The sequence below is a fragment of the Aeromonas popoffii genome (assembly GCF_037818705.1).
Lineage (GTDB): Bacteria > Pseudomonadota > Gammaproteobacteria > Enterobacterales > Aeromonadaceae > Aeromonas > Aeromonas popoffii.
Window position 1 is genome coordinate 3628601 of sequence record NZ_CP149129.1, and the last position, 57671, is coordinate 3686271.

The 57671-nt window shown below is 60.7% G+C and carries 42 protein-coding genes, 2 tRNA genes and 1 pseudogene (1 of these 45 cut by a window edge); 24 read left to right on the forward strand and 21 right to left on the reverse strand.

Annotated elements, in window-relative coordinates; genetic code table 11:
* Positions 1-41: 41 nt before the first annotated feature.
* Positions 42-587, reverse strand: coding sequence for an oligoribonuclease (gene orn, locus WJM78_RS16590; protein ID WP_339010631.1), 546 nt, complete (start codon positions 585-587; stop codon positions 42-44).
* A 91-nt stretch (positions 588-678) separates the two neighbouring features.
* On the opposite strand from orn, the gene rsgA reads away from it, so the two are divergent.
* The 5 genes and pseudogenes from rsgA to WJM78_RS16615 all read left to right on the forward strand — a co-directional run bounded on the left by rsgA (position 679) and on the right by WJM78_RS16615 (position 3535).
* Entirely contained in the window at positions 679-1713 is a 1035-nt protein-coding gene (rsgA, locus tag WJM78_RS16595) for a small ribosomal subunit biogenesis GTPase RsgA (RefSeq protein ID WP_042035781.1), read from the forward strand.
* Positions 1714-1743: 30 nt separating this feature from the next.
* Positions 1744-2616, forward strand: coding sequence for an archaetidylserine decarboxylase (gene asd, locus WJM78_RS16600; protein ID WP_339010633.1), 873 nt, complete (start codon positions 1744-1746; stop codon positions 2614-2616).
* Entirely contained in the window at positions 2613-2882 is a 270-nt protein-coding gene (locus WJM78_RS16605; RefSeq protein ID WP_108537748.1) for a VF530 family DNA-binding protein, read from the forward strand. Before asd ends, WJM78_RS16605 begins: the two co-directional genes overlap by 4 nt.
* Positions 2872-3135 carry a DUF2960 domain-containing protein gene (locus WJM78_RS16610; RefSeq protein ID WP_042035783.1) on the forward strand — a complete coding sequence of 88 codons (264 nt, stop codon included), beginning with the start codon at positions 2872-2874 and terminating at the stop codon, positions 3133-3135. Before WJM78_RS16605 ends, WJM78_RS16610 begins: the two co-directional genes overlap by 11 nt.
* Positions 3136-3137: 2 nt before the next feature.
* Positions 3138-3535: pseudogene (locus WJM78_RS16615) on the forward strand (hypothetical protein).
* Positions 3536-3753: 218 nt separating this feature from the next.
* Here WJM78_RS16615 and WJM78_RS16620 read toward each other — a convergent pair.
* A complete protein-coding gene (locus WJM78_RS16620; protein ID WP_212514753.1) occupies positions 3754-4248 on the reverse strand; it encodes a hypothetical protein in 495 nt (164 codons plus the stop codon).
* A 171-nt stretch (positions 4249-4419) separates the two neighbouring features.
* Here WJM78_RS16620 and WJM78_RS16625 point away from each other — a divergent pair, with 171 nt between their 5' ends.
* Positions 4420-6423: a sensor domain-containing protein gene (locus WJM78_RS16625; RefSeq protein ID WP_339010641.1), complete on the forward strand. Its 2004-nt coding sequence runs from the start codon at positions 4420-4422 to the stop codon at positions 6421-6423.
* A gap of 261 nt (positions 6424-6684) precedes the next feature.
* Here the strand turns inward: WJM78_RS16625 and rraB are convergent, their stop codons facing one another.
* Positions 6685-7032, reverse strand: a complete 348-nt coding sequence (gene rraB / locus WJM78_RS16630; protein WP_280136031.1) for a ribonuclease E inhibitor RraB — start codon at positions 7030-7032, stop codon at positions 6685-6687.
* Between the two features lie 423 nt (positions 7033-7455).
* Here rraB and WJM78_RS16635 point away from each other — a divergent pair, with 423 nt between their 5' ends.
* The 3 genes from WJM78_RS16635 to WJM78_RS16645 all read left to right on the forward strand — a co-directional run bounded on the left by WJM78_RS16635 (position 7456) and on the right by WJM78_RS16645 (position 10085).
* A complete protein-coding gene (locus WJM78_RS16635) occupies positions 7456-9732 on the forward strand; it encodes an immune inhibitor A domain-containing protein (protein ID WP_212513362.1) in 2277 nt (758 codons plus the stop codon).
* Positions 9733-9928: 196 nt separating this feature from the next.
* Positions 9929-10004, forward strand: a tRNA-Phe gene (locus tag WJM78_RS16640).
* A 5-nt stretch (positions 10005-10009) separates the two neighbouring features.
* Positions 10010-10085, forward strand: a tRNA-Asn gene (locus WJM78_RS16645).
* A 43-nt stretch (positions 10086-10128) separates the two neighbouring features.
* Here WJM78_RS16645 and WJM78_RS16650 read toward each other — a convergent pair.
* Complete coding sequence (locus tag WJM78_RS16650) at positions 10129-10263, reverse strand: hypothetical protein (RefSeq protein WP_098982559.1); 135 nt, start codon at positions 10261-10263, stop codon at positions 10129-10131.
* A 231-nt stretch (positions 10264-10494) separates the two neighbouring features.
* Between WJM78_RS16650 and WJM78_RS16655 the strand changes: the two genes are divergently transcribed.
* Together WJM78_RS16655 and WJM78_RS16660 are read left to right on the forward strand one after the other, a co-directional pair.
* The gene (locus tag WJM78_RS16655) at positions 10495-11772 is read left to right on the forward strand and encodes an alpha/beta hydrolase (RefSeq protein ID WP_108537053.1); all 1278 of its coding nucleotides are present in this window, start codon (positions 10495-10497) and stop codon (positions 11770-11772) included.
* 101 nt (positions 11773-11873) lie between these two features.
* Positions 11874-15434 carry an ATP-binding cassette domain-containing protein gene (locus tag WJM78_RS16660; RefSeq protein ID WP_339010648.1) on the forward strand — a complete coding sequence of 1187 codons (3561 nt, stop codon included), beginning with the start codon at positions 11874-11876 and terminating at the stop codon, positions 15432-15434.
* 53 nt (positions 15435-15487) lie between these two features.
* On the opposite strand, the gene WJM78_RS16665 is transcribed toward WJM78_RS16660, so the two are convergent.
* The 5 genes from WJM78_RS16665 to trmB form a co-directional block, all read right to left on the reverse strand.
* Positions 15488-15649: a DUF903 domain-containing protein gene (locus WJM78_RS16665; RefSeq protein WP_339010649.1), complete on the reverse strand. Its 162-nt coding sequence runs from the start codon at positions 15647-15649 to the stop codon at positions 15488-15490.
* Between the two features lie 181 nt (positions 15650-15830).
* The gene (locus WJM78_RS16670) at positions 15831-17123 is read right to left on the reverse strand and encodes a sulfurtransferase (RefSeq protein ID WP_042037568.1); all 1293 of its coding nucleotides are present in this window, start codon (positions 17121-17123) and stop codon (positions 15831-15833) included.
* 29 nt (positions 17124-17152) lie between these two features.
* Entirely contained in the window at positions 17153-18073 is a 921-nt protein-coding gene (glsB, locus tag WJM78_RS16675; RefSeq protein WP_042037567.1) for a glutaminase B, read from the reverse strand.
* Between the two features lie 117 nt (positions 18074-18190).
* Entirely contained in the window at positions 18191-18523 is a 333-nt protein-coding gene (locus WJM78_RS16680; protein WP_042037566.1) for a YggL family protein, read from the reverse strand.
* A gap of 31 nt (positions 18524-18554) precedes the next feature.
* Complete coding sequence (trmB, locus tag WJM78_RS16685) at positions 18555-19268, reverse strand: tRNA (guanosine(46)-N7)-methyltransferase TrmB (RefSeq protein WP_042037565.1); 714 nt, start codon at positions 19266-19268, stop codon at positions 18555-18557.
* A gap of 350 nt (positions 19269-19618) precedes the next feature.
* Here trmB and WJM78_RS16690 point away from each other — a divergent pair, with 350 nt between their 5' ends.
* Both WJM78_RS16690 and WJM78_RS16695 read left to right on the forward strand, forming a co-directional pair.
* Complete coding sequence (locus WJM78_RS16690; protein ID WP_339010654.1) at positions 19619-20686, forward strand: M28 family metallopeptidase; 1068 nt, start codon at positions 19619-19621, stop codon at positions 20684-20686.
* A gap of 216 nt (positions 20687-20902) precedes the next feature.
* Positions 20903-22084 (forward strand): PLP-dependent aminotransferase family protein, encoded by a 1182-nt coding sequence (locus WJM78_RS16695; RefSeq protein ID WP_042037562.1) that lies wholly within the window; start codon positions 20903-20905, stop codon positions 22082-22084.
* A 76-nt stretch (positions 22085-22160) separates the two neighbouring features.
* Here the strand turns inward: WJM78_RS16695 and WJM78_RS16700 are convergent, their stop codons facing one another.
* Positions 22161-23690: a cyclic diguanylate phosphodiesterase gene (locus tag WJM78_RS16700; RefSeq protein WP_339010659.1), complete on the reverse strand. Its 1530-nt coding sequence runs from the start codon at positions 23688-23690 to the stop codon at positions 22161-22163.
* A gap of 312 nt (positions 23691-24002) precedes the next feature.
* Between WJM78_RS16700 and WJM78_RS16705 the strand changes: the two genes are divergently transcribed.
* Positions 24003-24908: a TIGR01777 family oxidoreductase gene (locus tag WJM78_RS16705; RefSeq protein WP_339010661.1), complete on the forward strand. Its 906-nt coding sequence runs from the start codon at positions 24003-24005 to the stop codon at positions 24906-24908.
* A gap of 85 nt (positions 24909-24993) precedes the next feature.
* On the opposite strand, the gene WJM78_RS16710 is transcribed toward WJM78_RS16705, so the two are convergent.
* Together WJM78_RS16710 and WJM78_RS16715 are read right to left on the reverse strand one after the other, a co-directional pair.
* A complete protein-coding gene (locus WJM78_RS16710) occupies positions 24994-27441 on the reverse strand; it encodes an ABC transporter permease (RefSeq protein ID WP_339010664.1) in 2448 nt (815 codons plus the stop codon).
* Positions 27438-28163: an ABC transporter ATP-binding protein gene (locus WJM78_RS16715; RefSeq protein WP_339010666.1), complete on the reverse strand. Its 726-nt coding sequence runs from the start codon at positions 28161-28163 to the stop codon at positions 27438-27440. Before WJM78_RS16715 ends, WJM78_RS16710 begins: the two co-directional genes overlap by 4 nt.
* Before the next feature lie 163 nt (positions 28164-28326).
* On the opposite strand from WJM78_RS16715, the gene WJM78_RS16720 reads away from it, so the two are divergent.
* Complete coding sequence (locus WJM78_RS16720) at positions 28327-28926, forward strand: arylesterase (protein WP_339010668.1); 600 nt, start codon at positions 28327-28329, stop codon at positions 28924-28926.
* Positions 28927-29010: 84 nt separating this feature from the next.
* Here WJM78_RS16720 and WJM78_RS16725 read toward each other — a convergent pair whose 3' ends face one another.
* The 4 genes from WJM78_RS16725 to trhA form a co-directional block, all read right to left on the reverse strand.
* Complete coding sequence (locus tag WJM78_RS16725; protein ID WP_275930136.1) at positions 29011-29955, reverse strand: chemotaxis protein CheV; 945 nt, start codon at positions 29953-29955, stop codon at positions 29011-29013.
* A 310-nt stretch (positions 29956-30265) separates the two neighbouring features.
* Positions 30266-41275 (reverse strand): retention module-containing protein, encoded by an 11010-nt coding sequence (locus tag WJM78_RS16730; protein WP_339010672.1) that lies wholly within the window; start codon positions 41273-41275, stop codon positions 30266-30268.
* Between the two features lie 228 nt (positions 41276-41503).
* Complete coding sequence (locus tag WJM78_RS16735; RefSeq protein WP_042038591.1) at positions 41504-43165, reverse strand: putative transporter; 1662 nt, start codon at positions 43163-43165, stop codon at positions 41504-41506.
* Positions 43166-43283: 118 nt separating this feature from the next.
* The gene (gene trhA, locus WJM78_RS16740) at positions 43284-43919 is read right to left on the reverse strand and encodes a PAQR family membrane homeostasis protein TrhA (RefSeq protein ID WP_339010677.1); all 636 of its coding nucleotides are present in this window, start codon (positions 43917-43919) and stop codon (positions 43284-43286) included.
* A 213-nt stretch (positions 43920-44132) separates the two neighbouring features.
* Here trhA and WJM78_RS16745 point away from each other — a divergent pair, with 213 nt between their 5' ends.
* The 3 genes from WJM78_RS16745 to WJM78_RS16755 all read left to right on the forward strand — a co-directional run bounded on the left by WJM78_RS16745 (position 44133) and on the right by WJM78_RS16755 (position 46626).
* The gene (locus tag WJM78_RS16745; RefSeq protein ID WP_339015903.1) at positions 44133-45638 is read left to right on the forward strand and encodes an aminotransferase class V-fold PLP-dependent enzyme; all 1506 of its coding nucleotides are present in this window, start codon (positions 44133-44135) and stop codon (positions 45636-45638) included.
* 115 nt (positions 45639-45753) lie between these two features.
* Positions 45754-46305, forward strand: coding sequence for a septation protein A (locus tag WJM78_RS16750; protein ID WP_287146781.1), 552 nt, complete (start codon positions 45754-45756; stop codon positions 46303-46305).
* Between the two features lie 24 nt (positions 46306-46329).
* Positions 46330-46626, forward strand: a complete 297-nt coding sequence (locus WJM78_RS16755) for a YciI family protein (RefSeq protein WP_212514412.1) — start codon at positions 46330-46332, stop codon at positions 46624-46626.
* An 89-nt stretch (positions 46627-46715) separates the two neighbouring features.
* Here WJM78_RS16755 and cysQ read toward each other — a convergent pair whose 3' ends face one another.
* Positions 46716-47486 carry a 3'(2'),5'-bisphosphate nucleotidase CysQ gene (gene cysQ, locus WJM78_RS16760; protein WP_339010683.1) on the reverse strand — a complete coding sequence of 257 codons (771 nt, stop codon included), beginning with the start codon at positions 47484-47486 and terminating at the stop codon, positions 46716-46718.
* 167 nt (positions 47487-47653) lie between these two features.
* Here cysQ and WJM78_RS16765 point away from each other — a divergent pair, with 167 nt between their 5' ends.
* From WJM78_RS16765 to WJM78_RS16775, 3 genes are all read left to right on the forward strand, one after another.
* On the forward strand, positions 47654-47974 hold the full coding sequence (locus WJM78_RS16765; RefSeq protein WP_042038584.1) for a ComEA family DNA-binding protein: 321 nt from the start codon (positions 47654-47656) through the stop codon (positions 47972-47974).
* Positions 47975-48068: 94 nt separating this feature from the next.
* Positions 48069-48980: a UTP--glucose-1-phosphate uridylyltransferase GalU gene (gene galU / locus WJM78_RS16770; protein WP_042038583.1), complete on the forward strand. Its 912-nt coding sequence runs from the start codon at positions 48069-48071 to the stop codon at positions 48978-48980.
* A 216-nt stretch (positions 48981-49196) separates the two neighbouring features.
* Positions 49197-50594 carry a peptide MFS transporter gene (locus WJM78_RS16775; RefSeq protein WP_339010687.1) on the forward strand — a complete coding sequence of 466 codons (1398 nt, stop codon included), beginning with the start codon at positions 49197-49199 and terminating at the stop codon, positions 50592-50594.
* 75 nt (positions 50595-50669) lie between these two features.
* Here WJM78_RS16775 and WJM78_RS16780 read toward each other — a convergent pair whose 3' ends face one another.
* Positions 50670-51641 carry a response regulator gene (locus WJM78_RS16780; RefSeq protein WP_042038581.1) on the reverse strand — a complete coding sequence of 324 codons (972 nt, stop codon included), beginning with the start codon at positions 51639-51641 and terminating at the stop codon, positions 50670-50672.
* A gap of 400 nt (positions 51642-52041) precedes the next feature.
* Between WJM78_RS16780 and WJM78_RS16785 the strand changes: the two genes are divergently transcribed.
* The 3 genes from WJM78_RS16785 (at position 52042) to WJM78_RS16795 (ending at position 54423) form a co-directional block, all read left to right on the forward strand.
* Positions 52042-52728 (forward strand): DnaT-like ssDNA-binding domain-containing protein, encoded by a 687-nt coding sequence (locus WJM78_RS16785; RefSeq protein WP_339010689.1) that lies wholly within the window; start codon positions 52042-52044, stop codon positions 52726-52728.
* Between the two features lie 71 nt (positions 52729-52799).
* Positions 52800-53654, forward strand: coding sequence for a DnaA ATPase domain-containing protein (locus WJM78_RS16790; RefSeq protein ID WP_042038578.1), 855 nt, complete (start codon positions 52800-52802; stop codon positions 53652-53654).
* Positions 53655-53787: 133 nt separating this feature from the next.
* Entirely contained in the window at positions 53788-54423 is a 636-nt protein-coding gene (locus WJM78_RS16795; RefSeq protein ID WP_339010692.1) for an SDR family oxidoreductase, read from the forward strand.
* Between the two features lie 59 nt (positions 54424-54482).
* Here WJM78_RS16795 and WJM78_RS16800 read toward each other — a convergent pair whose 3' ends face one another.
* From WJM78_RS16800 to WJM78_RS16810, 3 genes are all read right to left on the reverse strand, one after another.
* Positions 54483-55703, reverse strand: coding sequence for an ABC transporter permease (locus WJM78_RS16800; protein WP_339010694.1), 1221 nt, complete (start codon positions 55701-55703; stop codon positions 54483-54485).
* Between the two features lie 64 nt (positions 55704-55767).
* The gene (locus WJM78_RS16805; protein WP_339010696.1) at positions 55768-56913 is read right to left on the reverse strand and encodes an ABC transporter permease; all 1146 of its coding nucleotides are present in this window, start codon (positions 56911-56913) and stop codon (positions 55768-55770) included.
* On the reverse strand, positions 56913-57671 hold the 3' portion of the coding sequence (locus WJM78_RS16810; protein WP_339010698.1) for an HlyD family secretion protein. The gene runs 246 nt beyond the window's last position; the window shows 759 of its 1005 coding nt (coding positions 247-1005); its start codon lies beyond the right edge, outside the window; its stop codon occupies positions 56913-56915. Before WJM78_RS16810 ends, WJM78_RS16805 begins: the two co-directional genes overlap by 1 nt.

The following is a 57671-nucleotide window of genomic DNA, read 5'->3' on the forward strand; positions in this document are numbered from 1 at the left end:
CGATTTTAGCAACCAATCGATGGCAACCCCTTGCCTGGCACTCAGATCTTGAAGACATGGCTGCGATAGAAGCGCAGTTCCGCAATGGATTCGCGGATGTCATCCAGCGCCTGATGGGAACCACTCTTGGTGAACTGATCCAACAGTTCTGGCTGCCAGCGACGTACCAGCTCCTTGATGGTGCTGACGTCGACGTTGCGGTAATGGAAGAAGGCTTCCAGCTCGCCCATGTGTTTGACCATGAAGCGGCGATCCTGGCCTATGCTGTTGCCGCACAGCGGACTGGTGCGCTCCGGTACCCACTGGCGGATAAACGCGAGCGTCTCGGCCACGGCCTTGGCTTCATCGTGCTGACTCGCCTTGACCCGTGCCACCAACCCGCTCTTGGTGTGGGTATTGACGTTCCAGTCATCCATCTTGGCCAGCTCTTCATCGTTCTGGTGGATGGCAATAACCGGCCCTTGTGCCAACACGTTCAGATCCTTGTCGGTGACGATGGTGGCGATCTCCAGTACCACGTTATCTTCGGGGTCCAGACCCGTCATCTCCATGTCGATCCATACCAGGTTCTGCGCGCTGACTGTCATGATTGCTCTCTCTATTGGGAGGAATGGCGGAATTTTGCCAATTTGCATGTATCATACTGGCTTTGGATCTGTTCATAAACTGGCGAATCGAGTGGCAAAGAAAGCAAAACTCAATCTGGGTCAACAAAGGCGCGTCCAGGCCAACCGCGAGCGGCGGCTGCAAAAAGATCACACAACGGTTGTGGATGACACCCTGTTTGGCCCGGCCATCGAAGGGGTGGTGATCAGCCGCTTCGGTCAGCATGCGGACGTGGAAGCGGTCGATGGCACCATCCACCGTAGCAACCTGCGTCGCAGCAGCATCAGCAGCCTGGTGTGCGGTGACAAGGTGGTCTGGCGTCCCGGCCTCAATGCCGCGACCGCCGGGGTCATAGAGGCGGTGCATCCGCGTCACTCTGTGCTGACCCGGCCGGACTTCTACGACGGGGTCAAACCCATCGCCGCCAACATAGACCAGATCATCATCGTCTCGGCGGTGATGCCCGAGTTCTCCACCAATATCGTCGACCGCTATCTGGTGGCCGCAGAGGATGTGGAGATCCAGCCGCTCATCGTGCTGAACAAGGTCGATATGCTCGATGCCGCGGCCCGCGCCCGCATCGAGAGTCAGCTCGACCCCTATCGCAAGCTGGGCTACCAGGTGATCCTGGTCAGCTGCGAGAGCGGCGAAGGGCTGGATGAACTCAAGGCCCAGTTCGAAGGCAAGATCAGCATCTTCGTCGGCCAGTCCGGGGTGGGCAAATCGTCGCTCACCAACGCCCTGATGCCGGGGCTGGATGTGCTCACCGGCGAGATCTCAGAAAACTCGGGGCTAGGTACGCATACTACTACCACGGCGCGGCTCTACCACTTCCCAAGCGGCGGCGATCTCATCGACTCCCCCGGGATCCGCGAGTTCGCTCTCTGGCATCTGGAAGCCGATCGCATCACCTGGTGCTTCATCGAGTTTCGTGACTACCTGGGGGGTTGCCGATTCCGCGACTGCACCCACAAGGACGATCCCGGCTGTGCCCTGCGTGCGGCGGTCGACCGTGGCGACATCAGCGCCGATCGCTTCCACAACTATCACCGCATCCTGGAAACCATGCAGGAAGCCCGCCACGGTCGCCAACAGGCCCGACTGTGACCCATTCAACTTATTATTTCGATGAAGATCATGAGCATCACTGACAACCTGAAAATTGCCGGTCAATACTGCCTGCCCAAACACGCCCTCTCCCGTCTGGTGGGCAAGCTTGCGGCTGCCGAAGCCGGCAACGTCACCACCAAAGTGATAGAGGCGTTTATCAAGCAGTACGGCGTCGACATGAGCGAAGCGCTGCACGAGAGCCCGGCCCACTACAAGAGCTTCAACCAGTTCTTCACCCGTGAGCTCAAACCGGGGATACGCCCGTTGGTAGACAATGCCATGACCCTGGCGCTGCCGGTGGATGGCACTGTCAGCCAGCTCGGCCCCATCCATCAGGGGCGCATCATCCAGGCCAAGGGCCACGACTACAGCGCCCGTGAACTGCTGGGTGGCTATGAAGATCTGGTGGCGCCGTTCAAGGATGGCGACTTTGCCACCATCTATCTGGCGCCCAAGGATTACCACCGCATCCATATGCCGCTGGACGGCGTGCTGGAGAGCATGGTGTTCGTGCCGGGGGATCTTTTCTCCGTCAACCCGCTCACCGCCGAGAACGTGCCCAATCTGTTTGCCCGCAACGAGCGGGTGGTTGCCACCTTCCGCACCCCGCACGGCCCCATGGCGCTGGTGCTAGTCGGCGCTACGATCGTCGCGAGTATCGAGACCATCTGGGCCGGTAATATTGCACCGACCAAGCAGAAGGAAGTGGTGCGCTGGGATTACAGCGGCGATGAAGCCATCACCCTGCAAAAAGGGGCCGAGATGGGCCTGTTCAAACTGGGCAGTACCGTGGTCTGCCTGTTTGGACCTGGCATGTTGGCCGGCTTCGAGCCGCATCTGGCCAATGGTGTCACTACCCGTATGGGTCAACCCTTTGCCACATTGGCGGCCAAGGCATGAGTGACCAGCCAGGCGCCTCGCAACCAAAGAACCCGCTGCACGGGCTAACCCTGGAGGCGATCGTCACCGCCCTGGTCGACCACTATGGCTGGGAAGAGCTCGGACAGCAGATAAACATCCGCTGCTTCACCGACGACCCCAGCATCAAGTCCAGCTTGAAGTTCTTGCGCAAAACCCCCTGGGCCCGGGAGAAGGTCGAGAGCCTCTATCTCTATGTCCAGCGCAAGCAAGCCAAATCGAAGAAGGAAGGGCCAGATGGCGTTTAAGATTACCTACACCTACAAAAAACAGGCCAAAGAGCTCGGCTACGCGAACGACAAGTTCCGCAGCATCTACGACGCCATTGCCGCCGCCGAAGGGCTGGATCTTTCCAGCTTCCACGCCATGGAGGCCCAGCTGGCGCAGGTCTGCCGCCGTGACAAGAAGAGCGTGAAAGATTATCAGGAGAACTACTTCAAGGAGCTGGGTTTCTCCAACATCGTCATCGAGCGGGACAATCTCGAAGACAAGCAGGGGTAAGCATGCGCACTCTGACTCTGATGACCGCCTCCCTGCTGCTGGCGGCCTGCAGCACACCTGAGCAACATCTGGTTGGTGGTGATCGTGACAGCCATGACTGCATCGGCAGCGCAGGCTACCAGTGGTCCGCCCTGACCAACCAGTGCGTGCGACTGTTCGAACAGGCGGTGCGGCTGCAATCCCTCGAGGCGAATGAGACTGGCAGCGCCTTCCTGCTGTTCAATGCCGACCAGAGCCAGGCCGAACTGACTCTGCCAAACGGTGAGCAGACCTTGCTGACCCGGCAAGGGGATGAGGCAACGGGTCCTGGCAGGGCGGTGCCTATCAACTTTTCCTCTGGAAGGGTTATCTGCTCAAATCCGGCGAGCAGGCACTGTTTCACGGCGACAGCGCCCTCTGATTGCCAGCCTATGCCCATGTCATCACAACGCCCCGGTTCCTGCCGGGGCGTTTTTTATGGCTGGCCGCAATGCTGGCGCTCGGGAGTGGCCGTCTGGGTGAGCGGATCGTGCATTCCCCGTCTTTATGCTCGCGGATCCCCAAAAACAAACACCCCGTTGCAGGCAACGGGGTGTTTCGTGCAAGCCGCCAGGCAAGCGAGCGGCTGACAGCGGCAGATCAGTTGCTCAAGGTAGAGAACAGGCTCTGTTCCAGGCTACCGCGAGAGACGCAGACCGGGGTGATGGAGGGTGCCAGCACGCGCTCGCCGGAGGATTCGACGAAGTAGAGCTGGGTGTTGCCCTTGACGTTGACGGTCGCAACGCTGTTGTTGCCACTCTGGGTGATGATCAGATTGATCTGCAGATTGGGGTTGCCCAGCGCTACTTTGGAACCCATGGTGCCGCAATCCAGCCACTCCAGGCCATCGGCCGCGTTCTCGACGTTGGCCGTCATCAGGCCTGAGCCACGCTGGCTGTTTTCGATGTTAAGGCCGTGATCGCCAAACCACTTCTCAGCGCGGGCCCACACCAGATCCACCGGGATCGGCATCTCCTGGGTATTGTTGGTCGCCTTGGCAACCGGCGGATTATAGCGGTATTGCTCGCCACCATTGTTATCGCTGGCACAACCGCCTATCAACAGGGCCAGGGCTACCCCCATTATCTTTTTCATGCAGCTTCTCTCATCCATATTATCCGGCCATAGGCCAACCGGCGGCTATTATGGCGTTGACGGCACAGACTGTCAGCAGAGATCAGCAGAAATGCGTCAACATTAACCCAAGCTTTACAAAACCAGCCTGCTATCATAGATTCGCTCGAAATTTCCCCCGTGAGTGTCTGCGTGAATTCCTTGCTCACCCTGACTCTGCTGCAGCAGATCATCGATCAGTTACCCATGAATATCTTCTGCCGGGATACGGCCGGACGCTACCTGTTTGCCAACCAGGCCTTTACGGAGCAAGCGGGCCTGTTGCAACCGGCAGACCTCATCGGCAAGACGGATACGGACATGCCGTGGGGCGACGTCTTTCGGGAAGAGGATCAGCAGCTGCTGGCGGAGGGCAAACCCCTGCTCTATCAGCAGTTGTACTGCCACAGCGGCGATACCACCAGCTGGATGGAGATCCACAAGATCCCGCTCTATGACGAGCAGGGCAAGCCGGTAGCCCTGTTTGGCATGGTCAACGAGATTGATCAGCGCAAGGAGCTGGAGCAGACCTTCCGCCAGCAACAGCTGCTGCAGCGCCGCCTGCTGGACGCCATCCCGGATCCCATCCGGCTGGAAGACCATCAGGGCCTGCTCATCGACTGCAATCAGGCTTTTCTCGACTTCATGGGTATGGTGGCGAGCGAGGCACTGGGCCAGCGGGTTGCCCACCGCCTCTCCACCGAGCTGCCGATGGGTCGGGGAGAGTATTGTCTGGTGGATGCCAGCGGCCAGGGCCGCCACCTGGAGGTCACCCGGGTCGATGTGCCGGATGACGATGGCAACTCCCTCGGCACCCTGACATTAAGCCGCGACATCACGGGGCTGCGCACCACCCAGGCCCAGCTGCAGCAGGAACAGCACTACGACAGCCTGACCGGCCTGCTCAAGCTCTCCCATTTTCTGCAGACCAGCCGCCATCTCGGAACCCGCAAGGCCAGCCTGCTGCTGGTCGATCTGCAGCACTTTCGCGAGATCAATGACCGCTTCGGCATCCGGGTGGCGGATCGCCTGCTGAGTCAGGTGGCCCGCCGCCTGCAGCAGTTGGCCCCGCCCCAGTCGCTGGTGTGCCGGGTCGCCGCCGACGACTTCGCCATGCTGCTGCCCGAGCTGGCCGAGCCGCTGGCCGACTGGAGCCGCCGCCTGCAAGGGGAGCTGATGGTCCCCTATCTGGTCGAAGATCACAGGATCCAAATCCCCGTGTTCCTCGGCATAGCCCACGGCAAGGCCAACGATGCCGAACGGCTGCTGAGCCATGCCGAAGCCGCGCTGGCACAAGGCAAGCGTCAGCAACAGCACTGCACCCTGTTCGATCCCGAACTCAACGCCAAACTCAAGCGCCGTCAGCTGATCGCGGCCCAGCTGCAGCTGGCTATCAAGTCGGGCCAGCTCACCGCCGTCTATCAGCCCATCATCAGCACCCGCACCAATCAGCTGCACGGGGCCGAGCTGCTCTGCCGCTGGCCTCACCCCGAGCTCGGCATGATCTCGCCAGATGAGTTCATCCCGCTGGCGGAGGAGCTGGGGCTCATCGGCAAGCTCGGCCAGCGCATGCTGGAACAAGGCTGTGCCCAGCTGGCCCGCTGGCAGGAGGCGGCGCCGGATCTGGTGCTCTCCATCAACCTCTCCCCGCTGCAATTTCGCGACCCCGAGCTCTGCCCGCAGATCTTCGCCTGCATCGAACGCCACGGCCTGGCCCCCTGGCAACTGGAGCTGGAGATCACCGAAGGCGTGCTGATGGAGAATGCCGACGAAATTGAGAGCAACCTGACCAACCTGATCGAAGCGGGATTCCAGCTCGCCATCGATGACTTCGGCACAGGTTACTGCTCGCTCGCCTACCTGCCGAGGCTGCAGGTAGCGACCCTCAAGCTGGACCGCAGCTTCACCCAGGGGCTGACCACCAATCAGGCCACCACCGCCATAGTGCGTTCCGTCATCGGTCTCGGTCACGAGCTGGGGATCAGGATCACAGCCGAAGGGGTCGAAACCCCCGAGCAGCAGGCCTGGCTGGTGCAGGCCGGTTGCGATCGGCTGCAGGGCTACCTGTTCAGCCGCCCTCTGCCTCCCGACGAGTTTGCCCGCAGCTACCAGCTGCCTGTGCCTGACAGCCAACCAACAGGCCAGCCCAGAGGGTAATGCCAGTCAGCTAACCATTTTTGTGGCTGAATAGTCGACATGTTCAATTACAGGAACTGTGCCATGGTGGACGCGTCAATCTGGCTTACGCCTTTGCCCTGACTAGCATCCAATAAAAAGAAGGAGGCATGATGCCTCCCTCACTCTTTGGCCTTTATACCTCACGGGCTAAGAGTCACATGCTCGTCACTGACTTGCATTAACCCCAGAGGGTGACCGCTTGCTTGTCAGGCACACAGATCAGCAGTGCGTCAAGCCCGCTTACTCCTGGAAGTAGGTGCCCCAGCCGTCATAATCCACACCATATTTCTCAAGGATCGGCAGCATTTTTTCGATGTCGGCGACTATGGTCTCGATCTCAAGCTTGCACTCGACAGTGGCATCGAAGCAGAAGATAGGGGCGCCATCATCCAGCTCCATCTCTTCGGCATCTGTCACTTCAAAACCAGCCTTGAACAGGTCAACGGCGGCCTTCTCCAGCTGATCGAAATCCTGGCAGGCGAAGTGGTGCTCAATGTCATATTCCAGATCCGGGTTGCTGCCATCGGCCAGCAACTCGTTGACAATGGCGGTGGTCTCTGCACGCCACTCTTGCATATCAAGACTCATATTAACCCCAGATGATACTTGGTTGGTGTCAAATGCCGTCGGCCACAGGGTGCCTGTTCAGACTCGCTGCACCCCGGGCGGCATAGTTGCGGCAAAGCATACCCGCAGAGCGCATCCGGCTCAATGCGGCAAACCAAGTTAGCGGGTCCACCACGGCCACCCCAAATGGGGTGCCACCACAAAAGGTGAATAAAGTGTAATCTGCCGCCGGCCACAAAATGACCCATACGGAACTTCACGCGAGAGATCGCCAGCGGCATAACACCATCGAAAGTCACTTAAAAATCAGCACGTTCAACCAACTTGTGCACAGTGACAAAGGATCCTAAGGGGGTGTATTAAGGGACGCGGACGAAACACTGTCCGTACGGAAAGAGGAGCCAGCAGGGCTCCCTTTTTATCATGTGAAGGAGCACATAGAGAATGCCTAAAAAAACAATAATGAGCCTGGTCATAGGCTCAACCCTGATGATTGGAAACCACGCCATGGCTGCCCCGGTGCATGGTCCGTTCGATGCCGCCCTGGCCGATGAGGTGAAGGTACTGGAGATGCTCAAAAAGAGTGGCCGCATCCAGACCCTGGCCTCTCCCGAGATGGAACGGGCCGCCCTGGCCAGCTTCTACCGCGAAAAGTCACGGGCCTACAATGGCAGCAGTGGCACCCTGGCGGTGAAAGAAGGCAAGGTGCGGGAGACCATCCTCAAGAAAATCCGCTTCAACGGCATGGCCGGTCCCGGTGATCGGGTTCCCACTCTGCTGCTCAAATCCATCGAGAGGGAGCACTACCAGGGCAAGATGCGCAAGGACAAGATCCTCGCCATCTTGGTGGACTTCCCCGACTACCCGAAAAACAGCATCACCCCTGACCTCACCAAGATGTACTACCCGGACTACACCCCGGAGCACTACAACGACTTGCTCTTTTCCAACAAGGGCTATAAAGGCCCGAATGGCGAGTACTTTATCTCGATGCGCCAGTTCTACGAGCAGCAATCCGGCAAGAGCTACAGTGTGCGCGGCAAAGTGGCGGGCTGGTATACCGCCGACAAGAATGCCGCCTACTACGGATCCAATGCCACTCCGACCACCATTCGGGAATTGGTGAAAGAAGCGCTGATCCAGGTCGCCAACGACCCTTCCATCGATCTGTCCGAGTTTGACCAGGAGGATCGCTACGACCTCAATGGCAATGGCAACCGGAACGAGCCGGATGGTCTCATCGATCACCTGATGATTTTCCACTCCAGCGTGGGGGAAGAGGCGGGGGGTGGCGATCTTGGCGAAGATGCCATCTGGGCACATCGCTGGAACCTGGGCACCCCCTACCCCATCCCGGGCACCAGCAGCCCGAGCGGGAACTTCGGCGGCCAGTATGCCGCCTACGACTACACCATTCAGCCCATCGATGCGGCAGCCGGGGTCTGTGCCCACGAATATGGCCACGATTTGGGACTACCGGACGAGTACGACACCAAATACACCGGCAAGGGTGAGCCAGTCGCCAGCTGGTCCATCATGTCCTCCGGCTCCTGGGCCGGGGTGATTGGCGGCACCGAGCCGACCGGTTTCTCCGCTTGGGCCAAGGAGTTCCTGCAGGCCTCCCTCGGCGGCAACTGGCTGCATGGCAGCAATGTGCAACTCGCCGACCTCAGCCCCAGTGGCAACGTCTACATGCTGGATCAGGCCAACGACAAGGGGCGAAACGACGACGTGGTGCGCATCAACCTGCCCGCCAAGCAGGTCCCGCTCAACCCGCCCTACGCCGGCCAATACGAATACCACGGTGGCAAGGCCAACAACCTGGACAACCGCATGAACCTCAAACTGGATCTGAGCGGCAGGCAGAGTGCCAGCCTGACGTTCAAGGCCTGGTATCAGATTGAAGAGGGATATGACTACGCCAGGGTGCTGGTCAACGGCCAGCCCATCGCGGGCAACCTGACCACCAGCGACGATCCTAACGGGATCGGTTTCGGGGTCGGCATCACGGGCAACTCCAATGGCTGGACCGATGCCGAGTTCGACCTGACCCCCTGGGCCGGTCAGCAGATCACCCTCACCCTGCAATACCAAAGCGATGGCGGCACGGCCGAGGACGGCCTGTTCGTGGACGAGATCCAGATCCTGGCTGACGGTGAGACTGTGATAAGCGACGGGGCAGAGGGCAGTTCCGCCTTCACCCTGGCCGGTTTTGTGAAAAGCAACGGCAGTGAGGCCAAGGATCACTACTATCTGGCCGAGTGGCGCAACCATGCGGGAGTCGATACCGGGCTGGCCCATATCAATGTGGGCGATCAGCTGATGCGCTACGAGCCGGGCATGCTGCTCTGGTACGTGGACAACAGCCAGGCCAACAACTGGGTGGGTCTCCATCCGGGTGAGGGTTTCCTCGGGGTAGTGGATGCAGACCAGCGCACCCTGAAGTGGAGTGACGGCGCCGTAGCCGGTACCCGTTATCAAATCCACGATGCCACCTTTAGCCTTGGCTTCCAGAAGCCGCTCGACCTCCAGCACTCAAGCGGCTCACTGCTGCAGGACTTCTGGATCACCCCGAACCGGGTGTTCAAGGATTCTCGCAGCTACCAGAGCAAGGAGATCCCGGATGCCGGTCGTCTGCTGCCCGAGTATGGTCTCAAGATCAGCGTCACCGGCCAGGCCCGTGACATGAGCACGGGGCGGATCATCGTCAGCCGCCATTAAATCATGACACTGGCATTCAGGGGGCCTCAGGCCCCCTTTTTCATGGCAGTAACAAGGCAAGACAGCACAACTGAGCACGAATGAGGGCGAAAACGGATGACAAGCGGGAAAATTGTTCGGTTATCGAGCGAACGGTGCAGCAATCTGCGCCCTGTGGTTGACACCTGAATGCAGAAAGGGTTTAATGCGCGCCGTTGCCCAGATAGCTCAGTCGGTAGAGCAGGGGATTGAAAATCCCCGTGTCGGCGGTTCGATTCCGTCTCTGGGCACCAATAATTCCTCCTTAGTTCAGTCGGTAGAACGGCGGACTGTTAATCCGTATGTCGCTGGTTCAAGTCCAGCAGGAGGAGCCAAATTTGAAAAGCCCGCTCATCGAGCGGGCTTTTTTCATGCTGGTCAACTGCCGTTGCAGGCCGCCAATAGCAGGGTTGCCCCGCAGGTGGCGCTAAACAACCACAGCCCCGTTTGCAGCACCCCTTCCGGATCCACCTCTTTTTCTCGTTTCCTGAATCGTATCCACTTAGGCTTCATCAAACCCACCTCACCCTGTTGCGGCGCGTATCCCCTGCCTAGCTTAGCCAGGCGAGCTATCTTTGTGTCACCATCAGCCAGCATCAACTCCCTTTCGACAATCACGTCATCAGCAATCCAGTCTCACCCCGACTCATGACAATGTTAACAATTTGGAAAACCGGCGTGACCCATTCCTACGCCAGGGCTATGATGAGGCCGACGATTTTCCTACCCTCCGGGAGACCCAAGATGAGTAGCCCCTTGCGTTACGTGCTGGACGGCATCCATTGCGAACCTCACTTCTTCACCGTGCCCCTCGACCACCAGCAGCCGGACGACGAGGAGACACTCACCCTGTTTGGCCGCACCCTCTGCCGCCAAGACAGGCTGCACGATGAGCTGCCCTGGTTGCTGTTCCTGCAGGGAGGCCCGGGCTTTGGTGCCCCGCGCCCGACCGCCGACAGCGGCTGGCTCAAGCGGGCCCTGCAGGAGTTTCGGGTATTGCTGCTCGATCAACGCGGCACGGGTCACTCGGCCCCCATCAGCGCCGATGCGTTGGCCCAGCTCACGGCCCGGCAGCAGACGGATTATCTCAGCCACTTTCGCGCCGACAGCATAGTGCGGGATGCGGAATATGTTCGCGCTATCCTGAGTCCTGCTCGCCCCTGGAGCCTGCTTGGCCAAAGCTTCGGCGGCTTTTGCAGCCTCACCTATCTCTCCCTGTTCCCGGACAGCCTGCACGAGGTCTACCTCACCGGCGGCGTGGCCCCCATAGGCCGCAGCGCGGACGAAGTCTACCGCGCCACCTATCAACGGGTTGCGGACAAGAACCGCGCCTTCTTCGCCCGCTTCCCCCATGCCCAGGCCATCGCCAACCGGCTGGCTAATCACCTGCACCGCCACGAGGTACGCCTGCCCAACGGCCAGCGCCTGACAGTGGAGCAGTTGCAGCAGCAGGGGCTGGATCTCGGCGCCAGCGGTGCCTTCGAGGAGCTCTACTACCTGCTGGAAGGCGCCTTCATCGGCGAGCGGCTCAACCCGGCCTTCCTCTATCAGGTACAAGCCATGCAGCCGTTCAACACCAATCCGGTGTTCGCCATACTGCATGAATCCATCTACGCCGAAGGGGTCGCCAGCAACTGGGCGGCCGAGCGGGTCAGAGCCGAGTACCCGGCCCTGGCCTGGGCGCCCGGCAAGGATTTCGCCTTCACCGGCGAGATGATCTTCCCCTGGATGTTCGAGCAGTTCCGCGAGCTGATCCCCTTGAAGGAAGCCGCCCATCTGCTGGCCAAGAAGGCCGATTGGGGGCCGCTCTATGACCCGGCGCAGCTGGCCCGCAACACAGTGCCGGTGGCCTGCGCCGTCTATGCCGAAGACATGTATGTGGAGTTCGACTACAGCCGCGAGACCCTCAAGGGCCTCGGCAACAGCCGTGCCTGGATCACCAACGAATACGAGCACAACGGCCTGCGGGTCGATGGCGAGCAGATCCTGGACCGGCTCATCCGCTTGAACCGGGATCGCTGATCCCGGCCGGGCGGCGGATCCGTTGCCTTAACACCCTAACATCGAGGGCGACCCATGAGTCGCCCCGCCCCCAGGAAGCAGCACAATAATAAGGACACCCATTGGATCACCCGGAAATCTCGGCCGGCTGGCTGAGCCGCCTCTTCTATCACTGGACGGGCCCGCTGCAACGCAAGGGGCTGAAAGAGCCCCTGGTCGGCCTCGACGACCTCTATCCCCTGCTGCCGGAAGACAGACGCGATGGCAGGGCCGATGCCTTCCTTCGACTCACCGCCCGCGCACCTGTACGTCCCTGGCCCATCACCGCCTTTATCTGGCGCCATTACAAGGGGCGGATTGGCCTGCTCACCCTGTTGCAACTGCTCGGCATGCTGGCGACCCTGACCAGCCCCTGGTTGCTCAACCACAGCATGACCCAGCTCGACGCGGGTGCCCCCACGGAGCAAAAATTGCTGCTGGCGTTCGCCCTGTTTGCCTCTGTGCTGGCCGCCGGCATGCTGGCGGAACACTCGCTGCAACTGGCACTCAAGATGCACGTTCCCATTCGCCGCCTGCTGGCCGAAGCCCTGCTCGCCAAGGTGATGAAGTTGGGGGGCAAGAGCTTCGATGACAGGGCCGGTGGCCGGGTACAGAACCTTATCAACCGGGATGTGTGGGACATCACCTGGATCCTGGCCGATCCGGCCATGCCGTTCACCATGGCACTGCAACTGCTCGGCACCATAGCCCTGCTGGTGTGGCAAGTGGGCAGCGCGGGCCTGGTCGGTTTTGCGGTGCTCACCCTGCTGCTGCTCATCTCCACCCGGGTGGTGCGGCGAATGAACCAGCAGGAGCAGCAGCTCAAGCGCCAGCAGGACGAGCGCAACGGCATACTGGCGGAATACATCAAAAAACTGCGGCTGGTACGCCAGAACGGACTCGGCGCTTTCTTCACCCGCGCGGCCAACAACAAGCGCCAGCAGGAGTTGGGGGTGCTCGGTCGGGTGCTCAAGCTCGATGCCATCAACGACAGCCTGATGCTGAGCACGCCGCTGCTGGTGACCCTGGCCACCTTCACCACCTATCTGGTGTCCGGCCAGAGCCTGACCCTGCCCCAGGTGTTCACCACCATAGCCCTGTTCGCCGTGCTGCGGATCCCCATGATGCGGCTGCCTTACCTTATCCGTACCCTGATAAACTTCAACACCGGCTTCAACCGGCTATGCGAGTTCCTCAACAGCCCGGAGCAGCACAGGGACCTCACCGATGCCAGCCTGCCCGTCGGCAGCCTGCAGATCCAGGCCGTCACCGCCCTGCACCAGCAGAAGCCGGTACTGCAGGGAGCAAACCTCATCATACAACCGGGGGAACTGGTGGGGATCACGGGCACCACCGGGGCCGGCAAGAGCTGCCTGTTGCACCTCATCGCCGGCTTTGACGACAGTTTCGAGGGGGAGATCCGCCGTCACGGTCGGGTCGCCCACCTGGGCCACAAGCCCTGGCTGATGAACGACACCATCCGCAACAACATCTTGTTCGGCCAGCCCTGGCACGGCGAACGCTATCGCTGGGTGCTGGGGGCCTGCGCCCTCAGCGCCGACCTCACCCTGCTCAGCCATGGCGATCAGACGCTGGTAGGCGAGCTGGGTACCCGTCTCTCCGGCGGCCAGCAGCAGCGGGTCGCCCTGGCCCGCGCCCTCTATGCCCAGGCCGATATCCTGCTGCTGGACAACCCCCTCTCGGCGCTGGATCCCATCGTCTCGGCCCAGGTGCTGGAGCAGGGGCTCACCTTCAAGCCGGGACCGACCCGGCTGCTGGTGAGCCATGATCCGGACGTGCTGGCCCACTGCGATCGGGTGATCCGCATCGAGCAGGGCCAATTGGTGGAGCTCGATGCCCACCAGCTGGCCGATCTCATCCAGCATCCGCTCCCCGCTCCCATGGTGGCACCGCAGGAGGCGGAACAGTTCCATGAAGAGAAGGTGGTGGAAGGCAAGGTGGACTGGGGCCTGTTCGGCTTCATGTGGCAGCGTCTCGCCGCCCCCGGCGCCATCCTGATCGCCCTGCTGCTCACCCTGGGTCAGGAGGGGCTGCGCATCGCCTCGGATCTCTGGCTCGGCGGCAAGGCCGGCCTCACCGAAGTAAGCGAGCTGCTCGGCATCTATGTGCTGCTGGGGGCGGGATCGCTCACCTGCATCATGGTGGTGCGGGTCATCAACTACAAGCTGGGGCTCAAGCTGGCCTGGACCCTGTTCGACGGCATGCTGAGCCGCATCAGCCGCGCCCCCATGGCCTTCTTTGACAAGGTGCCACAGGGGCGCATCCTCAACCGCTTCGATCGGGATCTCGGGGAAGCACAGGAGATACTGCTGTCCATGCTGATGGGGCTGTTCGGCATGCTCATCTCGGTGCTGCTGCAAGTAGTGGTGATCGGCGTCAACATGCCACTGCTGCTGCTCATCGCCCCCCTGGTGGGCTGGGCGCTCTACGTGCTGCAGCGGCGCTACCGTGCGGTGCAGCTCAAGCTGCGGCGCCAGGCATCCGTGCTGCGCTCGCCACTCTACATCAGCATCAGCGAGACCATTCGCGGCGCCCCCGCCCTGCGCCTCGCCGGGGCCGAGCGCTTCGCTCTGGATCAGGTGCTGCTGCACTATGACAACAACCTGCGCAGCTGGTACACCACCACCTCTATCAATCGCTGGCTCGGCATGCACCAGACCCTGCTCTCCGCCGCCCTGGTGGGCGCGGTAGCGCTGATGGTGGCCTTTGGCAACAGCTCACTGCTGGGGGCCGTGGCCATCACCTACGCCTTTACCGCCTCGGCCATGCTCAACTCCCTCATTCGCACCTTCGCAGAGGTGGAGCAGGTGATGAACGCAGTGGAGCGGGTGCGCGAGTACAGCGAAATCGAGAGCGAACGCCAGCATGGGGAAGCCCTGGCCACGCCACACCCCAGCGTGCGCTTCGACAACCTGGGGCTACGCTACCCGGAAGCCAGCCAGTGGGCGCTGCACAAGGTGAACTTCGAACTGGCTCCCGGCGAGAAGGTCGGTGTGTGCGGGCGTACCGGCGCGGGCAAGAGCTCGTTGCTCGGGGTGCTGCAGGCCATGTACCCGGCCTCCCAGGGAGGGATCCATTACGGCGATCAGCCGCTCTCTGCGCTGGCGCCGGAGGCGGTGCGCGATCTCTACGATACCGTCTCCCAGACGCCCCTCACCTTCTTCGGCACCCTTCGCGCCAACCTGGCGCCGCTGACCAAGCAGGATGACGGGGCGCTGGAGCAGGCGCTGGCCCGGGTCGGTCTGGCCGAGCGCTGCGCCGGCAGGCTGGACGAGGATCTCGACAAGCTGCAACTGTCGGCCGGCGAGACCCAGCTGCTGGTGATCGCCCGCATCCTGCTGTCGCGCCGTCCGCTCATCGTGCTGGACGAAGCGACCTCGGATCTCGATCACGGCGGCATGCGCAAGATGGCGGAACTGCTCTATCGCTACCGGCCCGAGGCCAGCTATCTGGTGATCGCCCACCATCTGGAGCCGCTGCTGTCGGTGGACAAGGTCGTGGTAATGGAGGCGGGAACCGTGGTGGAACAGGGCTCGCCGGTCAGCCTGTTGGCCAACTCCCACTCCCGCTTCCATCAGCTGTTCGTGGGCCAGGTCAATCGTCAGGTGGCCCAGATAACCTGAGGTCGACAATAACAAGGGCTGCTCGCGGGCAGCCCTTGTGCTTTGGTGGGGCCTCAACGACCCATGATTTGGGTGACGTCATCCTTCTTGATCCCCACCTCCCCCCCTTCGGTATCGTCATAGCGGTACATGCCGGTGCCCTCATCCCGCTTGGGCTGCTGTCGGGGGTGATCATCTTCCCATCCCCGGTACTCATGATGTATTGAGTGCGGCACGCCACGAGCCCCACTTCACACACCGGGATCATCAGTTGCCCCATCGCCTGGCTCAACCCCATTGCCCGAGAAAAACGGATTGCCGGAGCGGGATCCATATAAAAAAACCGTAGGGCAGAAAGCCCAACGCGGATACAAAAAGGCCGGACATCTGTCCGGCCTTTGCTCTGGTGACTGCCTGCTACTTGGCGGGTTGACGCTCGCCGGTCACGGTCGGATTTTTGGGATCCGAACTCCACTCATACCAGCCGCCGTCGTAGACGCTGATCCGTTTCCAGTCCATCAGCCAGGCGTAGAAAAAAGCCTCGGAGGCGCGCCAGCCGGTACCGCAATAAAATGCAGCCTGCTGGGTCGGCTCGATATTCCACTGGTCCCACATGGTGAGGATCTCCCCGGCTGGCTTCATGGTGCCATCCGGGTTGTGGAAATCGCTCATGCTGTTGGCATCCACACCGCCGCGACCCCACTTGGCCCCCGGGATATCGCCCTTCGGCTTGATGTAGCTGTAGCCTGAGGTGTTGCCGATGAACTCGTCCCAGGTGCGTACGCTGACCAGGGCACTGTCGGGCTGCTTGAGCAGCGCCTTGGCCTGATCGAGTGTGGTGTAGTACTCGGGGTGGGCCGGAATGGCCACGCCAAACTCTTTCACCGGCTCGAACTTGTTGGGCAGGCCCGTCTCGGTGCGCAGGTGCTGCACGAACCAGGCATCCAGACCACCGTCCAGCAGGCGTACGTCCTGTACACCGGCATACATCATCAGATGCGCCGCGCGGGCGGCGGCCATGGTATTGCGACCATAGAGGATAACGGTGGTGTCGTGACGGATGCCGTTCTCCAGCAGCAGCGTCTTGAGCGCCTCGTCAGAGACCTTGTTCCACAAAGGCTCCTCTTCCAGACGGTTGGTATCTATGTAGCCAGCCCCCGGGATGTGGCTCAGCAGGTAGGCCTTGGGTGAACCCCAATCCACTTCGAACAGCTTCCAGTCCCCTTTCGGCGCTGCGGCAACCGGCTTGCCTTCCTGCAGATCCGCCAGCCAGCCCGGATAGACCAGCTGCTGCCAGCGCACCAGATGCTCGCGCGGCGCGGCTTGCCAGCCTTGCAGCTCGAACAGCTGCTTGATGCCCTGCTTGCGCAGCAGACGGGCCACTTCGGCCACTTCCCGCGGGGCGCCATAGAGGGCGACCGGACGATCGGCTGTCAGGCCCTTGCTCTCGAGCGCCTTGGGCCACTCGTCATTGCTGTATTTCCAGTCGGCGGAGAGGCTCTCGGCACCGGCCACATGCCCCCCCTGCGACTCCCCTTCCATCGGCCAGCCTTGGTAGAAGTGGCTGGCACGGGTATCCAGCATGACCGCCTGCTTGCTCTTGGCATCGGCCAGCGAGAGCGGCGGCAATTCGGCGGCAAAGGCGGGCAGCGCGCACCAGAGCAGTAAGGTCGCCAGCACGGCCTGCAGGAAGCGAAGATGTCGTTTCATGGTGATTTCTCGATTCATAGTGAACAAGGTTAAAAAATGGAACGGCCCAGTCGCTCGGCCAGCAGCTCCAGCGCCGCCGTGCCCGCCAGCGAGTTACCCGCCTTGTTGAGCTCGGGCGACCAGACACAGATGCAGAGCTCACCGGGGATGAGTGCCATGATACCCCCTCCGACCCCGGATTTGCCCGGCATACCGACCCGATAGGCAAAATCACCGGCCTCGTCATAGAGGCCGCAGGTGGCGAGCAGCGCATTGACCTGCTTGGTGGTGCGGGCCGGCAAGAGCGGCGTGCTCTCGCCAAGCGGCACCCCGCGATTGGCAAGATAGAGGAAGGTTCGCGCCAGATCGACGCAACTCATACGAATGGCACAGGCATTGAAATAGCTCTGCAACACCTTGTCCACTTTATTCTCGAAGTTGCCATAGGCCTTCATCAGATAGGCGATGGCCGCATTGCGGGCCGAGTGCTGGTATTCGGAACGTGCCACCACCTGATCCGCCATGATGGCCGGATTGCCAGAGAGGCGACGCACCAGCTCCAGGGTACGTTGACGCGGAGCCGTGAGCCGGGTCTCCAGCAGATCGCTCACCACCAGGGCACCGGCATTGATGAAGGGATTGCGGGGAATACCGTGCTCGAACTCCAGTTGCACCAGCGAGTTGAACGGCTGGCCGGAGGGCTCCTTGCCCACCCGGGCCCAGATCTCCTCCTCCTGATAGAGGGTGAGGGCCAGCGTCAGGCTAAGGGTCTTGGAGATACTTTGGATGGAGAAGGGCTCGAAGGCATCACCTGCGGTGAACAGCTCCCCCTCCACAGTACAGACGGCAATGCCGAGTCGGTCGGCAGGCACCAGGGCCAGGGCGGGAATGTAGTCGGCCACCTTGCCCTGTCCGAGCAGCGGGCGCACCTCTGCCAGAATGCTGGCCAGTAATTCGGATGACAACACCATAAAGGATTCCATGACTAAAACGGGTGTGGAGATCCCATCCCCACTGACAAAAATCCCGCCAGCGGCGGGACTTGTCTATCTACCCACAACAAGGCGCCTGCAACAGGCGGCCGAGTATCAGGCCGGTTCACCGTACCAGAGGTCGAACAGCTCGGTGACCACCACGGCTTCCATCCCCTTGCTTTCCAGCCAGGATTTGACGACGGCGCGGTCTTCTTCGGTACATTTGCCCAGTTGCTGAGTGCAGATCATCCCTTCCCAGGCCAGGTGGCCTGAACCGGCGAAAGCCAGTCTACGGGGTTCAACAACCTCATCGATCATCGCATCGACTACTGTATCGATGGTCGCTTCGGCAGTGCCGACCGGGAAGTTGAAACTGATGTCGAATCCCATTTCCTGGAATTCATCGACTCGCAGTTTCTTACGCAGACGGCGGCTACGATTGGCCATGATAGCTCCTTAGGTTAGTTGACTCGTTAAATTAGTTAACGCGTTTGAAAATCAGATCCCAAACCCCGTGGCCCAGACGATGGCCCCGTTGTTCGAATTTGGTCAGCGGACGCCAGTCGGGACGAGGCACCCAGTTGCCGGTGGCCGAGGTGTTCTCGTAACCCTCGGCGACGCTCATCACTTCCAGCATGTGTTCGGCATAGTTTTCCCAGTCGGTGGCCATGTGGAACACGCCACCGATGGCCAGCTTCTGGCGGATATCCTGGGCAAACGCACTCTGCACGATGCGGCGCTTGTGGTGGCGACTCTTGTGCCAGGGATCCGGGAAGAACAGCTGCAGGCAGGCAAGCGAGCCGTTCGGGATCATGTGCTCCAGCACTTCGACCGCGTCATGGCAGATGACCTTGAGATTGGTGACGCCCGCTTCCTCGGCTGTGCCGAGACAGGCACCCACGCCCGGCGAGTGTACCTCGATACCGATGAAATTTTTCTCGGGGGCATTCTTGGCCATCTCCACCAGGGAGGCGCCCATGCCGAAGCCTATTTCCAGCACCACCGGGGCCTCACGGCCAAACAGGGCGACCAGATCGAGGGGCGCTGGCGCGAAATCGATACCCATGACCGGCCAGAGCTCTTCCAGAGCCTTCTCCTGCCCTTTGGTCAGGCGGCCTTCGCGACGGACAAAGCTGCGGATCTTGCGCATGAACTTGCCGTCTTCGTTAAATACATCTTGGGTCACAGGCATAATCAAATTGCTCGTTATTGCATCGGTCTGGATCACAGACGACATGAATGGATTGCTTGCTACTTCATCACCCAGGGTCACTGACGACATGCATGAATGACTCGTTACCTCATCACCCCGGATCACGGATCTCGTGGATGAATGGCGCGTTATGTCATCCATCCGCGAAACTGGGTAGCGAATTATCCCAAGATAGGCCCAAGGCGCAAGTGTTTCGCGAAACAAATCCCCCGACCCTGACCAATTCAGCCACCACGATTGACAAATGCCACCCCGTTCACAGAATCTGCCAGGCGCCGGGCGCATGCTGGCCTGCACAAATAAAACCATATACAACAAAGGATTGCAGTATGAAACACACAGCATTGGCGTTTGCCATCACAGCCCTGCTGGTAGGGTGTAACACCTCCACCAATGATTCACAGGCCCCCACTGCCGCCGAGCAGGCCTATGAGTATCTGGTGCAGTTGAGCTCGACCGCCGAAGGGATTGGGGCCAGACCCACGGGCTCCGAGGCCGAGACCCGTGCCGCCGCCTGGATCCAGGATCATCTTGCCGGCTGGGGTTACGAGGTGCAAAACCAGCCGTTCACCTACACCAAGAGCGGTGCCAGCAAACGCTCCCAGAATCTCATCGCCGAGCTCAAGGGGCAGAGTGACAAGGTGATTCTGATCGGCGCCCACTACGACAGCACGGGCGACAAAAAAGGTTCTGAAGGGGCTACCGACAACGGCGCCGGCGTTGCGGCCCTGCTGGCGGTCGCCGAGGCGCTCAAGGGGCAGACCTTGCCCTACACGGTACGCTTCGCCTTCTTCGGTGCGGAAGAGAACGGCCTCAACGGCTCCAGGGCCTATGCGACCAGCCTGGACAGTACCGCCATTGCCCGCCTGCTGGCCATGGTGAACTACGACACCATAGCCGGTGGCGATGTCGTCTACGTCCACTCCGCCCACTCCGACGTGACCGAGTACAACTGCGCCGAACCGGGCCGTTATAGCTTCGATCCCAAGGTGCGGGATCGCCTGCTGGCCATCTCCAAGCTGACCGCCACCCCGTTGGCCATCCACCCCAGCTACGCCGGCTATCCGGCAGGGGAAACCGGCAGCTGGTCGGATCATGCTCCGTTTGCCTGCCTGGGGGTGCCCATCGCCTACGTGGAGGCCACCAACTTTACCATCAACGGGGCGGATGGCTATGACGGCTACTCCCAGACCACCAATCCGGCGCTGTGGGACTGCTACGACGACGCCAGCAAGAGTGCCTGCGACCGGGGCAGCGAGACCCAGTGGGGCAAAATCTGGCATACCCAGTATGACCGCCTCGACACGATGGCCGAGCTGTTCCCGGGCCGGGTGGAGCAGCAGCTCAGCGCCAACACGGATCTGATGATCCGCTTCCTCAAGGAGCCGGGCCTGTAACGCCGGCAAGCCGTCAATGACGCGCGCTGATCCCGGACCAATTCAGGGCTTTTGGCGCTCCACGGCCCCCCCCAGCCGATAAAATTCGGGCAGGTGCCAAACTTGCCCTTTTTTATTGATTTTTGTTACAGCCATTGCCTCCTTTTTTAAATCTGATACAAACGGATAACTTGGCGGTCGAATGGAGCGACCGCTCACCATGCCAGAGAGAATCCTATGCAGCCGTTTTTTGCCCAGCGCTTCGAGAAGGTAGAGCCTTCCTTTATTCGCGAGATCCTCAAAGTCGCCGCCAATCCGGAGATCATCTCCTTTGCCGGTGGCCTGCCCAACCCGCACCTGTTCCCGGTCAAGGCCATCGACCAGGCCTGCCAGGACGTGTTGCGCGAACAGGGTGCCGCCGCACTGCAATATGCCGCCACCGAGGGCTTCGCCCCCCTGCGCCAGTACATAGCCGACCGCTATCTGGCCCGCCACGGCATGCGCGTCAACCCGGACAACATCCTCATCACCAGCGGCTCCCAGCAGGCGCTGGATCTGCTGGGCAAGGTGCTGATCGACGAGGGTCAGGATCTCATCATCGAAGAGCCGGGTTACCTCGGCGCCATCCAGGCCTTCTCCGTCTATCAGCCCGCCTTCAAGCCCATCACGCTGGGAGAAGAGGGGCTGGATCTGGCGGCGCTGGATGCGCTGCTGGCCAGCGGCTCCAACGCCAAGCTGCTCTACGGCGTGCCCAACTTCCAGAACCCGAGCGGCGTCTCCTACAGCCGTGCCAACCGCGAGGCGCTGGCCGAGCGACTGGTCCGCCACGAGCTGCTGATGGTCGAAGACGATCCCTATGGCGAGCTGCGTTTCGAGGGCGAACACCTGCCCCCTATCGCCAAGCTGGCGCCGAACAATACAGTACTGCTCGGTTCCTTCTCCAAGACGGTGGTACCTGCCTTCCGGCTGGGCTGGATGCTGGTGCCGGACTGGCTGCGCAAGAAGGTGACCATCGCCAAGCAAGCCACCGACCTGCACAGCAACGCCTTCAGCCAGCAGGTGCTGCACCGCTTCCTGATCGACAACTCGCTGGATGCCCATCTGGAGAAGATCAAGGAGGTCTATGGCCGCCAGCGTGCCGCCATGGAGGCTGCTCTGGCCCGCCACTGCCCGCCCGGCGTCAGCTATACGCGACCGGAAGGGGGCATGTTCCTCTGGCTGACCCTGCCCGCCAGCGTCAGCGCCATGGCGCTGTTTGACGAGGCGATCAAGGAGAAGGTGGCCTTCGTGCCCGGCGCCCCCTTCTATGTCCGCCCCGAGATCCAGAACACCTTGCGGCTGAGCTTCTCTTGCGTGGACGAGGCCACCATAGAGGAGGGGGTCAAGCGACTGACTCGCGCCCTCACCCGCATGCTCTGACGAGCCACCGCATGAAAAAAACCAGCGACATCTGTCGCTGGTTTTTTTATGTCCCACTGCGGGAAAACCGGACTTCTCAGGCGCTCAGTGCTCTGGCGAACTCCTTCATCGGCATGGGGCGGCCATAGAGATAGCCCTGCAGGAAGGTCACCTGACGCGCCCGCAGGTAAGCCGCCTGCACCTCGTTCTCCACGCCCTCGGCGACCAGCAACAGACCGAGCCGGGTCGCCAGGTCGATGACGTTCTCCACTATGTGGCTGGAGAGCGCATCCGAGCCGATCATGCCGACGAAGCTTTTATCGATCTTGAGAAAGTCGACCTGAAACTGCTGCAGATAGCTGAGGCTGGAGTGGCCGGTACCAAAGTCATCGATGGCGATGAAGACCCCCAGCTGATGCAGCTCGGCGAAGAGCCGGTCTGTCACCTCGTCCGCCACTATGAGCTCGCGCTCGGTCAGCTCCAGCACCAGCTTGATGGGGTTCTCCCTGAAGGCGTTGATGAAGTCGCGGCAATCTGCCACCAGGCTCAGATCCTTGCAGTGGTTGGCACTGATGTTGAAGCCGAAGTGGAATCCCCTGGGCAGGGTATGCACAGCGCCGGCGAACTGATCGCGCACCTGCTCCATCAGCAACCGGGTCATGGGCACGATCAGGCCACTGTCTTCCGCCAGCGGAATGAAGCGATCTGGCGAGATCTGCCCCTGACGGGGGTGCTGCCAGCGCATCAGCACCTCGCAGCCACACCAGTGCGCGTCATCCCCCGTCACCACAGGTTGCAGATAGGGGATGAACTCCCCCTGTTCCAGTGCGCGCTGCAGCTCTTGTGAGGGGGATGTCGAGCGGCCGGTCAGCCAGAACACGCCAATCCCTACCAGTATGCCCAGCAGGGGATAGATGATGATGCTGGCCTTGGAGTAGTGCCAGAGGTGGCTGCCGTACTCATCGTGAGACAGGTCAGTGACCACCCGGTATTGATACTTCTCCGATACCTGTTCCAGATAGCCTCGCGTTTTGGGCGGGATCTCCTCGCTGACCATGCCGCTGGCCAGCATGACCTGTGATCCCACCACTAGCGCCAGCGGCGAATTGCGGCTCAGCATGTCGAGAATATTGTGCAGATAATAGCCATCCACACCGACCAGCACGCTGTAATCCCCCACCACCTTCCGATAGACAACCAGCGGCCTATCCGGCGTCACAGGGTTGCCCCGCATCAGGTTGAGCTGACCACCGGAATAGTCGGCCAGGGTGAAGGCACCGCTATAGTCGCCGTAGAGGGAGGAGCAATAAAGGGTCTCTCCCCTGGCCAGGTTGACGGTGCGCACATCCGGCACAGTCGCCACCTGGTCCCGCAGTCCCTGTACCACCTCAGCGCAAGGTCGCCCCACATAGCCCTGCACCCTGGACGCAGCATAGTGGGCATTGTCCAGGGTACGGTCAAACATGCGCTTGGCATGCAGCAGCCGCTCCTCAGCATCCTGCTTCATACCAGAGAAGGTCTGCCATGAGATGATCAAGACCCCCAGCAACATGGGGAGCAGACTCGCCAGCAGGGATGCCCCCAGCCGGGTGTAGAACTGGCGTAACCTTAAACGACGAAACGGCATGGTCATCCTCACGGCAACGGCGAAAAAGCGGGCAACCCGACGACTCTCCGCCCCCTGACAAGTCATTCTGACACAAACAACAGCAAGAAGGCTTGGCCTGATTAGCACCGAACCTCGTCGAAACAGGGCTTGCAGCCGCATCATCAACGGCGCTGGAGCCTGACATCTTTACCTCGCCACCCTCACTCCCCGGCGCGGTCCAAGCCTCACTTCCCCCTGTACTGTGAAGATTATAATCTTTGCAAAAACAGTTGCTTGTTCATCTTGCTCTAGCCCACTAGAGTAGAGCCAACAGCGTCAGGGAGTCTGGACATGAAAATACTGATCACGGGAGGAACCGGTTTTATCGGCCGCCGTCTGGTGGCCCATCTCAAGGTGAATCACGAGGTGGTGGTGCTGACCCGTCAGGGGAGCCGCGCCTATGAGCTGCTCGGCCACGACATCACACTGCTCGACAATCTGGATGGGCTTGACGACCTCAACGACGTGGATGCCGTCATCAACCTGGCGGGAGAGCCCATCGCCGCCGGACGCTGGAGCGAGCAGCGCAAGCAGCTGTTGTGTGACAGCCGCTGGCTGCTGACCGAACAGCTGGTCGATCTCATCAAGCTCTCCAGTACGCCGCCCAAGGTGCTGATCAATGCCTCCGCCATCGGCTGGTATGGCAGGCAGGGGGATGTGACGCTGGACGAGCAGTGCCAGACACCCCACGACGAGTTCACTCACCAACTCTGCCAGCAGTGGGAAACCCTGGCCCGCGAGGCCCGTAGCAACCGCACCCGGGTCTGCATAGTGCGCATCGGGCTGGTGCTCGGCACCGATGGCGGCGCACTGCCCAAGATGCTGCCCCCCTATCGACTCGGTCTCGGCGGCCCCATGGGGACGGGCCAGCAGATCATGAGCTGGATCCACATTCAGGATCTGGTGCGCGCCATGTTGTTCCTGCTGGAACACGACGAGTGTGACGGCATCTTCAATGGCACGGCGCCACAACCGGTCAGCAATCGCGAGTTCAGCCAGAGCCTGGCCAGCGCCCTGCATCGACCACACCTCTTCTTCGTGCCGGCCCCCCTGTTGCAACTGCTGATGGGTGAGGCGGCGGACCTGCTGCTCACCGGCCAGAAGGTTCTACCCGCCCGCCTGCAACAGGCCGGCTTTCACTTCACCTACCCGGACCTGCCCCAGGCCCTCGCCAATCTGTTGAGCGCTCCCCGCTAGTCAGACAACCGGATAGCAATCAGCCCGGCCATTGGCCGGGCTGATCCGTTGTTGCACCTTGCTGCATCAGCGCAGCATGGTGTGATTACAGCAGGCCCTGACCCAGACCACGCAGCCGATCGCTCAGAGTGCCCGCCAGCAACTGGCGCTGCATGCCCTGCCCCGCCAGCGTCACCAGCAGGGCTCCCAGCAAGGGCAAACCACCCCAGATGGCCCAGTGGAACTGCCACTGTCCTTCAAACCACCACCATTGCAGACCCAAGGAGCAGAGCTCGACCACAATGGCGGCGCACAGCCCCGCCAGCAAGCCGCTGGCGACCAGCTCCCAGCGCAGCATCTTCTTGAGCAGCTCGCTGCTGGCCCCCAGCGTACGCATCAGCAACAGCTCACGGCGGCGGTGGGCCATGCTGGCCTGAGTCTGGGTCAGCAGCACCAGCAAGGCCGCGACTGTCACCAGCCCCAACATCAGCCCCAGCGCCCGGCTCACCTGCTCAGACACAGCCGTCAGCCGCACGATCAGATCGTCCACATCGATGAGGCTCACTGTGGGGTGTCTGCGGATCAACTCCACCTCCGCCACCCGCCCCTGCTCCGGCAGCCGATAGCTGCCGAGCCAGGTCTGGGAGAAGGAGGCCAGCACATCCGGCGAGAAGATCATGTAGAAGTTGGGCCGCATGTTGTCCCACTTGATGGCCCGCAAGCTGGTCACCTGCGCCTTGAAGCTACGCCCCTCTATGGTGAAGCCCAGGGTGTCGCCGAGCGCTATGTCGAGCCGCTTGGCCAGCTCTTTGTCCACCGACACCTGCCCGGGGCCATCCAACCAGCGCCCCTCGGTCAGTGTATTGTCCGGCGGCAAGCTGGTTGTGGTGGTGAAGTTGAGCTCGCGGTTCACCCCTTCACGGCCATCCTCGTCGTTGTCTCGCACCGCCTCGCTGGCGATGCTGACCAGCCGGCCCCGCACCATAGGATAGAAATCTGACGTCTGGGCGCCGGCACTGCGCAAATCGGCCAGGATCCCCTCCCGCTCGTGGTCGGCTATGTTGACCAGGAAGCGGTTGGGGGCATCCGCCGGCAGGCGAGCGGAAAACTCGTCGAGCAGGTCGACCCGCGCCGCCCACAGCAGACCGAACAGCATGAGCGCCAGCGCAAAGCCGGCCAGCTGGAACAAGCCGCTGCCGCGCTCGCGGGAGAGGTGGCTGATGGCCAGGCGCAGCGCATGGGGGCCCTTGACCCGGCGACCACACCGCAGCAGCAGGGAAGCGAGCAGCGCCAGCAGCCCCATCAGCAGGCCCATGCCGCCGATCAGCCCCAACGCCAGTGTCGCATCGGCGGTAAAACCCCACACCAGGCCAAACAGGCCGAGCAGCGCGACCGGCAGTGCCAGCCAGGGCGGGATCCCCGCTTCCAGCTCACGGCGCAGCACCCGCAGCGGTGGCACCTTGAGCAGGCGCAGGAAGGGCACGAAGGCCAGCAGCAGGGTGATGAAGAAGGCGACTGCCAGACCGAGGGCAAAGGGTCGCCACGATGGCAGTGGCAGATCGGCAGGCAGCAAGTTGCCCAGCAGATGCAGAGTCAGCCACTGCATGGCGCTGCCCGCCACCAGACCGATTAGCGCCCCCACCAACGTCAGGGAGAACAGCAGGGTGCCCATCAGTTGCCAGAGCGTGCGACGGGAAGCCCCCAGCGTCTTGAGCAGCGCCACCATGTTGGTCTGGCGCTCGGCGAAGTGGCGCACCGCTATGCCCATGGCCAGCGCCCCCAGCAGCACCCCTGCCAGAGAGGCGAGCCGGAAGAAACGCTCGGCATTGGCCAGCGAACGCCCCACCTGGGAGCCCTGATCGTCCGGCTTGATCAGCTTCTGCCCCGCTTTGAGCTGGGGCCTGAGCCAGCGCTCATAGCTGGCAACGTCCTCACGTGTCCCCTTGAACAGGTAGCGCCACTGCTGGCGACTGCCCGGCAGCAGGGCACCGGTCGCCTCTATGTCAGCGCTGTGGATCAGGGCTCTGGGTGCCAGCAGGAAGGGACTGAAGCCCTGATCCGGCTCCTGACCCAGTTCGCCCGCCACACTGAGCCGGGTGTTGCCCACCTCCAGTTCATCACCAATTTTCGCCTCCAGTAGCTGCATCACCCGGGCCGAGAGCCAAATCTCGCCAGGCGCTGGCGCGCGCTGGGGGCTGAGGGCCAACTTGCCGTAGAAGGGGAAATCGCTCGGTACGGCCCGGATAGAGGCCAGCTGCAATGCATCGCCATGAAACAGCATGCTGTTGAAACTGACCGTGGTCTGCACTGACAGGCCCGCTTTTTCCGCCTGCTCGAGCCAGGCGGCCGGTGCCGGTGTGGCTGAGCGCAGCGCCCGATCGGCGCCGATAAAGTCACGCCCCGAGGCCTTGAGCCCCGCATCCAGCCGATCCGCCACCAGGGCCACGCTGAGCACACAGGCCACACTCAATGCCAGTGCCAGCACAAACCAGCGCAGCTCGCCATTGAAGCCTTCCCGCCGCAACAGCTTCACTCCCAATCGCCACCGACTCATAGCGGCTCCCTGACTCGGGAGGGCGCGACGGCACCGGATGTCGCCGTATCCGTCTCCAGTCGTCCCGCCGCCATCACCAGTTGCCGCTGACAACGCTGGGCCAGCTCGTGGTCATGGGTCACCACCACGAGCGTGGTGCCGTGCTCGCGATTGAGCTGGAACAAGAGTTCGATCACCGTCTCCCCCGTCTTGCTGTCCAGATTCCCGGTCGGCTCATCGGCCAACAGCAGGCTGGGCCTTGTCATGAAGGCGCGGGCGATGGCGACCCGCTGCTGTTCACCGCCGGAGAGGCGCGGCGGCAGATGGTGCAGGCGCTCGCTGAGCCCCACCGCCGCCAGCAACTCGCGCGCCCTCGGCTCGCAGCGGGTCTCGCCACGCAGCTCGGCAGGCAACATGACGTTCTCCAGCGCGCTCAGGGTGGGCAGCAGCAGGAAGGACTGGAAGATGAAGCCCACCTGCTCGGCACGCAGGCGGGCACGGCCCTCCTCGTCCAGCTGCACCAGCGACTGGCCGAGGATCTCTATATCCCCCTGGCTCGGCAGATCCAGCCCAGCCAGCAGCCCCAGCAGGGTGGATTTGCCGGAGCCGGAGGCGCCGACCAGCGCCAGGGTCTCGCCGGTATTGACTTGCAGGTCGATCCCTTCAAGGATGGTGAGGCTTTCCTGGCCCAGGCGAACGGTTTTGCCCAGACCCTTGACGACAATGATGGGAGTTGAACTCATGATGCGTTTCCTGTTTGCCCGAGCCAAAAAGTGGGGATTGAACCCATGATGTATATCCTGCTCACCCGGGCATTGAATGACAATGCATGCTGGGTGTTGGCATCATCACACATATCCCGTTTGCCCGGACCCTTGATGACAATGAATGATGGGAGTTGAATACATGACACGTTTCCTGTTCGCCTTGTGTTGCCTGGTTTCATCGGTACAGGCCCAGACCCTGCTGGTGCTGGGTGACAGCCTGAGCGCAGGCTATCAGATGCCGGCGGAGCAGAGCTGGCCAGCCCTGCTCAATCAGAAATGGCAGCAGCAGGGCGGCAAGCATCAGCTGATCAACGCCAGCATCAGCGGTGAGACCACGCAGGGGGCCCTGGCCCGCCTGCCCGCCCTGCTCAAGGAGCATCAACCGGACTGGGTGCTGATCGAGTTGGGGGGTAACGACGGGCTGCGCGGGTTCGCACCCGCCATCACCCGTGACAACCTGGCCAGCATGGTGGCCTTGACCAAGGCGCAGCAGGTGAAAACCGTGCTGACCCAGATCCAGCTGCCCCGCAATTACGGAGCCCGCTACCTGCACCAGTTCGAGCAGATCTTCCCTGAGCTGGCGGCTGCCAACCAGCTGCCGCTGATGCCCTTCTTCATGGATGATATTGCGCTGCGCCCTGAACTCATGATGAACGATGGAATCCACCCCACGGCCGCGGCCCAGCCGCTGATCCGCGACCGGGTCGCCAGCTTTATCGAGCCCCTGCTGACCCAATAACGCCCCAATAGCCATACGCAGAAGAGGGCCCTGCCGGCCCAAAACAAAGATCCCGCCGAGGCGGGATCTTTGTTTCCATGACCATCAGCGTTCCAGTATCTGGCGCAACCGCTCCTGAGCCACCCCGACCAGCAGGTCTGGCTGGAATTTGGAGATGAAGCGGTCACACCCCACTTTCTTGACCATGGCCTCGTTGAAGTTGCCACTCAGAGAAGTATTGAGCGTGATGAAGAGATCGGACATGCGGGCATCACTGCGGATCTCGTGGGTCAGGCGGTAGCCATCCATCTCCGGCATCTCCGCATCCGTGATCATCAACAGGATCTCGTCGGTCACCTTCTTGCCCGCATCGCACCACCCCTTGAGCAGATTGAGCGCCTGCAGGCCATCCTGGCACTCGATTACCTCAAGACCCAGCTGGGCCAGGGTTTCCCGCACCAGATTGCGGGCCGTGCTGGAGTCATCGACGATGAGCACCTTGCGGCCATGCATTTCGGGCAGTATCTCCCTATCCAACACCTCTTCAGAGATACGGATGTCGTAGGTGATGATCTCGGCCAGCACCTTCTCCACGTCGATGATCTCGACGATCTGGTCGATACCATCTTCGGGAATGCGGGTGATGGCAGTCAGGTAGTTGGCCCGCCCGGCGGAGCGCGGCGGCGGCAGTATGTCCTTCCAGGTCATGTTGACGATATGGGCCACCTGCCCCACCAGGAAACCCTGAATGGTGCGGTTGTACTCCGTGATGATAAGGTTGGACTCGCTGTCGATAGGCATGGCGCGCATGCCGATGGCGCTGCGCAGGTCGATCACCGGAATCGAGGTACCACGGATGTTGGCCACCCCGCTGATGTTATGGTGCGCCCCCGGCATCTTGTTGAGATGGGGCAGCTTGACCACTTCCCGCACCTTGAAGACGTTGATAGCAAACAGCTGTCGGGATCCCAAACGGAACATCAACAACTCCAGACGGTTCTCCCCTACCAGCTGGGTACGTTGATCCACTGAATCCAATATGCTCGCCATATAAAGCCCTTACGTCCGTTTTCCGAGTCTCGCCATAGTATAGAAGGGTCAGAATCCCAACACGACCCGTATTCTTATCCTATGTCGGCAAGATGATGACGGAACTTGATGAAAAAAAGCGAGATTCGGCTCAAGGCCGGGCTATCTGCACACTTATCAATAGAAAACTGGCCACTCGATCGCACCCCGGCTTGCCTGTGTGAGACACATCCTTGATATCCATGGCAAACCCCAGCCATCAGTCCCACCATGGCCAGACATAAAAAAAGCGGCAGATTGCTCTGCCGCTTGTTGCCCTGCCCTGACGGGATTACTTGTCGATATCCAGCAGATTGTTGCTCAGCATGTAGTCGATCACCTGAGAAGAGGTAGACGCCGTGCTGCCGGTGAGACTGTCGAACGTGTGGTTCATCAGCACTATCTCCTGAGTCACCGAAGCCGTGCTGGTCTCCTTGACCTGCAGATGCACACCCTCGCTGTCCTGGAACACAGAGAGCAGGCTCTTCAGATCGTTCTGGTTGCGGGAACCATCGTGATCCAGCAGATCGCTCAGATCCAGCTTGTCACCCTCAGCCTTGGAGAAGTCAACCACGTAATCCTTGGCGATGGAGCCTGCCGTAGTATCCCCTTGCTGCCAGGTGAAGATATCGGCTCCCGCATCCCCCTTGAGGATGTCGTTGCCCAGACCTCCGACCAGGATGTCGTTGCCCAGACCGCCACTCAGGGTGTCGTTGCCGGCGCCACCATACAGGGTATCGTTGCCGCTACCGCCGTACAGGGTATCGTTGCCGCTCTCACCATACAGGGTATCGTTGCCACTACCGCCGAACAGAATGTCGTTGCCGGCACCACCGAACAGGAAGTCGTCACCACCCTGACCAAACAGGATATCGTTGCCTTCTCCGCCAATCAGCACATCCGCCTTGTCATTGGTGGAGGACTGATCGAACTCGCTGGCGTGATCCGTGATGTAGTCATGAACCTGGGCATCGGTCACCGAACCGGCACTCAGCTTGCCGGCCACGTACTGCTTGATGGCCGCGTAGCCTTCTCCGTTGATGCCCGCGAAGTGAACCGCATCACCGAACAGGATATCGTCACCGGCACCACCATCGATCCTGTCACTGCCCGGCAGGTTGTTGACGGAAGTACCCAGGATGGCGTTGGCCAGATCAGAGGCGTTGACCCCAGTCTGAATCACGCCATCGGAGTCATAGGACTTGAGGTCGTTGTAGGAGATATTGGCTCCCAGGCCGATCGCCTCCACCGTGACCCCCATCCCCGTCAGCAGGGCAAAACCGGCGACGGAGTTGGTAATCGTAGTACTGGAGGTATTTCGGCCATCACCGTCCAGAGTCGAGTAGGTATAACCACCCAGACCATCAGGGCGTATGTAACCAATCGCGGATACCTTGCCTGAAGTATCGCTCTTGTACACGATGCCCTGTGCATCAATCACAGTGAAGTTACCGCTCTTGTATACCTGACCGGGTACATAGCCACTTTGCAGCAGCTGATTGAGATACACATCCTTGCTGTTGTTCGTGTAGTCATCAACCAGCGGATTGGAGCCTTCACTGCCCAAATAGTAAGTCGGCTTACCATCGGTAATGAAGTAAGTCAGGTTCTTGGCATTGCTGTTGCCCTGAGCGGTCGAACCGTTGAACCAGTTGGCCGTGGTCTTGAACACGTCCTCATAGTTGGTGCCGCCGCCATTGCTGGAGCTACCATCCATGCTGTCGAGAATGGCTTGCAGCTGGCTCAGGGCATTGCTGTCTTTCAGGTTCACACTGACCGACTTGTTGGCCAGGGTATCGAAGTCCACCAGGAAGATATTGACCGTCCCGGCGCCATCGGTACCGGCACTCGCCTTGAGGCTCGAGAAGACCTGTGCCAACTGGGCCTTGATGGTATTCATGGCGGTAGCACCGATACTGCCCGAGCTGTCGACCATAAAGGCGATGTTGTAGTTCTGGCCTGACAACACCACGCTGCCGTCCAGGTCGCCGACCACGATATTGTGCTCGCTGCCGTAAACACGGTTTTGATCGCCCGGCTCCCCTTCGGTGGAGAGGAAGTAGCTCATGCGGATCGAATCCTGATCCGATGCGCTGCTGGCCTGGTCGGTCACCACCTCCTTGGCGATGGCCTCCACCTTGAGGTCAAACTGACCCGCATTGCTGCCCGGCACCCGCAGGGTCAGACCGGTCAGCTTGACGTCCAGTGCGCTCTGGTTCCAGAGGCCGGTGAGCGTCAGCTTGCCATCCGCACCAACGGTGCCCAACACAGTGCCGCCCTGATACAGGGTCGCACCACTGGGCATGCCGCTCAGCACCAGGCTGTCGAGCTGTTCACTGCCATCCCGATCGGTAAGGGAAGCACTGATCTCGAGGGGATAATCCACCACGCTGGGCTGAACTGCCGTCAGGGTGCCATCGGTCTGATTGAACTGGTAGATACCGTCATCAAACTGAACCAGCTCGATATCGTAGAGCGACTTGCTGATGGTGGTGCCATTCTCCTTCACCAGGAAGTTGAAGCCACCATCACTTCTGCGCTCGATGACATAGTTGGCACGCGAGCCCATCAGCACGGCGAGGTCGGTACCGGCACCGCCATACAGGGTGTCACCACCCAGTCCGGCGACCAGAATATCGTTACCCACGCCGCCATCGAGTGTATCGCCCGAGACAGAATTGCCACCGACCAGAACGTCATTGCCCAGACCACCGACGAAGTAGTCGCCACCGCCCTTCACACTGACGATGTAGTCGTTGCCATTGCCGCCAACCACTTGATCCTGGCTGGCGGTGCTGTCGGTCAGGCTATTGTTGATCCCGAAGCTGCCTTTGTTGAAGTTGCCACTCTGGAACGCACCGGTCGAGATACCGGACGACGGATATTGGGTATAGAGCGGCACGCCATTGCCGGTCAGGCTGATATCCACCACCGGCTTGTCAGCCACGGCAGCGATGTCAATCACCAGCTTGCCTGAGTTGCTCAGGTTGGCACCGTCGCTGATCTGGTAACCCAGGCTGGCGTAGTCCCCTTGCTGGTTGCCCGTCGTCGCACCGTTGCCATTGACGGTACTGGTGCTGGATTCATTGAGACCGGGCACAAAGCGCAGATGGCCACTGTCGATATCGGCGTAGGAGATGAGATCTCCTGCCTTCACGGCAATCCACTGACCGGCCGCATTGAGATACTCCAGCTTGCCATTTTGCGGCAAGGTATTGATCTGCACGCTCAGATCAGACGCAGCCTGATCATCACTGGCACCAAACTGGGACCATTTCAGTACCAGCGGAGTGTCTTCCGTCCCGACACCGTGTCCACCCGTGGTCACAGGGGCACGGTCGTTGTCGATGATGGTACCTGTGCCGTTCTGGCCACCCACGGTCACCGTCAGGGTCTCGTTCGCCTCGACCAGGCGATCGTTCACTGTCGGTATGGTCACGGTAAAGCCGGATACCCCGGCCGGTACAGTGATCTTGCCGGTGGCGCTGTTGTAGATAACCCCATTGCTAAATTGGGCTGTGCCCCAATCAAGGTTGGAAGCCGGGTTGGTACCGCTGCCCCTGATGGCGAAGTCAAACTGGGTCGCCTCCTGGGTCGCGTCAGACAGCACCACCGTATGCAGCAGATTGCCGCCTTCCTCTGCGCTCTCGCTGGAAACCGACTGCACTATCGGAGTAAACAGCGGCTTGGTCGCGAAAGAGCCCAGGCTGGAATCGCCATCCGCATCCACCACCTTGATCTGGAAGTCGATATCACCGTCACCCAGTGGCCTGGACATGTTCTGGTACTGGAAGAACTCCCACTTGCCGGTGGCCGGGGTAAATTCCAGACGGAACACCAGGGTGCCATCGCTGGCCTTGCCTATCAGGGTATTGGCTGACTCCATGGTAGTGGTGATCAGCTTGCCGGTGGCCGTGGTCAATCCAGTCTCGTTGGAGCCGAGCAGCTGCATATAGCCCTTGCCATCAGCCCCCCACTGCGGAGTGACAGTGCCCGAACCGTAAGCGATGGCCGGTGCCGTGGTGGCACCGAGGAACTCTATGCTCTTCACCGTCAGGTCGCTGTTGTCCGAGGTATTGGTGTTGCCGTTATTGGTAGCCTTGATCACCATGGTGTCAAAGCCGCCTTGCTGCACCTGGAAGTTCTCGGCGTAATCGCCACTGGCCGCATTAGAGCTGAAGGTCTGAGTACCAATCAGCACACCAGCCCGGTAGAACTCGACCACGCCACTCTCCAGCTCACCACCGAACATCTGGTTGAACTTGATGTTGGCACCATAGGCAACCGTGCCCGGATCCAGCTTCACAATTAACTGCTCGGAGGCAGAGGTTCCGTTCGCGAAGTGACGGAAGTCTATCTCGTTGGCAATGTTGTGGTACGGCCCGGCCACGCTGGATACCCCCAACCCTGCATTGGAACCATTGACGCTGGCATCAATCAGAGTTGAGTTTGTTGCAGAGGTGAACCCCTTAGCTGTGATGGTAAAGCCAGCCAAATCGACCAGGGCCCTGTTGCCACTGAACTTGGTCAGATCAAATACCCCGATCAGCACATCTGGAATATTTGTCTTGGCAACAGAGACTGCTGCGGCATCGCCAGCGATCGGCGCATCATCCTCGACGGTGACATTCAGCTTACCTGTGGTCGTGCCCTTGCCATCGGAGACCTTGACGTCCAGCTGGAACGACAGGGAATCCTCCTGGCCCTTGACCGGGTGGTCAAGCGGCGCCTTGAGGGTCAGATCATAGGCCCAATCACCCTTGCCACTGGCGTTCGGTGCGGTCAGCTTGACCTCGACCACCGCCTTGTAGCCATCGCTACCCAGGGTACCGGTATAGCCAACCAGCGTCTTGCTACCAGCGTCCCAACTCCACTTCACCTCGGCGCCACCAGAGGTCAGCCCTGTCGGTCCGCCCAGTGAAACTGCCACGCTGCTGCTGTCCACGTCACCGACGGAGATAGTGCCGGACATGCTCTTGGCATCCGTGGTATCCGGGTTGCCACTGTTATCGGCGATGCCGTTGGGCAAGCCTTCTTCGGAAACAGTTGCGCCATTGGAGATAGACAGGGTTGGCAAATCATTGGTGCCGTTGATCACCACTGTCACTGTGTGACTGGTGCCATCCAAGCTCTTGACCACAAAGGTCTCGACCTTGGTTTCACCCTCGCCCAGGTACTGCACCTTGCTGTTGTCGACGTTGTAGCTCCAGGTGCCGTTCTCGGCGATGGACAGGTTGCCCAGTGCGCCATTGCTGGCCACGCCCGCCCCGACCACAAACTTGGCCTGACCCTGATCTGCATCGCTCACGGTCAGCACGCCCGTGTCGGTCAGCTTGCCACTCACCACATTCAGATCTTCGATCACCGCACCCCGGTCATCCCCCGCCACCACGGCACCGTCATTGACGCCGGTGATGGTGATGGTCACGGTGTGCGTGGTGCCATCCACTGACAGCACGGTGAAGCTCTCGACACGGGTTTCACCCAGGCCCAGGTACTGCACCTTGCTGTTGTCGACGTTGTAGCTCCAGGTGCCGTTCTCGGCGATGGACAGGCTGCCCAGCGCGCCATTGCTGGCCACGCCGTTGCCCACCACAAACTTGGCCTGCCCCTGGTCCGCATCGCTCACGGTCAGCACGCCCGTGTCGGTCAGCTTGCCACTCACCACATTCAGATCTTCGGTCACCGCACCCCGGTCATCCCCCGCCACCACGGCACCGTCATTGACGCCGGTGATGGTGATGGTCACGGTGTGCGTGGTGCCATCCACCGACTGCACGGTGAAGCTCTCGACACGGGTTTCACCCAGGCCCAGGTACTGCACCTTGCTGTTGTCGACGTTGTAGCTCCAAGTGCCGTTCTCGGCGATGGACAGGCTGCCCAGTGCGCCATTGCTGGCCACGCCGTTGCCCACCACAAACTTGGCCTGACCCTGGTCCGCATCGCTCACGGTCAGCACGCCCGTGTCGGTCAGCTTGCCACTCACCACATTCAGATCTTCGGTCACCGCACCCCGGTCATCCCCCGCCACCACGGCACCATCATTGACGCCGGTGATGGTGATGGTCACGGTGTGCGTGGTGCCATCCACTGACTGCACGGTGAAGCTCTCGACACGGGTTTCACCCAGGCCCAGGTACTGCACCTTGCTGTTGTCGACGTTGTAGCTCCAGGTACCGCCTTCGGTGATGGACAGGCTGCCCAGCGCACCATTGCTGGCCACGCCGTTGCCCGCCACAAACTTGGCCTGCCCCTGGTCCGCATCGCTCACGGTCAGCACGCCCGTGTCGGTCAGCTTGCCACTCACCACATTCAGATCTTCGGTCACCGCACCCCGGTCATCCCCCGCCACCACGGCACCGTCATTGACGCCGGTGATGGTGATGGTCACGGTGTGCGTGGTGCCATCCACTGACTGCACGGTGAAGCTCTCGACACGGGTTTCACCCAGGCCCAGGTACTGCACCTTGCTGTTGTCGACGTTGTAGCTCCAGGTGCCGTTCTCGGCGATGGACAGGCTGCCCAGCGCACCATTGCTGGCCACGCCGTTGCCCGCCACAAACTTGGCCTGCCCCTGGTCCGCATCGCTCACGGTCAGCACGCCTGTGTCGGTCAGCTTGCCACTCACCACATTCAGATCTTCGGTCACCGCACCCCGGTCATCCCCCGCCACCACGGCACCGTCATTGACGCCGGTGATGGTGATGGTGACGGTATGCTCGGTGCCATCCAGGCTCTTGACCACAAAGGTCTCGACCTTGGTTTCACCCTCGCCCAGGTACTGCACGTCGCCGTTGGCCACGTTGTAAGTCCACTCACCGCCTTCGGTGATGGTCAGGCTGCCCAGCGCATTGGCACTCGGGGTACCGTTGCCGGCAATGAACTTGGCTTCGTCAGCGCCGTCCACATCGGTCACGCTCAGGCTGCCGGTCTCGGTCAGCGTCGGGGTAGCGTCGTCTTCAGTGACACCGCCTTTATCGTTGCCGCTGATCACCGCGCTGTCGTTGACGCCGGTAATGGTGATGGTGACGGTATGCTCGGTGCCGTCCAGGCTCTTGACCACAAAGGTCTCGACCTTGGTTTCGCCCTCGCCCAGGTACTGCACCTTGCTGTTGTCGACGTTGTAAGTCCACTCACCGCCTTCGGTGATGGTCAGGCTGCCCAGCGCGCCATTGCTGGCCACGCCGTTGCCGGCCACAAATTTGGCCTCATCGGCGCCATCCACGTCGGTCACGCTCAGGCTGCCGGTCTCGGTCAGAGTCGGGGTAGCGTCGTCTTCAGTGACGCCACCTTTATCGTTGCCGCTGATCACCGCGCTGTCGTTGACGCCGGTAATGGTGATGGTGACGGTATGCTCGGTGCCATCCAGGCTCTTGACCACAAAGGTCTCGACCTTAGTTTCACCCTCGCCCAGGTACTGCACGTCGCCGTTGGCCACGTTGTAAGTCCACTCACCGCCTTCGGTGATGGTCAGGCTGCCCAGTGCATTGGCACTCGGGGTACCGTTGCCGGCAATGAACTTGGCTTCGTCAGCGCCGTCCACGTCGGTCACGCTCAGGCTGCCGGTCTCGGTCAGCGTCGGGGTACTTTCGTCTTCAGTGACACCGCCTTTATCGTTGCCGCTGATCACCGCGCTGTCGTTGACGCCGGTAATGGTGATGGTGACGGTATGCTCGGTGCCATCCAGGCTCTTGACCACAAAGGTCTCGACCTTGGTTTCACCCTCGCCCAGGTACTGCACCTTGCTGTTGTCGACGTTGTAAGTCCAGGCACCGCCTTCGGTGATGGTCAGGCTGCCCAGTGCATTGGCACTCGGGGTACCGTTGCCGGCAATGAACTTGGCTTCGTCAGCGCCGTCCACATCGGTCACGCTCAGGCTGCCGGTCTCGGTCAGCGTCGGGGTAGCGTCGTCTTCAGTGACGCCACCTTTATCGTTGCCGCTGATCACCGCGCTGTCGTTGACGCCGGTAATGGTGATGGTGACGGTATGCTCGGTGCCATCCAGGCTCTTGACCACAAAGGTCTCGACCTTGGTTTCACCCTCGCCCAGGTACTGCACGTCGCCGTTGGCCACGTTGTAAGTCCAGGCACCGCCTTCGGTGATGGTCAGGCTGCCCAGCGCGCCATTGCTGGCCACGCCGTTGCCGGCCACAAATTTGGCCTCATCGGCGCCATCCACGTCGGTCACGCTCAGGCTGCCGGTCTCGGTCAGCGTCGGGGTAGCGTCGTCTTCAGTGACGCCACCTTTATCGTTGCCGCTGATCACCGCGCTGTCGTTGACGCCGGTAATGGTGATGGTGACGGTATGCTCGGTGCCATCCAGGCTCTTGACCACAAAGGTCTCGACCTTAGTTTCACCCTCGCCCAGGTACTGCACGTCGCCGTTGGCCACGTTGTAAGTCCACTCACCGCCTTCGGTGATGGTCAGGCTGCCCAGTGCATTGGCACTCGGGGTACCGTTGCCGGCAATGAACTTGGCCTCGTCGGCACCATCCACATCGGTCACGCTCAGGCTGCCGGTCTCGGTCAGCGTCGGGGTAGCGTCGTCTTCAGTGACACCGCCTTTATCGTTGCCGCTGATCACCGCGCTGTCGTTGACGCCGGTAATGGTGATGGTGACGGTATGCTCGGTGCCATCCAGGCTCTTGACCACAAAGGTCTCGACCTTGGTTTCACCCTCGCCCAGGTACTGCACGTCGCCGTTGGCCACGTTGTAAGTCCACTCACCGCCTTCGGTGATGGTCAGGCTGCCCAGTGCATTGGCACTCGGGGTACCGTTGCCGGCAATGAACTTGGCTTCGTCAGCGCCGTCCACGTCGGTCACGCTCAGGCTGCCGGTCTCGGTCAGCGTCGGGGTACTTTCGTCTTCAGTGACACCGCCTTTATCGTTGCCGCTGATCACCGCGCTGTCGTTGACGCCGGTAATGGTGATGGTGACGGTATGCTCGGTGCCATCCAGGCTCTTGACCACAAAGGTCTCGACCTTGGTTTCGCCCTCGCCCAGGTACTGCACGTCGCCGTTGGCCACGTTGTAAGTCCACTCACCGCCTTCGGTGATGGTCAGGCTGCCCAGTGCATTGGCACTCGGGGTACCGTTGCCGGCAATGAACTTGGCTTCGTCAGCGCCGTCCACGTCGGTCACGCTCAGGCTGCCGGTCTCGGTCAGCGTCGGGGTACTTTCGTCTTCAGTGACACCGCCTTTATCGTTGCCGCTGATCACCGCGCTGTCGTTGACGCCGGTAATGGTGATGGTGACGGTATGCTCGGTGCCATCCAGGCTCTTGACCACAAAGGTCTCGACCTTAGTTTCACCCTCGCCCAGGTACTGCACGTCGCCGTTGGCCACGTTGTAAGTCCACTCACCGCCTTCGGTGATGGTCAGGCTGCCCAGTGCATTGGCACTCGGGGTACCGTTGCCGGCAATGAACTTGGCTTCGTCAGCGCCGTCCACGTCGGTCACGCTCAGGCTGCCGGTCTCGGTCAGCGTCGGGGTACTTTCGTCTTCAGTGACACCGCCTTTATCGTTGCCGCTGATCACCGCGCTGTCGTTGACGCCGGTAATGGTGATGGTGACGGTATGCTCGGTGCCATCCAGGCTCTTGACCACAAAGGTCTCGACCTTGGTTTCGCCCTCGCCCAGGTACTGCACGTCGCCGTTGGCCACGTTGTAAGTCCACTCACCGCCTTCGGTGATGGTCAGGCTGCCCAGTGCATTGGCACTCGGGGTACCGTTGCCGGCAATGAACTTGGCTTCGTCAGCGCCGTCCACGTCGGTCACGCTCAGCACGCCACGGTCAGTCAGCACATCCGAGCTGGCATCTTCGGTCACGGCCCCGCTATCGGTGCCGGCAATGATGGCAGCATCATTGACCGGGTTGACAGTCCCGTTAACGCCGCCAGTGGCGCTATGCAAACCATCTGTAACTGTGTATTCGAACGAAATATTGCCATTGAAATCAGGAGAGGGTGTAAAGACCAACTGGCCGTTGGTCAGGGTAACGGACCCATTGTCAATCACCACCGAGCCACCTTCGGCAATGGCCTGGCCATTGATAGCGGTGATGCTGAGGCTATCTCCATCCAGGTCGGTGTCGTTGCCGAGTACGTTGATGGTGACTGTCCCATCCTCTTCCACTGTGAACTGGTCGTCCCCTGGCACAGGCGCGGCATTCACCACGCTGTTGTCAGTGCCCTTGGGAGAGGTGTTGCCAGCGGGATCGGTCAGGGTGGCATCCACTGTGATGGGGCCATTCACCGGCAGATCCGTGGTGGGAATGGTCAAAGTAACCTGCGTCTTGCCGATATCATCGGCGGTCAGGATGGAGCTGGAGTCAGGCACCCCATCCCCATTCCAGTCCACATCAAGGCGATCACCGACTTTGGCATCGGCTGGCAAACGTATGATGACATCCACGCCGTTCTCGCGCTCATTGGCGGTGATGACGTTGTCCGCACCATCCTGGATATCCACCAGAGGAGCAGATGGAGCCGTGCTGTCCACGCTGCCATCATCGGTGTCTGTGCCGGTGTTGCCGGCAGGATCTGTGACATTGGCGGTGACAGTGTAGGAGCCATCCGCCAGCGGTGTGGTGACATCAACGCTGAAGGTACCATCCGGATTGACGGTCGTGGTCAGAGTCTGTTGATTGCCATTAGCATCCGTAACCAGCAGGGTCACAGTGCTGCCTGCGGGGGCATCAGTGGTACCAGTCAGGGTCGGGGTCGTGTCATTGGTATTGTCCGGAGCAAAGACTGTGATCACCGGTGGCACCAAGTCGAACAGCTGATTTTCCTCACCCGCGAACGCATCGCCAATCACACCCGTGTCAGCCTGGGTGGCGGTATCAAATCCCGCTTCCGCTATGGTGGCATCGCCGGTACGCTCTATGGTGACGAAACCACCGTTACCGCTAGCGCCCGCCACACCGCCAATATTGCCGCCGCCTGCGGCAGCACCGCCGGCCGCCGCCGCTTCAAATGCCTTGGTCGGATCGGCTCCAGCCAGAATGGCTTGTTGCAGGGCCGCTATGTCATCGGGATTGCCGATCGGCACATTCTGGGCAAGCTGCAGCTCTTTAGACGTGTCATCCTCAGCCTGCTGCTCGTTGGTCGGGCTCAGGGTGAAAGTCTGATTGCCGCCCTTAAAGCTGGCGCCTTCAGGAGTGATCAGCACCGCATCCTTGGGCAGGATATCGCCTTCGGCGAGCGGCCTCTGGCTGCCATCTGCGGCGACCAGGTAAACCTTGCCTGTCAACTGGGTAACGACGACGTCCTGATCCAATGCGATATTGTGGCTGCTCATGTTCTCTCCTGAATCTCTATTGGCATGCAATATTCCACTGTCTAATGTGCCTGTGAACGACGCCAGAAACCAGTTAGAAAATTCGAATGGATAGCCTGATTTGAAGCTGGAACGGCCGGTTAAACAGGAGAGTTAATGACGGGGGGAATAAATCAATAAAATAAATATTATCAATATCTTGCATTTAGATGACGGGAGCGCATGGCTGTGTTCCCGTCCAGGTCATGATCAGGCGCCCGCCCACAATAAAATGGCGAGCAACTGGGGGGAGATAATCCGCAGGAACATCACCAAAGGGTAAACAGTGGCATACGACAAGGCGCTGGCGCCACTGGTGGGATGCATACCGTTGGCAAACGCCAGGGCGGGAGGATCCGTCATGGAACCGGCCAGCAATCCGCACAGGGTGAGATAGTTCATCTTGCCATACAGGCGGGCCAGCACACCGACCACCAGCAACGGGATCAGGGTGATTGCCATGCCGTACATCATCCAGGCCGGACCATCGCCGTTGATCAGGGTGTCGATGAAACCGGCGCCTGACTTGAAGCCCACCACGGCCAGAAATAGTACTATGCCGATCTCCCGCAGCGCCAGGTTGGCGCTCGGTGGCATGAACCAGTAGAGCTTGCCGATGCTGCCGATCCGCGACAGGATCAGTGCCACCACCAGCGGGCCGCCCGCCAGACCCAGCTTGAGTGCCGCCGGGAACCCGGGTAGATAGAAGGGGATAGAACCGAGCAGCACGCCAAGACCAATGCCGATGAACACAGGCAGCATCTGCACCTGCTGCAGTTTTTGCTGCACATTGCCCACCACATTGGTCACCGCTTCGATGGCGTCGAGTCGCCCCACCAGATTGAGGATGTCACCAAACTGCAGACTGGTCTGACTGGTCGGCACCAGCTCGATACCGGCCCGATTGAGGCGCGAGATGACCACATCGTACTTCTGCTTGATGTCGAGATCGCGGATCTTCTTGCCGAGCACCTGCTCGTTGGTCACCACCACCCGCTCCACCCGCAGATCGGTGCCTCGGGTCGAGAGCGAGGTATCCACCTCCTCCCCCAGCACCAGCAGCACCTTGTGCAACGCATGCCGTTCACCCACCAGGTGCAACAGGTCGCCGAGTTCGATGCGCGAGTCCGGCCGCGGCACCATCAGCTCATCGCCGCGCTTGAGGCGGGAACAGATGACATCGGCTTCGTCCAGGCTCGGGATCTCCCCCAGCATCAGCCCGTGCATGTTGGGGTTGCGCACCGCGATGTTGATGGTCTGCAGGCTCTCCTTGGTCTTGCCGGCTTGTTGCTCGAACTGGGCTGCTTCTTCGTCGATCTTGATGCGAAAAAACATGCGAATGAGCCACATGGTGAGCAGAATGCCGCAGATGCCGAACGGATAGGCGACGGCATACCCCATGCCCATCAAGCCGGTCGAACCGGGCGCGGCGCCAAGCTCGGCCAGGATCTGCTGACCCGCACCAAGGGAAGGCGTGTTGGTCACGGCGCCGGAGAATACCCCCAGGATCACTGGCAGCGGCACGTCAAACAGTTGATGCAGCGCAGCCGCGACCAAGCAGCCAAGCAGCACCAGCAGGGCGGCGAAGCCGTTCAGCTTGAGGCCAGAACTGCGCAGGGAGGAGAAGAAGCCGGGACCGACCTGGATACCTATGGTGTAGACAAACAGGATAAGGCCGAACTCCTGAATGAAGTGCAGAGTTTGTTCATCCAGTGCGAGACCGGAGAGGCCGGCGAAGTGGCCCACGATGATGCCACCAAATAGCACACCTCCGATCCCCAAGCCAACGCCATAGACTCGCCAGTTGCCCAGCCAGAGCCCCAGCACTGCCACCAGCGACAACATGCTGATGGAAAGCGCGATATCACTCATTTCGTGCATCCTTTGCGAATTGAACTGTCCTTAGCTTGTCAGCAAACGCCGACGCCAACTGTGTGATACCGCACGAATTTATCCTTTTGAGCGGCAATATATACCAATTAAGGGCTAGTTAAGCGACATAACCATAAATGGCCATAAAGTGACAAACACTGCCACCCAACACAAACAGATGCCAGATGGCGTGGTTATAAGGGATCTGCCTGGCCACATAGAAGATGACCCCAAGGCTGTAGATGAGACCACCGAGCCCGAGCAGCAGCAAGCCTTCACCCTCCAGATGGAGGTAAAGCTGATAAATGACCACCAGCGACAACCAGCCCAGCATCAAGTAGGTAAACAGCGACAACTTCTTGAAGCGATTGATGAAGAGCAACTTGAACACCACCCCCGCCAGTGCCAGCGCCCAGATCACCACCATCAGTCCCTGGGCCAGCGGGGTACCGAGCGCCACCAGCAGGAAAGGGGTATAGGTCCCGGCGATCAGCAGATAGATGGCGCAGTGATCAAACACCTTGCACCAGCGCCTCGCGGCCCCTTCAGCCATGCTGTGATACAGGGTCGAGGCGAGATAGAGCAGCACCAGACTGCCGCCATAGAGGCTATAGCTGATGAGCGCCTGGGTGCCCTGCTCCCAGCCCTTGTTCAACAACAAGATCAATCCCAGGATCCCGAACACCAGCCCCAAGCCGTGGCTGAGGCGATTGGCCAACTCCTCGCGGGAAGAATAATCCGTCACACTGCTCATTGCATACTCCTGCCCAAACTGGGCTCACTCTAGCCGCCGCCATTTCAGAGTACAAGTGTTAGCTTAAATAGGATGGGATCTGATTTGGCCAGCGCTCATGGCTGTCACCCGTTTGCCTTTGGTGTATGCTCTGCGGCCGATGCCCACGTAGCTGTTGCCGCCACGGCGGCTCACCACACAGTGGCTACCTGGCAACCCGGTCTGGAGAACCTGATGAAGTTGACTGAGCTGTTTACACAACCGGATGCAGCCTTTGGCGACGCAATGAGCGCCATGCTGGCACAATTTCACCACTCGGATGACAGTCAGGCCCCCTACCAGCGCGACCAGTTCACCCACCAGCTTGATCAATCCCGCATGCCTGCGGTCGGCCTCTCCATCGAACACTATCTGGCGCGGCTGGCCACCCTGGTGCCCGGCGCCTCTCACCTCACCTCGCCACGCTACATGGGCCACATGACGGCGCCACTACCGGCCTATACCGCCGAGCTGTCGCGTCTGCTGGTGATGCTGAACCAGAATCCGATGAAGATGGAATCCTCCCGCCTGCTCAGCTTTCTGGAGCGGGAGGTGCTGGCCAAGCTGCACCGCCTCATCTATGGCATGAACGATGCTTTCTACGGCGAGCAGATGCATGCCAAGGATGCCGCCCTCGGCGTCATGACCAGCGGCGGCACCATCGCCAACGTCACGGCGCTGTGGCTGGCCCGCAACCGCGCCTGCGGCGACAACCTGTTCGCCCTCTATGAGCAGGGTTATCGCGGCGCTGTCATTCTGGGTTCCCGGCTGATGCACTACTCCTTCGACAAGGGGATGGACCTGCTGGGACTGGGGGCGCACAGTGTATGGCGTCTTGAAACCGACGAGCAGAACCGGCTCAGTCTGGCTGCGCTGGAGCAAGCGCTGATCCAGTGCAAGGAACAGAAACTCAAAGTGCTGGCACTGATTGGCGTGGCGGGTAGCACCGACTTTGGCTCCATCGATCCGCTGCCGGAGCTGGCGGCCATCGCCGAGCGCGAGCAGATCCATTTTCATGTGGATGCCGCCTGGGGTGGCCCGACCCTGTTTTCGCCCCGTTATCAGAACCTGCTGACCGGCATTGAGCGGGCCGACACCGTCACGCTGGATGGTCACAAGCAACTGATGGTTCCGATCGGCACCGGCATGCTGCTCTGCCGCCAGCCCGATCTGATGATGGCGGTCAAGCGGGAGGCACCCTACGCCATCCGTGCCACCTCGTTTGATCAAGGCCGCTTTACCCTGGAGGGCACCCGCCCCGCCAATGCGCTCTATCTGGATGCCGCCTTCCAGCTGTTTGGCCAGCAGGGTTACGCCCATCTCATCGAGGCCAACTACGACCGTGCCCGGCTGATGGCAGCGCTCATCGAAAGCGATCCTGCCTTCGAGCTGATGTCGGCACCGGTGATGAACCTGCTCTCCTACCGCTGCATTCCCCCTCATCTGCAGGGCAAGGCGCTGAACGAAGCAGCCAATGCGCAGATCAACGACTTCAACGTCGCCCTGCAAAAAGCCCAGCGGGCCGAGGGGCACAGCTTTGTCTCCCGCACCCAGCGGGCGGTGGGGCGCTACGGCGCCCAGCCGCTCACCCTGCTGCGCGCCGTACTGCTCAACCCGCTTATCGAAGAGCGCCACATCCGCGAGCTACTGGCGGATCAAAAACGGTTGGGCGAGCCCCTTGCCCGCCAGCTATTTGGCTAGCGCCGCATCAGGGAACGGGACGTAAAATGGGCGGTCTTATTCATTTGCCGTTGCCCATCGGGCAGGTAAACTGGACAAAATTTTGAGGTCTACTCTTGAGGGCTACGCGCCAGACATGAAGCAATTTATTGAATTTATTCCACTTATCGTTTTCTTCGCGGTCTACAAGTTCTACGACATCTACACGGCCACCGGCGCCCTGGTCGTGGTGACCGGTCTGCAACTCATCTACAGCTGGGTGCGTTATCGCAAGGTCGAGAAAATGCAGCTCTTCACCTTCATCTTGGTCGGCTTCTTCGGCGGCCTCACCGTCTTCTTCCACGATGACACCTTCATCAAGTGGAAAGTGACCATCATCAATGTGCTGTTCGCGCTTGGTCTGCTCATCAGCCGCTACGGCTTTGGCAAGAACCTGATCAAACAGATGCTGGCCAAGGAGCTGCAAGCCCCCGATGCCGTCTGGGACAAGGTCAACCTCGGCTGGGTTGGCTTCTTTACCGTCTGTGGCCTGCTCAACCTCTACGTGGCTTTCAACATGCCGCAAGAGATGTGGGTCAACTTCAAGGTGTTCGGCCTGCTGGGGATGACGCTGGTCTTTACCCTGCTGAGCGGCGTCTATCTCTACCGCCACATCCCTGCCGAACAAAAGAACGAGCTGAAAAAATAACCATCATCAGAAAAGGATCCTCTCATGTGGTATCTCATCTACTCCGAAGATGTCCCTAATAGCCTGCCACTGCGCAAGCAGGTTCGCCCTGCCCACTTGGCCCGGCTGCAAGCGCTGCAGGATGAAGGGCGCCTGCTGACCGCCGGCCCCAACCCGGCTATCGATGCCGACGATCCGGCCGATGCGGGCTTTACCGGCAGTACCGTCATCGCCGAGTTTGCCTCGCAGGCTGACGCCAAAGCCTGGGCCGATGCCGACCCCTATGTGGCGGCCGGTGTCTACGCCAAGGTGACCATCAAACCGTTCAAAAAGGTGTTCTAACAGAACGCCATTCCCAAGATGCAAAGAGGCCGGACGCTGGTGTTCAACCAAGTCCGGCCTCTTTCTATTCTATGGTATCACAAGCGGGCTTACGCCCGGGCAACAAACCAGGGGTTGAGGATGTCAGGCTTGTTGTACGCAAGGGGTAAACCATCGAGTTGAGTCACGCTGCCTCCGGCCCCTTCCAGCACAGCCTGAGCCGCGCCGGTATCCCACTCGCAAGTCGGAGCAAGGCGCGGATAGAGCTCCGCGCCCCCCTCGGCGATGATGCAGAACTTGAGGGAGCTGCCCATGGAGACCAGCTCAATCTCGCCCCGCCCTATATCCCCGAAGCGAGCCAGATAGTCGAGAGTCTCCTGCGACAGGTGGTTGCGGCTGCCCACCACCCGCCACGCCGTTCCTTCCCGATGAGGCTGAGTCTGGATGGACTCACGCTTGCCATCGGCCACCCGCCAGGCCCCGCCCCCTTTTCCGCCATACCAGAGCCTGTCCAGCACGGGGGCATAGACCAGGCCCCACAGCGGCTTGCCATCCTCGATCAGCGCGATATTGACGGTGAACTCGCCGTTGCGGGAGACAAACTCCCTGGTACCGTCGAGCGGGTCCACAAGCCAGTAGCGTGACCAGCCACGGCGCAACCCCATCACCTCGGGACCAGACTCTTCCGACAGCACAGGGATATCGGGGGTGAGCCGTGCCAACGCTTGCACGATCACCTCGTGAGCCCCCTTGTCGGCAGCCGTGAGCGGGCTCTCGTCGCTTTTGTACTCCACCGTAAAAGGCTGACTATAGATGGCCATGATGGCGTCACCGGCGGCGCGGGCTATGGGCTCTAGCTCGGAAATTGCAGGGAAAAACATCGAAAAGACATCCTGGTCAAATGGTTAGCACAGTGTACCCATTTTGGAATGGCATGGGTTATAGCCGATTTAGCTGAGTTATAACCCTGTCACATCTGACAGACAAAAAATGGCGTAACTCGGCTAATTCTCAATAGCAACCCCACACAACACAAGGACGTGAAGCCATGAACTACAAGACCCTGACCGCCACCCTGCTGCTGAGCTGCCTGCCCCTGCTGAGCCAGCCTCTGCTGGCTGCTGACAAGCCGGTTGCCAAGCCAGCCACCACAGTCACCACCGCAAAGGAGAGCGGCAAGGTGAACCTGAATACGGCGAACATCAATGAGTTAACTGCCCTCAAGGGGATCGGCGAGAAGAAGGCCCAAGCTATCGTCGATTTTCGCGAGAAGCAGGGCAAGTTCACCACGGTCGACCAACTGGCCGATGTCAGTGGCATAGGGCCGGCAACCCTGGAAGCAAATCGGGACATGATCATCGTCAAGTAACCGCTTGGGACCTCCCCCATCATGAGGGCAGCCTGTGGCTGCCCTATTTTTCTTCGGGTATCATGAGTCCACTTTGTATCTCTGGACTCTCTCCATGAAAAAGACACCGCTCGTTGTACGCAAGGCCGTTCTTCCTGTCGCCGGTTTGGGCACCCGCATGCTGCCTGCCACCAAGGCCATCCCGAAAGAGATGCTGCCGGTGGTCGACAAGCCGCTGATCCAGTATGTGGTGCGCGAAGCCATCGCCGCTGGCATCAAGGAGATCATCCTGGTCACGCACTCGAGCAAGAACTCCATCGAGAACCACTTTGACAAGAGCTTCGAACTGGAGGCGACTCTGGAAAAACGGGTCAAGCGGCAGCTGCTGGAAGAAGTACAACACATCTGCCCCAAAGACGTCACCATCATGCACGTCCGCCAGGGCGAAGCCAAAGGCTTGGGTCATGCCGTGCTATGTGCCCACCCGCTGATCGGCGACAACCCGTTTGTGGTCCTGCTGCCTGACGTGCTGATCGATGAAGTGGCCAGCAATCTCAAGCAGGACAACTTGGCCGAGATGGTGCGCATGTTCGAGGAGGATCAGATCAGCCAGATCATGGTGGAAGCTGTCCCCGACAGTGAAGTGGACAAATACGGCATCGCCGACATCAAGGGCGAGGCCCTGAGCGAAGGCATGTCCCTGCCGATGCAGGCCATCGTCGAGAAGCCGCCTCGTGACGAAGCACCTTCCAATCTGGCCGTGGTCGGCCGCTACGTGCTCTCCTCCAACATCTGGCCGCTGCTGGAACGTACCCCGGCCGGTGCCGGTGACGAGATCCAGTTGACCGATGCCATCGCCATGCTGATGGAACAGGAGCAAGTCAACGCCTACTTCATGAAGGGTCGCAGTCATGACTGCGGCAGCAAGATGGGCTATATGAAAGCCAACGTGGAATATGCCGTGCGCCACCCGGAACTGAACGGTGAATTCATTGCGTGGCTGAAACAGTTCGTCAAACAGTTGTAATGGATGGATATTTGACCTGTTAATAGCATTATATGCTGGGCATCGTTCGATGCCCTTCCTTTTCATTTTATAAACAAAAATTCAACCATTGATAGATTAAATATCGTTAAATCATAATATTGTAATTTAATTCCGCTTGTTTTATAAGGATTAAGGCTTGTTCCTAGCCCTTGCATAAGATTCCTAAAAAAATATAAAACACAGGTGGAAGTTCCAATGAATAATCCGTCCAAAGGGACCTTTTTAGGTCACCCCAAAGGGCTTTTTTTGCTCTTTAGTACCGAACTGTGGGAAAGATTCTCCTATTACGGCATGCGTGCCGTGCTCGTCCTCTATCTGACTGACATGACTACCAACGGCGGCATGGGCTGGACCCAAGCCGACGCCCTCAAGCTGTACGGTATCTATACCGGTCTGGTCTATATCACCCCCATCATAGGTGGCTGGCTGGCGGATACCTTCCTCGGCCAACGCCGAGCAATCCTGATCGGTGCCATCTTCATGGCCGCGGGACAATTCACCCTGGCCCTGCCACACGCCATGTTCCCGGAGATGGTCAACAACCTCTTCTACGCGGGCCTGGCTCTGTTGATCCTGGGTAACGGTCTGTTCAAACCGAACATCTCCACCATGGTGGGTGACCTGTATAAGGAAGGCGACCACCGTCGTGACGGCGCCTTCACCATCTTCTACATGGGCATCAACCTGGGCTCCCTGCTGGCCGGTGTGATCTGTGGCGCCGCCGCCACCGCCTACGGCTGGCAGGCCGCCTTCGTCAGCGCCGGTATCGGCATGCTGCTCTCCCTGGTAGTCCAGGCCACCATGGCGCAGCGTTTCCTGGGTGATATAGGTCGTGTGCCGGCCGCCCAGCGCGCCGCCGAGCAACGCTCCAAGGAGCAGAAGGCGCCGCTGACAAGGCAGGAAGTGGATCGCATCAAGGTCATCCTGGTACTGAGTCTGTTCACCATCATCTTCTGGGCAGGCTTCGAACAGGCCGGTGGTTTGATGAACCTGTATGCGCAGCAGTATACCGACCGCATGATCGGCAGCTTCGAAGTACCGACCGCCTGGTTCCAGTCCCTGAACCCCTTCTTCATCATCACGCTCGCCCCCATAGTCGCGGCCATCTGGATCAAACTCGGCAGCAAAGAGCCGAACTCCCCGGTGAAGTTCGCCATGGGCCTGTTGTTCCTGGCCGTGGGCTTCCTGTTCATGATCGGTGCCGTGCTGCAGCAAGGCGGCGATCAGGCCGTCAAGACCTCCATGTTCTGGCTGGTCGGAGCCTACCTGTTCCACACCCTGGGTGAACTCTGCCTCTCCCCGATCGGCCTCTCCATGGTGACCAAGCTGGCACCGCTGCGTCTGGCTTCTCTGATGATGGGAGTCTGGTTCGGCTTCAATGCCTTGGCCAACTACATCGCCGGCTTCGTCGGCTCCTTCGTCGGTGAGTCCGGCGCCATTGCCATTTTCGGCGGCATCGCCATCGCCGCCGTGATCAGCGCCCTGATCCTGCTGGCCATGGCCAACCGCCTGGTCTACTGGATGCACGGTGCCGAAGGTCCGGCCAAAGAGCCAGAAGAGCACGACAAGAAACTGCAGTCTGCTACCGTCTAACCGGCTCGGATTGTGATGAACAAACAGGGCGCCCAGTGGGCGCCCTGTTTGTTTTTGTCTGCGACGAAATCGGCCTCAGTGGTGGCGAACCTGCACATGGAGGGCGCTGCCGCTGTCGCTGCGAAACTGCAGATCAAACGGCTCGTGCCAACTGCGTTTGTGCAGCGCGTAATGGCTGCTGCGCAGCAAGCCGAGCGGCAAGCCGCCGGAGCGCATCAACCAGTGCGGTGAGGTGAGCCCGGCATTGGCAAACACCAGGCCATCCTCCTGATCAAACAGCAGGGCGGCCATGGCGAAAGAGTGGCGCAAGCCGGATTCGATGAGCTGCAGGTTCAAGTAGTCGAGCAGCCGGTGCGGCTGGGTCAGCAGCAGACTCTCCTTGTGCTGAAACTGGCGATAGGGGGCATTCATCAGGGAACGCACCAGAGCGCCACAGAAGGCGGCATCCACCCCGAAGACCGGCAGCTCCATCACCAGCACCAGCAGCTTGTCATCCAGCTTGAAGGTATCCGGAATGAACAGGTTGCCCATCCCCTCGAACGTCACCTGCCAGGGGCCCCACTCCTGCAAGCCGGGCGGCCTCAACCAGGCGAGCAGACGGGTGGCCGCCTTGTCGTGATCGCGAAAAAAGTCGATGTGATCCATCAACTCCAGTTGCTGCCCGTGACCATAGTTGGCCGCCAGACACTGATCTATGCTGCGACCTACCTGGTCGAAGTCCGAGATCGGCTTGAGCAGAAAATCGCGGGCACCGGCGCGCAGCGCACGCTCTACCGCCTCCATCTTGCTTTGCCCGGAAATGATGATGACTGGGATATGGGGATAGCGGGCAGACAGGCAGGCGATGACCTCATGGCCATCCATGTTGGGCATGTTCAGGTCGCACAATACTATATCGGGGTGGTAGAGCGCGGCGGCAGAGAGGCCTTCAATCCCGTCCTCGGCCTGAAACACACACGCCCCGTCATGCTCGAGATAAGTTACCAGCGAGTGGCGAAAAACCGCTTCATCTTCCACCACCAAGATCCGTAGTCCGGCTTTTGACATCTTGATAAAGCTCTTATTAGTCAATCAGTTATTTGATTAATAAGCCTAGACCATAAGGAGTGGGCTTGACCAATCAGATGATTGCATAATCGACGTGGCTGGCATGCAATATGACTATCCTGGCAGCCAACTATTTGAAAAAGAGCAGGTAATACCTCCCGCACAGCACAATGGCCTTGGTGAAAATACTAGCCTTGTGGCCAACCTGCCCCCCAAAAAAGGCGTCATGCAGGTACGAATGCCAGGCTCATCTCACGCCCGCTATTTACACCTGAGCGGAACCAGACCTCATTCCCGACCGAAAAACAGAGGCCTGAGGGGCCCCTGCCCGAGCAGCACGAATTGTATGAGACCCCGCCATAGGGGATAATGCCCCCCACTCCAGATCGTGAAGAGCACCATGACTCCAGCCGAATACAGCGCCCTTGCCCATCCCAGATTATCCCATCCGGCTCGCAGCCTCTATACCCTGCAGCTGCGCAGACTGGTACAGGAAAATCAGCTGGCCCGGCTCAACTATCCCGAACTTGGGCGGTCATTGGCGGTGGTCGATCCCGGCGATCCCAGCGGCTTCTGTTTCCAGGTCACCGCCCGCCAGCTGACCGAGCTGTTCGACGAGCTGATGGAGGCCGGATTGCTGCAGGTCGAGGCGCAGGCTGACAGTGAGCACTACCATCAGTGCCCGTTCCTGCTGCCGCTGCTGACCCAGAAGGTGCGCAGCCCGCTGCCGGAGCGCCCCTTTCAGATGCACCTGCAGTGGCGTCCGGATGAGGAGCTGCCCGCCCTCGCGCGCCTGTGCGGGGTGATCGATGCCAGCTACAACGAAGAGGATCTGGGGGAGTTCATCGCCTACTGGCTGGGCCGACCCGAGGTGTTCGACTCCCAGCATCAGTGGATGCTCAAGTTCATTCGTGCCCTCAAGACCCGCCGCTACGTCCGTCGCCAGCCGATGGAGGCGAAAGGTTATCAGCAGGTCACGCCAGCCCCGGCAGATTCAGGCCCGAGCAAGCGGGCACAGCAGATGATAGAAGAGGCTAAACGGCTGGCCCAAGTGCAGACCGAGGAACAGGCGCCGGATAATGATTGATAGCGGCCCCTGCCAGCAGGCAAAATCAGTGCCTTGTCACCCCATCCCTGACCCAGCAGAAGGAGCATTCCATGACTGACCCGCAAGATCCCCTGCGCCAGGAGCTGGAAGAGATCGAAGCCAAGCGCAAAAGAATCGCCAAGGCTAAACAGGACCACCGGGTGCACGACACCGAACTGAGTCAGCACGTGGGCGGCTTGCTGGAGCGCATTCGTCGCCTGCAGGCCCAGACTGGTGGCAGCCAGTACGACTACGAAACCCTGCGCAAGGAGTACGACGCCAAGGCCAACGCCGAGGTGCGCGAGCTGCAAAAAGCCGCTCGCCAGGAGCGGATCCAGAAACTGATCGCCCAGGCCGACCTCAACCCGGACTGGGTATTCGAGAAGATGGATGCCAGCGATCCGGCACTGCAATACCCCATGGAGACGGCCCGCTACTTCATCAGCGGCTTCGAGCACTGGGAGAAGAGTGGCGGCGGCTGCATGCTGATCTATGGCGACTACGGCACCGGCAAGTCGACCCTGGCGGGCGCCGTGGCCCATGAGCTTATCGAGCGCCACCAAAAATCGGTGATCTTCCAGCAGTGGGCCTCTATCGTGGATCGCCTCTTCTTCAACGTGATCCAGGATCAGGAGGAGCGCAACCAGTACCGCCGCGCGCTGGAAGAGGTCGACCTGCTGATCATCGACGAGGTATCGGCCAACCGCGCCAAGATGGCAGAGAGCCAGTCCAGCTTCCTCGGCCACCTGCTGCGCCGCCGGCGCAACCTGTCCAAAAGCGTCATCATCATCACCAACCACAGCCCGCAGAGCCTGCATCAAGCCATCGGCGACTTCAGCTTCGAGGCGATCAAGGCGTTCAATCCGGTGGACATCCACCTGAGCGGCCCCAGCCGTCGCCCCAACATAGGCCACTACAACGGCTGATCCTGTGCGAGCCCGGGCCAGCGGCCCGCGGCTCGCCGCATTTCCCCTGCTTGCCCATCAAATAAAAACAACTCTCATTTACAGCGCTGCACCAACCCTCTAGGCTAACCCTTTCGCCACAGGGAGCAGCACAATGCCAACCACACTTATCTTCGGAGCCAGCCGCGGGCTGGGCCGCGCCTTCACCGAGCACGCCCTGCGCCAGGGCCACAGGGTCGTGGCCCTGGTCCGTAACCCAGCGCTGGCCGCCGAGCTGCGCGTATTGGGGGTCGAGGTCATTGAGGGAGATGCCCTCGACCATCAGGCCGTCGCGCAGGCTTGCTCACTCGCAGGCAACGAGGCCGGGGTCATCTCGACCCTCGGTAGCTTCCGCCAACCGGCCCCCGTCGATTATCAAGGCAACCGCCAGGTAATCGATCAGATGGAGCTGGCCGGGCTCAAACGCCTGCTGCTGGTCACCTCGCTCGGGTGTGGTGACAGCTGGCAATATTTGCCCGAACGAGCCAGAGCCGCCTTCGGTCACGAGGTACGTTTGAAGAGTCTGGCGGAGAGCTGGTTGCAGACCAGTGCGCTGACCTGGACCATAGTTCGCCCGGCCGGCTTGCAGGATGGCGAGGCCACCGGGCAGGCCGTGTTGAGTCAGGGGAGCGAAGTGCACGGTCTGGTACGCCGTGCCGATGTGGCAGCCCATGGATTGCAACTGCTGAGCGATGAGCAGGCAGTGGGACAAATTTACGCCATCGGCGATCCCACCCTCAGCCGGGGGTGAGCAAGCCGGATAACAAAACGGTCAGCCCCCAGGCTGACCGTTTTACTGTCTGATGTCGTCTAGCTGGCAGAGGGGCCACGCTCGGTTTTCGTCTCCGCAGCCACCCCGCTCGACGCGACCACCTCACCCACAAGCGACCGCTGACGCCAGCGCAGCAACATACAAGCCAGCCCACCGTAAAGCAGCGCCAGCCCCCACAACTGCCACCAGTAGTGGGAAACCTGGGCAAACTCGGCCCCCATCTGGTTGAGGCGCAAGAAGCCCTCAATGGCCGGCGTGCTCGGCACCCACTGGGCCAGCCAGTTGAGGGGAGGCGGGATCAGCTCCAGCGGCCAGATAAAGCCCGCCAGGAAGACCAGCGGCATGGAAGAGAGCAATACCACCTGGGTCGGCAGATCCCGCCGGGTAAACAGGGCCCCCAGCACTATGCCAAGCCAGGTGGTCGCCAGCAGGAATGGCAGGGTGAACAGCCACAACTCGGCCGGCTCTGCGGTGCGCACTATGTTGTAGTGATCGAAGCAGAAGCCGAAGAAGTAGGTCACCGGCAGCACGAACAGCCCGCCCACCACCAGGGTTCTGGCCAGCAGCAGGGCAAGCACGGGGGCGCTCTGCCAATAGCCAGGCTCCCCGCGACCGCTGCGCTGATTCTGGGTTGCCCCCAGGATCCCGGTCCCCATCAGCAGCACCTGATGCAGGATCAGCACAAACACCGCTGGCACCACGTAGTTCACATAACCCATGGTGGGGTTGAACACGGGCAGCACATTGAGCCCGACCGCATTCCAGCCCATGGCCGCCTGCGGCAGTGCCTCGCCATGACTCAGCAACCGCGCCACCTTCACCTGCGCTGCCAGGGTACCACCCGCCTGCGCCAGCCCCTCGGCAATGGTGCCGTAGACCAGGAAGTAGGAGGCATCACCGGCATAGCTCAGGGTGACGCTCCTGCCCTGCATCAGATCCCGATAGAAGTAGCGGGGAATGTGCAGTATGCCGCTCCCCTTCCCTGCTATCAGCAGCTGGCGCGCCTCTTCCAGGCTGCTGGCCCGTGCCACCAGTTTCACCTGCGGGGTAGCATCAGCCATGAACTCCAGCTGACGGGAGAGCTGGCTGCCATCCTCATTGACCACCACCACAGGCTCTTCTCTGGGCAGTTGCTGCAGGTAGGGCTGCGGGTAGAGGAAGGAGTAGAAGAAGACGCCACCAAACAGGGTCAGCATGATGGCCCGATCGGCCAGCAGAGTACGCCACTCGAGCCTTACCAGATCCCAAAAACCTAGCATGACATCCACTCCTTCCCCGGCGTGGCAGAGCCGCACGGTTCAAACCGTATCACCCCCCAAAAACCTAGCATGAGGTCGGCCCCTTATCGGCAGTGTGGCGCGCCCGATCGGCCTGCTGCTGGTAACGACGAACAACCAGCAACAGGGGCAGCAGGAACAGCAGCAAGGCCCCAAACTGGGGCAGGGCAGCACTGAGCGGCTGGCCGTAGTTGGCCTGCCCTATCTGCAACTCCACATAGTGGGAGATGGGCAGGAGGCTGCGCCAGAGGCGAGCGAAATCCCCCATGGCGCTGACTGGAAAAGTCACGCCCATAAAGGCAAAACCGGGTGCCGTATAGGCGCCCGCCAGCGACAGGGCACGGGCCGGATCCCGGATGACGCCGTAGAAGAAGGCCCCCATGCTGACGCAGGCGGCCGAAGCCAGCCCCAGTCCCAGTGTCAGCACCAGCCAACTGCCTTGCATCGGATAGCCAAACGCGTTGAACAGCAGCAGGCTCCACGCCAGACCCCAGGCCCACCCGATCAGCACATGAGGCAGCAAAATGCGCCAGAGGCCGAACCAGACCCCTTGGCCGGTCCAGTCCAGCCCCAATCGATCGGTGCGGGCCAGGGCGTTGATCCCATAGAGCACCAGCAGGATCTGCCACACCGCCGGCAACAGGGCGCTCAACAGGAACTGGGCATAGCTGGAGTTGATGTTGTAAAGCGCAGTCACCTGGTTGCTGATGGGCACGGATTGCCCCACGGCGCCAGGCATGATCTGGCCATCGGCCATGGCGGCCAACACGCCCACCTGACCGTTGAGTGTACCCACCACCTGCGCCAGTGCCGAGTTGACCAGCTTGGCGATCAGAATGAACTGGCCGTTGTTGAACACTGTCACCTGCGGCTGGGTACCCTGACGGGCATCCCGCTCAAGATGGTTGGTGATCACCACCAGCGCATAGATATCACCGCCGCGTAGCGCGCGCGCCCCCTCGTCGATGGAATCGAACTGACTGGCAAGGCGCAGCCCGGCGGAACCGTCCAGCGAGAACGCCAGCTGACGGGAAAGGACGCTCTGATCCAGATCCACCAGACCAACGTTGAGATCCCGGGCGAGCCCGGCCGAGAAGATCCAGCAGAGCATCCCCATCAACAGCAAGGGAACCCAGCTCATCAAGGCCAGACCGAACGGATCCTGCCACAATCGCCGCCATTCACGTCTCATCAGAGTTCGACCAGCACACTCATGCCAACTCGCAGACCGTCAACCGGTTGCAAGGGACGCGCCTCCACCAGGAAGCTTTTCATGTCGAAACCCTGACGGGTATCTGTGGCGCGCCAGGTGGCAAAATCCCCCATCACAGCCACGTGAGTCACCTTGAAGCGCACCGTCTGTTCACCCAGTCCCGGGATGGTGGCATCGAACTCTGTGCCCAGCGAGAAGCGGGGCAGCAGATCTTCGCGCACATGGAACTGGGCCCAAGCATCCTGCATGTCGAGCAGGGTCACCACCGGGAAGCCCTGCGGCGCCAGTTCGCCACTGCGCAGCAGCACCTGGGATACCTCCCCTGCATGCGGGCTGGCGATGCGGGTATCGGCCAGATAGGCCTCCACTTCCGCCACCGAGCCCGCCGCCATGTTGGCCTGCTCGCGCGCCGCCACCTTGGTCTCTTCCCGCGCCCCTTCCAGAGTCATCTGGTACTGCTGCCAGGCCATGCCTTCGCTGTACTTGGCAGCCTGCCAGGCGGTCCAGGCTTCATCCCGTTTCTGCAACGGCATCACGCCATCCCGGTGCAGACTGGCAATGCGTTCATAGGTCTTGGCGCGCAGCAGGGCTGCCGCCCTCGCCTTTTGCCACTGATCCTTGGCGCCATCGATCTGCTGGGCGCGCGCCCCCTTCTCCGCCTCCTCGGCCATGGCCCCGGCTGCAGCCTGTCCCGCCTTGGCCTGGCTCAGCTTGGCCTCGATCTCGGGACTGGCCAG

Coding starts and splice junctions, on each gene's coding strand:
- WJM78_RS16765 (WP_042038584.1), top strand. CDS start 47,654: ATGAACTACAAGACCCTGACCGCCACCCTGCTGCTGAGCTGCCTGCCC.
- WJM78_RS16775 (WP_339010687.1), top strand. CDS start 49,197: ATGAATAATCCGTCCAAAGGGACCTTTTTAGGTCACCCCAAAGGGCTT.
- rraB (WP_280136031.1), bottom strand. CDS start 7,032: ATGAGTCTTGATATGCAAGAGTGGCGTGCAGAGACCACCGCCATTGTC.
- WJM78_RS16755 (WP_212514412.1), top strand. CDS start 46,330: ATGTGGTATCTCATCTACTCCGAAGATGTCCCTAATAGCCTGCCACTG.
- WJM78_RS16750 (WP_287146781.1), top strand. CDS start 45,754: ATGAAGCAATTTATTGAATTTATTCCACTTATCGTTTTCTTCGCGGTC.
- WJM78_RS16710 (WP_339010664.1), bottom strand. CDS start 27,441: ATGAGTCGGTGGCGATTGGGAGTGAAGCTGTTGCGGCGGGAAGGCTTC.
- WJM78_RS16785 (WP_339010689.1), top strand. CDS start 52,042: ATGACTCCAGCCGAATACAGCGCCCTTGCCCATCCCAGATTATCCCAT.
- WJM78_RS16790 (WP_042038578.1), top strand. CDS start 52,800: ATGACTGACCCGCAAGATCCCCTGCGCCAGGAGCTGGAAGAGATCGAA.
- WJM78_RS16730 (WP_339010672.1), bottom strand. CDS start 41,275: ATGAGCAGCCACAATATCGCATTGGATCAGGACGTCGTCGTTACCCAG.
- WJM78_RS16695 (WP_042037562.1), top strand. CDS start 20,903: ATGCAGCCGTTTTTTGCCCAGCGCTTCGAGAAGGTAGAGCCTTCCTTT.
- glsB (WP_042037567.1), bottom strand. CDS start 18,073: ATGGTGTTGTCATCCGAATTACTGGCCAGCATTCTGGCAGAGGTGCGC.
- WJM78_RS16680 (WP_042037566.1), bottom strand. CDS start 18,523: ATGGCCAATCGTAGCCGCCGTCTGCGTAAGAAACTGCGAGTCGATGAA.
- WJM78_RS16705 (WP_339010661.1), top strand. CDS start 24,003: ATGAAAATACTGATCACGGGAGGAACCGGTTTTATCGGCCGCCGTCTG.
- WJM78_RS16610 (WP_042035783.1), top strand. CDS start 2,872: ATGGCGTTTAAGATTACCTACACCTACAAAAAACAGGCCAAAGAGCTC.
- WJM78_RS16725 (WP_275930136.1), bottom strand. CDS start 29,955: ATGGCGAGCATATTGGATTCAGTGGATCAACGTACCCAGCTGGTAGGG.
- cysQ (WP_339010683.1), bottom strand. CDS start 47,486: ATGTTTTTCCCTGCAATTTCCGAGCTAGAGCCCATAGCCCGCGCCGCC.
- trmB (WP_042037565.1), bottom strand. CDS start 19,268: ATGCCTGTGACCCAAGATGTATTTAACGAAGACGGCAAGTTCATGCGC.
- WJM78_RS16655 (WP_108537053.1), top strand. CDS start 10,495: ATGAGTAGCCCCTTGCGTTACGTGCTGGACGGCATCCATTGCGAACCT.
- WJM78_RS16780 (WP_042038581.1), bottom strand. CDS start 51,641: ATGTCAAAAGCCGGACTACGGATCTTGGTGGTGGAAGATGAAGCGGTT.
- WJM78_RS16805 (WP_339010696.1), bottom strand. CDS start 56,913: ATGAGACGTGAATGGCGGCGATTGTGGCAGGATCCGTTCGGTCTGGCC.
- orn (WP_339010631.1), bottom strand. CDS start 587: ATGACAGTCAGCGCGCAGAACCTGGTATGGATCGACATGGAGATGACG.
- WJM78_RS16605 (WP_108537748.1), top strand. CDS start 2,613: ATGAGTGACCAGCCAGGCGCCTCGCAACCAAAGAACCCGCTGCACGGG.
- WJM78_RS16735 (WP_042038591.1), bottom strand. CDS start 43,165: ATGAGTGATATCGCGCTTTCCATCAGCATGTTGTCGCTGGTGGCAGTG.
- WJM78_RS16745 (WP_339015903.1), top strand. CDS start 44,133: ATGAAGTTGACTGAGCTGTTTACACAACCGGATGCAGCCTTTGGCGAC.
- WJM78_RS16800 (WP_339010694.1), bottom strand. CDS start 55,703: ATGCTAGGTTTTTGGGATCTGGTAAGGCTCGAGTGGCGTACTCTGCTG.
- asd (WP_339010633.1), top strand. CDS start 1,744: ATGAGCATCACTGACAACCTGAAAATTGCCGGTCAATACTGCCTGCCC.
- trhA (WP_339010677.1), bottom strand. CDS start 43,919: ATGAGCAGTGTGACGGATTATTCTTCCCGCGAGGAGTTGGCCAATCGC.
- WJM78_RS16635 (WP_212513362.1), top strand. CDS start 7,456: ATGCCTAAAAAAACAATAATGAGCCTGGTCATAGGCTCAACCCTGATG.
- WJM78_RS16670 (WP_042037568.1), bottom strand. CDS start 17,123: ATGAAACGACATCTTCGCTTCCTGCAGGCCGTGCTGGCGACCTTACTG.
- WJM78_RS16620 (WP_212514753.1), bottom strand. CDS start 4,248: ATGAAAAAGATAATGGGGGTAGCCCTGGCCCTGTTGATAGGCGGTTGT.
- WJM78_RS16715 (WP_339010666.1), bottom strand. CDS start 28,163: ATGAGTTCAACTCCCATCATTGTCGTCAAGGGTCTGGGCAAAACCGTT.
- WJM78_RS16690 (WP_339010654.1), top strand. CDS start 19,619: ATGAAACACACAGCATTGGCGTTTGCCATCACAGCCCTGCTGGTAGGG.
- WJM78_RS16650 (WP_098982559.1), bottom strand. CDS start 10,263: ATGAAGCCTAAGTGGATACGATTCAGGAAACGAGAAAAAGAGGTGGAT.
- WJM78_RS16795 (WP_339010692.1), top strand. CDS start 53,788: ATGCCAACCACACTTATCTTCGGAGCCAGCCGCGGGCTGGGCCGCGCC.
- WJM78_RS16700 (WP_339010659.1), bottom strand. CDS start 23,690: ATGCCGTTTCGTCGTTTAAGGTTACGCCAGTTCTACACCCGGCTGGGG.
- WJM78_RS16720 (WP_339010668.1), top strand. CDS start 28,327: ATGACACGTTTCCTGTTCGCCTTGTGTTGCCTGGTTTCATCGGTACAG.
- galU (WP_042038583.1), top strand. CDS start 48,069: ATGAAAAAGACACCGCTCGTTGTACGCAAGGCCGTTCTTCCTGTCGCC.